This window comes from Streptomyces sp. NPDC091649, assembly GCF_044756785.1.
GTDB lineage: Bacteria > Actinomycetota > Actinomycetes > Streptomycetales > Streptomycetaceae > Streptomyces.
On sequence record NZ_JBIVTR010000011.1, the window covers coordinates 56,049 to 111,528 of the forward strand.

The 55,480-nt window shown below is 73.2% G+C and carries 53 protein-coding genes, 2 pseudogenes and 1 riboswitch (1 of these 56 running past the window's edge); of the genes and pseudogenes, 36 read left to right on the forward strand and 19 right to left on the reverse strand.

Annotated features, from left to right (window positions below):
- Positions 1 to 28: 28 nt before the first annotated feature.
- Positions 29 to 739, forward strand: a complete 711-nt coding sequence (locus tag ACIQMU_RS19695) for a ribonuclease H (RefSeq protein ID WP_402689308.1) — start codon at positions 29 to 31, stop codon at positions 737 to 739.
- A gap of 60 nt (positions 740 to 799) precedes the next feature.
- Here ACIQMU_RS19695 and ACIQMU_RS19700 read toward each other — a convergent pair whose 3' ends face one another.
- Positions 800 to 1,210, reverse strand: a complete 411-nt coding sequence (locus ACIQMU_RS19700) for an ATP-binding protein (protein ID WP_352240961.1) — start codon at positions 1,208 to 1,210, stop codon at positions 800 to 802.
- A 175-nt stretch (positions 1,211 to 1,385) separates the two neighbouring features.
- Between ACIQMU_RS19700 and ACIQMU_RS19705 the strand changes: the two genes are divergently transcribed.
- The 4 genes from ACIQMU_RS19705 (at position 1,386) to ACIQMU_RS19720 (ending at position 4,312) form a co-directional block, all read left to right on the forward strand.
- Complete coding sequence (locus ACIQMU_RS19705; protein WP_352240960.1) at positions 1,386 to 2,219, forward strand: Scr1 family TA system antitoxin-like transcriptional regulator; 834 nt, start codon at positions 1,386 to 1,388, stop codon at positions 2,217 to 2,219.
- A 62-nt stretch (positions 2,220 to 2,281) separates the two neighbouring features.
- Complete coding sequence (locus tag ACIQMU_RS19710; RefSeq protein ID WP_402689309.1) at positions 2,282 to 3,385, forward strand: PP2C family protein-serine/threonine phosphatase; 1,104 nt, start codon at positions 2,282 to 2,284, stop codon at positions 3,383 to 3,385.
- 152 nt (positions 3,386 to 3,537) lie between these two features.
- On the forward strand, positions 3,538 to 3,804 hold the full coding sequence (locus tag ACIQMU_RS19715) for a WhiB family transcriptional regulator (RefSeq protein ID WP_352240958.1): 267 nt from the start codon (positions 3,538 to 3,540) through the stop codon (positions 3,802 to 3,804).
- 142 nt (positions 3,805 to 3,946) lie between these two features.
- The gene (locus ACIQMU_RS19720) at positions 3,947 to 4,312 is read left to right on the forward strand and encodes a YkvA family protein (RefSeq protein WP_352240957.1); all 366 of its coding nucleotides are present in this window, start codon (positions 3,947 to 3,949) and stop codon (positions 4,310 to 4,312) included.
- Positions 4,313 to 4,431: 119 nt separating this feature from the next.
- On the opposite strand, the gene ACIQMU_RS19725 is transcribed toward ACIQMU_RS19720, so the two are convergent.
- Both ACIQMU_RS19725 and ACIQMU_RS19730 read right to left on the reverse strand, forming a co-directional pair.
- On the reverse strand, positions 4,432 to 4,848 hold the full coding sequence (locus ACIQMU_RS19725; protein ID WP_352240956.1) for an ATP-binding protein: 417 nt from the start codon (positions 4,846 to 4,848) through the stop codon (positions 4,432 to 4,434).
- 60 nt (positions 4,849 to 4,908) lie between these two features.
- The gene (locus tag ACIQMU_RS19730) at positions 4,909 to 5,460 is read right to left on the reverse strand and encodes a hypothetical protein (RefSeq protein WP_352240955.1); all 552 of its coding nucleotides are present in this window, start codon (positions 5,458 to 5,460) and stop codon (positions 4,909 to 4,911) included.
- A 413-nt stretch (positions 5,461 to 5,873) separates the two neighbouring features.
- Here ACIQMU_RS19730 and ACIQMU_RS19735 point away from each other — a divergent pair, with 413 nt between their 5' ends.
- From ACIQMU_RS19735 to ACIQMU_RS19745, 3 genes are all read left to right on the forward strand, one after another.
- On the forward strand, positions 5,874 to 7,535 hold the full coding sequence (locus tag ACIQMU_RS19735) for an alpha/beta hydrolase (RefSeq protein WP_402689310.1): 1,662 nt from the start codon (positions 5,874 to 5,876) through the stop codon (positions 7,533 to 7,535).
- Positions 7,536 to 8,150: 615 nt separating this feature from the next.
- The gene (locus tag ACIQMU_RS19740; protein ID WP_352240953.1) at positions 8,151 to 8,948 is read left to right on the forward strand and encodes a hypothetical protein; all 798 of its coding nucleotides are present in this window, start codon (positions 8,151 to 8,153) and stop codon (positions 8,946 to 8,948) included.
- A gap of 329 nt (positions 8,949 to 9,277) precedes the next feature.
- On the forward strand, positions 9,278 to 9,580 hold the full coding sequence (locus ACIQMU_RS19745) for a hypothetical protein (protein ID WP_352240952.1): 303 nt from the start codon (positions 9,278 to 9,280) through the stop codon (positions 9,578 to 9,580).
- Positions 9,581 to 9,624: 44 nt separating this feature from the next.
- Here the strand turns inward: ACIQMU_RS19745 and ACIQMU_RS19750 are convergent, their stop codons facing one another.
- On the reverse strand, positions 9,625 to 10,440 hold the full coding sequence (locus ACIQMU_RS19750; RefSeq protein WP_402689311.1) for a DUF3592 domain-containing protein: 816 nt from the start codon (positions 10,438 to 10,440) through the stop codon (positions 9,625 to 9,627).
- A 382-nt stretch (positions 10,441 to 10,822) separates the two neighbouring features.
- Between ACIQMU_RS19750 and ACIQMU_RS19755 the strand changes: the two genes are divergently transcribed.
- From ACIQMU_RS19755 to ACIQMU_RS19780, 6 genes and pseudogenes are all read left to right on the forward strand, one after another.
- Entirely contained in the window at positions 10,823 to 12,043 is a 1,221-nt protein-coding gene (locus ACIQMU_RS19755) for a cytochrome P450 (RefSeq protein WP_352240950.1), read from the forward strand.
- Positions 12,044 to 12,065: 22 nt separating this feature from the next.
- Positions 12,066 to 13,196 (forward strand): annotated as a pseudogene (locus tag ACIQMU_RS19760) (type III polyketide synthase); the annotation flags it as partial.
- Between the two features lie 99 nt (positions 13,197 to 13,295).
- A complete protein-coding gene (locus ACIQMU_RS19765; RefSeq protein WP_352240949.1) occupies positions 13,296 to 14,486 on the forward strand; it encodes a S8 family peptidase in 1,191 nt (396 codons plus the stop codon).
- 180 nt (positions 14,487 to 14,666) lie between these two features.
- Positions 14,667 to 15,674 carry a LacI family DNA-binding transcriptional regulator gene (locus tag ACIQMU_RS19770; RefSeq protein WP_352240948.1) on the forward strand — a complete coding sequence of 336 codons (1,008 nt, stop codon included), beginning with the start codon at positions 14,667 to 14,669 and terminating at the stop codon, positions 15,672 to 15,674.
- Positions 15,675 to 15,718: 44 nt separating this feature from the next.
- Positions 15,719 to 16,036 (forward strand): cupin, encoded by a 318-nt coding sequence (locus tag ACIQMU_RS19775; protein WP_352240947.1) that lies wholly within the window; start codon positions 15,719 to 15,721, stop codon positions 16,034 to 16,036.
- A 157-nt stretch (positions 16,037 to 16,193) separates the two neighbouring features.
- Positions 16,194 to 17,129, forward strand: coding sequence for a YihY/virulence factor BrkB family protein (locus tag ACIQMU_RS19780; RefSeq protein WP_352240946.1), 936 nt, complete (start codon positions 16,194 to 16,196; stop codon positions 17,127 to 17,129).
- Here the strand turns inward: ACIQMU_RS19780 and ACIQMU_RS19785 are convergent.
- Both ACIQMU_RS19785 and ACIQMU_RS19790 read right to left on the reverse strand, forming a co-directional pair.
- Positions 17,113 to 17,385: pseudogene (locus ACIQMU_RS19785) on the reverse strand (zinc-binding dehydrogenase); the annotation flags it as partial. The gene ACIQMU_RS19780 and the pseudogene ACIQMU_RS19785 sit on opposite strands and share 17 nt — an antisense overlap.
- Before the next feature lie 43 nt (positions 17,386 to 17,428).
- Complete coding sequence (locus ACIQMU_RS19790) at positions 17,429 to 18,280, reverse strand: M12 family metallo-peptidase (RefSeq protein WP_352240945.1); 852 nt, start codon at positions 18,278 to 18,280, stop codon at positions 17,429 to 17,431.
- Between the two features lie 226 nt (positions 18,281 to 18,506).
- On the opposite strand from ACIQMU_RS19790, the gene ACIQMU_RS19795 reads away from it, so the two are divergent.
- The 12 genes from ACIQMU_RS19795 (at position 18,507) to ACIQMU_RS19850 (ending at position 32,174) form a co-directional block, all read left to right on the forward strand.
- Positions 18,507 to 19,379 (forward strand): ABC transporter substrate-binding protein, encoded by an 873-nt coding sequence (locus ACIQMU_RS19795; RefSeq protein ID WP_352240944.1) that lies wholly within the window; start codon positions 18,507 to 18,509, stop codon positions 19,377 to 19,379.
- Between the two features lie 211 nt (positions 19,380 to 19,590).
- Positions 19,591 to 20,277, forward strand: coding sequence for a helix-turn-helix domain-containing protein (locus ACIQMU_RS19800; RefSeq protein WP_352240943.1), 687 nt, complete (start codon positions 19,591 to 19,593; stop codon positions 20,275 to 20,277).
- On the forward strand, positions 20,274 to 21,758 hold the full coding sequence (locus tag ACIQMU_RS19805; protein ID WP_402689312.1) for an MFS transporter: 1,485 nt from the start codon (positions 20,274 to 20,276) through the stop codon (positions 21,756 to 21,758). The genes ACIQMU_RS19800 and ACIQMU_RS19805 overlap by 4 nt, the downstream gene beginning before the upstream one ends.
- The gene (locus ACIQMU_RS19810; protein WP_402689313.1) at positions 21,742 to 22,674 is read left to right on the forward strand and encodes a carbohydrate kinase; all 933 of its coding nucleotides are present in this window, start codon (positions 21,742 to 21,744) and stop codon (positions 22,672 to 22,674) included. The genes ACIQMU_RS19805 and ACIQMU_RS19810 overlap by 17 nt, the downstream gene beginning before the upstream one ends.
- 181 nt (positions 22,675 to 22,855) lie before the next feature.
- Entirely contained in the window at positions 22,856 to 23,890 is a 1,035-nt protein-coding gene (locus ACIQMU_RS19815; RefSeq protein ID WP_352241018.1) for a beta-ketoacyl-ACP synthase 3, read from the forward strand.
- Positions 23,874 to 25,130 (forward strand): beta-ketoacyl-[acyl-carrier-protein] synthase family protein, encoded by a 1,257-nt coding sequence (locus tag ACIQMU_RS19820; protein ID WP_352240940.1) that lies wholly within the window; start codon positions 23,874 to 23,876, stop codon positions 25,128 to 25,130. The genes ACIQMU_RS19815 and ACIQMU_RS19820 overlap by 17 nt, the downstream gene beginning before the upstream one ends.
- A 73-nt stretch (positions 25,131 to 25,203) precedes the next feature.
- Entirely contained in the window at positions 25,204 to 27,216 is a 2,013-nt protein-coding gene (locus ACIQMU_RS19825) for an acyl-CoA dehydrogenase (protein WP_402689384.1), read from the forward strand.
- A gap of 104 nt (positions 27,217 to 27,320) precedes the next feature.
- Complete coding sequence (locus ACIQMU_RS19830; RefSeq protein ID WP_352240939.1) at positions 27,321 to 27,596, forward strand: acyl carrier protein; 276 nt, start codon at positions 27,321 to 27,323, stop codon at positions 27,594 to 27,596.
- A complete protein-coding gene (locus tag ACIQMU_RS19835) occupies positions 27,593 to 28,816 on the forward strand; it encodes a beta-ketoacyl-[acyl-carrier-protein] synthase family protein (protein WP_352240938.1) in 1,224 nt (407 codons plus the stop codon). The genes ACIQMU_RS19830 and ACIQMU_RS19835 overlap by 4 nt, the downstream gene beginning before the upstream one ends.
- Positions 28,817 to 29,022: 206 nt before the next feature.
- Positions 29,023 to 29,148: riboswitch (cobalamin riboswitch) on the forward strand.
- 79 nt (positions 29,149 to 29,227) lie between these two features.
- Entirely contained in the window at positions 29,228 to 30,274 is a 1,047-nt protein-coding gene (locus ACIQMU_RS19840; RefSeq protein ID WP_352240937.1) for an ABC transporter substrate-binding protein, read from the forward strand.
- Positions 30,271 to 31,371, forward strand: a complete 1,101-nt coding sequence (locus tag ACIQMU_RS19845) for a FecCD family ABC transporter permease (protein WP_402689314.1) — start codon at positions 30,271 to 30,273, stop codon at positions 31,369 to 31,371. Before ACIQMU_RS19840 ends, ACIQMU_RS19845 begins: the two co-directional genes overlap by 4 nt.
- A gap of 17 nt (positions 31,372 to 31,388) precedes the next feature.
- The gene (locus ACIQMU_RS19850; protein ID WP_402689385.1) at positions 31,389 to 32,174 is read left to right on the forward strand and encodes an ABC transporter ATP-binding protein; all 786 of its coding nucleotides are present in this window, start codon (positions 31,389 to 31,391) and stop codon (positions 32,172 to 32,174) included.
- Positions 32,175 to 32,277: 103 nt separating this feature from the next.
- On the opposite strand, the gene ACIQMU_RS19855 is transcribed toward ACIQMU_RS19850, so the two are convergent.
- Positions 32,278 to 33,315: a PRC and DUF2382 domain-containing protein gene (locus ACIQMU_RS19855; protein WP_402689315.1), complete on the reverse strand. Its 1,038-nt coding sequence runs from the start codon at positions 33,313 to 33,315 to the stop codon at positions 32,278 to 32,280.
- Positions 33,316 to 33,545: 230 nt separating this feature from the next.
- Here ACIQMU_RS19855 and ACIQMU_RS19860 point away from each other — a divergent pair, with 230 nt between their 5' ends.
- A complete protein-coding gene (locus tag ACIQMU_RS19860) occupies positions 33,546 to 34,373 on the forward strand; it encodes an adenosylcobinamide amidohydrolase (RefSeq protein WP_402689316.1) in 828 nt (275 codons plus the stop codon).
- Positions 34,374 to 34,489: 116 nt separating this feature from the next.
- Here ACIQMU_RS19860 and ACIQMU_RS19865 read toward each other — a convergent pair whose 3' ends face one another.
- The 5 genes from ACIQMU_RS19865 to ACIQMU_RS19885 form a co-directional block, all read right to left on the reverse strand.
- Positions 34,490 to 35,089: a thioesterase family protein gene (locus ACIQMU_RS19865; protein ID WP_352240934.1), complete on the reverse strand. Its 600-nt coding sequence runs from the start codon at positions 35,087 to 35,089 to the stop codon at positions 34,490 to 34,492.
- On the reverse strand, positions 35,086 to 36,090 hold the full coding sequence (locus ACIQMU_RS19870) for a 3-hydroxyacyl-CoA dehydrogenase NAD-binding domain-containing protein (protein ID WP_352240933.1): 1,005 nt from the start codon (positions 36,088 to 36,090) through the stop codon (positions 35,086 to 35,088). Before ACIQMU_RS19870 ends, ACIQMU_RS19865 begins: the two co-directional genes overlap by 4 nt.
- A 69-nt stretch (positions 36,091 to 36,159) precedes the next feature.
- Positions 36,160 to 37,053, reverse strand: coding sequence for a 3-keto-5-aminohexanoate cleavage protein (locus ACIQMU_RS19875; RefSeq protein WP_352240932.1), 894 nt, complete (start codon positions 37,051 to 37,053; stop codon positions 36,160 to 36,162).
- A gap of 223 nt (positions 37,054 to 37,276) precedes the next feature.
- Positions 37,277 to 38,218, reverse strand: coding sequence for a TetR family transcriptional regulator C-terminal domain-containing protein (locus tag ACIQMU_RS19880; protein ID WP_402689317.1), 942 nt, complete (start codon positions 38,216 to 38,218; stop codon positions 37,277 to 37,279).
- 159 nt (positions 38,219 to 38,377) lie between these two features.
- Positions 38,378 to 39,259: a SigB/SigF/SigG family RNA polymerase sigma factor gene (locus ACIQMU_RS19885; protein ID WP_352240930.1), complete on the reverse strand. Its 882-nt coding sequence runs from the start codon at positions 39,257 to 39,259 to the stop codon at positions 38,378 to 38,380.
- 964 nt (positions 39,260 to 40,223) lie between these two features.
- Between ACIQMU_RS19885 and ACIQMU_RS19890 the strand changes: the two genes are divergently transcribed.
- From ACIQMU_RS19890 to ACIQMU_RS19910, 5 genes are all read left to right on the forward strand, one after another.
- The gene (locus tag ACIQMU_RS19890) at positions 40,224 to 41,516 is read left to right on the forward strand and encodes a PP2C family protein-serine/threonine phosphatase (RefSeq protein WP_402689318.1); all 1,293 of its coding nucleotides are present in this window, start codon (positions 40,224 to 40,226) and stop codon (positions 41,514 to 41,516) included.
- 85 nt (positions 41,517 to 41,601) lie between these two features.
- On the forward strand, positions 41,602 to 42,348 hold the full coding sequence (locus ACIQMU_RS19895; protein WP_402689319.1) for a TetR family transcriptional regulator: 747 nt from the start codon (positions 41,602 to 41,604) through the stop codon (positions 42,346 to 42,348).
- Entirely contained in the window at positions 42,345 to 43,145 is an 801-nt protein-coding gene (locus ACIQMU_RS19900) for an SDR family NAD(P)-dependent oxidoreductase (protein WP_402689320.1), read from the forward strand. The genes ACIQMU_RS19895 and ACIQMU_RS19900 overlap by 4 nt, the downstream gene beginning before the upstream one ends.
- Positions 43,146 to 43,323: 178 nt before the next feature.
- Complete coding sequence (locus ACIQMU_RS19905) at positions 43,324 to 44,367, forward strand: NAD(P)-dependent alcohol dehydrogenase (RefSeq protein ID WP_352240926.1); 1,044 nt, start codon at positions 43,324 to 43,326, stop codon at positions 44,365 to 44,367.
- 382 nt (positions 44,368 to 44,749) lie between these two features.
- Positions 44,750 to 46,522, forward strand: a complete 1,773-nt coding sequence (locus ACIQMU_RS19910; protein WP_402689321.1) for an ABC-F family ATP-binding cassette domain-containing protein — start codon at positions 44,750 to 44,752, stop codon at positions 46,520 to 46,522.
- Here ACIQMU_RS19910 and ACIQMU_RS19915 read toward each other — a convergent pair.
- The 4 genes from ACIQMU_RS19915 to dhaK all read right to left on the reverse strand — a co-directional run bounded on the left by ACIQMU_RS19915 (position 46,486) and on the right by dhaK (position 49,260).
- Positions 46,486 to 46,989, reverse strand: a complete 504-nt coding sequence (locus ACIQMU_RS19915; RefSeq protein WP_352240924.1) for an NUDIX domain-containing protein — start codon at positions 46,987 to 46,989, stop codon at positions 46,486 to 46,488. The two genes, ACIQMU_RS19910 and ACIQMU_RS19915, sit on opposite strands and share 37 nt — an antisense overlap.
- 151 nt (positions 46,990 to 47,140) lie before the next feature.
- Positions 47,141 to 47,551: a PTS fructose transporter subunit IIA gene (locus ACIQMU_RS19920; protein ID WP_352240923.1), complete on the reverse strand. Its 411-nt coding sequence runs from the start codon at positions 47,549 to 47,551 to the stop codon at positions 47,141 to 47,143.
- Positions 47,548 to 48,159, reverse strand: coding sequence for a dihydroxyacetone kinase subunit DhaL (dhaL, locus tag ACIQMU_RS19925; RefSeq protein WP_402689322.1), 612 nt, complete (start codon positions 48,157 to 48,159; stop codon positions 47,548 to 47,550). Before dhaL ends, ACIQMU_RS19920 begins: the two co-directional genes overlap by 4 nt.
- Positions 48,160 to 48,267: 108 nt before the next feature.
- On the reverse strand, positions 48,268 to 49,260 hold the full coding sequence (dhaK, locus tag ACIQMU_RS19930; RefSeq protein ID WP_352240921.1) for a dihydroxyacetone kinase subunit DhaK: 993 nt from the start codon (positions 49,258 to 49,260) through the stop codon (positions 48,268 to 48,270).
- Between the two features lie 745 nt (positions 49,261 to 50,005).
- Here dhaK and ACIQMU_RS19935 point away from each other — a divergent pair.
- Entirely contained in the window at positions 50,006 to 50,224 is a 219-nt protein-coding gene (locus tag ACIQMU_RS19935; protein ID WP_018959966.1) for a hypothetical protein, read from the forward strand.
- 222 nt (positions 50,225 to 50,446) lie between these two features.
- On the opposite strand, the gene ACIQMU_RS19940 is transcribed toward ACIQMU_RS19935, so the two are convergent.
- The 3 genes from ACIQMU_RS19940 to ACIQMU_RS19950 all read right to left on the reverse strand — a co-directional run bounded on the left by ACIQMU_RS19940 (position 50,447) and on the right by ACIQMU_RS19950 (position 53,128).
- The gene (locus ACIQMU_RS19940) at positions 50,447 to 50,704 is read right to left on the reverse strand and encodes a hypothetical protein (RefSeq protein ID WP_402689323.1); all 258 of its coding nucleotides are present in this window, start codon (positions 50,702 to 50,704) and stop codon (positions 50,447 to 50,449) included.
- A 144-nt stretch (positions 50,705 to 50,848) separates the two neighbouring features.
- Positions 50,849 to 51,520, reverse strand: coding sequence for a phosphoribosyltransferase (locus tag ACIQMU_RS19945; RefSeq protein ID WP_402689324.1), 672 nt, complete (start codon positions 51,518 to 51,520; stop codon positions 50,849 to 50,851).
- Between the two features lie 54 nt (positions 51,521 to 51,574).
- A complete protein-coding gene (locus ACIQMU_RS19950) occupies positions 51,575 to 53,128 on the reverse strand; it encodes an FAD-dependent oxidoreductase (protein ID WP_402689325.1) in 1,554 nt (517 codons plus the stop codon).
- A 344-nt stretch (positions 53,129 to 53,472) separates the two neighbouring features.
- Here ACIQMU_RS19950 and ACIQMU_RS19955 point away from each other — a divergent pair, with 344 nt between their 5' ends.
- The 3 genes from ACIQMU_RS19955 to ACIQMU_RS19965 all read left to right on the forward strand — a co-directional run.
- Positions 53,473 to 53,670 carry a hypothetical protein gene (locus ACIQMU_RS19955; protein WP_402689326.1) on the forward strand — a complete coding sequence of 66 codons (198 nt, stop codon included), beginning with the start codon at positions 53,473 to 53,475 and terminating at the stop codon, positions 53,668 to 53,670.
- A 268-nt stretch (positions 53,671 to 53,938) separates the two neighbouring features.
- Positions 53,939 to 54,355 carry a CBS domain-containing protein gene (locus ACIQMU_RS19960; protein WP_352240916.1) on the forward strand — a complete coding sequence of 139 codons (417 nt, stop codon included), beginning with the start codon at positions 53,939 to 53,941 and terminating at the stop codon, positions 54,353 to 54,355.
- Between the two features lie 351 nt (positions 54,356 to 54,706).
- Positions 54,707 to 55,480, forward strand: the 5' portion of a protein-coding gene (locus ACIQMU_RS19965) for an NAD-dependent epimerase/dehydratase family protein (RefSeq protein WP_402689327.1). Its footprint extends 222 nt past the window's final position; 774 of the gene's 996 nt are visible here — the first part of the coding sequence; the start codon lies at positions 54,707 to 54,709; its stop codon lies beyond the right edge, outside the window.

Below are 55,480 nucleotides of genomic sequence, written 5' to 3' on the forward strand. Positions count from 1 at the left end.
GGCCATGCGGGGCTGGCATGATCGAGGGATGAACGAGTGCATCATCGCCGCATGTGACGGGGCGTCGAAGGGAAATCCGGGACCGGCCGCCTGGGCGTGGGTCGTCGCCGACGCGCAGGGGGCTCCCGTGCGCTGGGAGGCCGGCCCGCTCGGCACCGCGACGAACAACGTCGCCGAGCTCACCGCCCTCGCGGAGCTGCTGGAGTCCACCGATCCGGCCGTGCGCGTCGAGGTGCGGATGGACTCGCAGTACGCCATGAACGCCGTGACCAAGTGGCTGCCGGGCTGGAAGCGCAACGGCTGGAAGACCTCCGGCGGCAAGCCCGTCGCCAACCGGGAGCTGGTCACCCGCATCGACGCCCTGCTCGCCGACCGCTCGGTGGCCTTCCGCTACGTGCCCGCACACCAGGTGGACGGAGACCCGCTGAACGCGCTCGCCGACCAGGCCGCCAGCGAGGCCGCGGTGGTGCAGCGCCCGGCCGGTACGGCGCACGGCGCCACGGCTCTGCCGGTTCCCGCGCCCGCGCGGTCCACGAAGGGGCGCCCGGAGTCCGGGGCGGCGAGTGGCGCGAAGGCGCGCGGCGCCGCGGGCGCGTCACGGAGCGGGCGGTCCGGCGGCACGATCGCGGCGCGCTTCGCGGGCCGGTGCCACTGCGGAAAGCCGTACGCGGCCAAGGAGCCGATCGCGAAGAATCCGAACGGCTGGGGCCACCCGGAGTGCCGCACCGCTCCCGCCTGATCGCACGGATAAGGGGCGTCGGGGGGCCGGCCCGGCCGGCCGTGGAGACGCGCGGGAAGGCTAGAGGTCGGCCCAGACGAGCCGGCCCGCCAGGGCGGCGCGCGAGCCCCAGCGGGCCGCCAGCGCGTCGACGAGCAGGAGGCCCCGGCCGTCCTCCGTCAGGCGGTCGAGCGGGTCACCGTCCTCGTGGCCGCCCGTCGCCGGGACCCCGGCGGCGGTAAGGCCCGCCGATTCGCACGGGGACGCCGGTGCCGGAATCCGGCCCCGGCCGCGATTCCACACGCAGATGCGCACGCCCTCCGCGGAGCGCAGGAGCCGGCAGCGGATCCGCCGGGTGCTGGTGTGCTGCACGGCGTTGGTGACCAGTTCGGTCACTATCAGAGCCGCCGCCTCGATCCGTTCGGCCGGTTCGTCCCAGGACCGCATGGCCTCCTGGACCCGGCGCCGCGCCTCCGGCACGCCCTCGGGCAAACGGGGAACCCACCAGCTGTGTGCGCCTCGGGCGCCTTGGACGCCTCCGTCATCGGAGGCACGTTCCGCGCAACTGACTATTTCCGACATGTATGCACTCTCGGTGCAAAGCGCATACTTTGCAAGCGACAGAGTGTGTGACGCTCCGCTACGGAGCCCGGAGGAAGGCAGGCCGATGCGAGCCCGTTCAGGTCCCACCGTGGAGCACCGTGTCCTCGCGGTCCGCCTCCGCATGCTGCGCGAACGCGCGGGCGTCAGCCTGCGGGCCGCGGCCGAGGCACTGGACGCCCATCCCGCCACCGTCCGGCGCATCGAACGCGCCGAGACCGGACTCGACGCCCGTCAGGTCGGCGAACTGCTGCGCTGCTACGGCGTTCCGCCCGCCGTGGCCGAACCCATCATGGCCGGCCTCGCAGCGGCGAACCTGCCCGGCTGGTGGCACCGGTGGCGGGACGCGATGGAGAGCTGGCAGCAGGACGTCATCGGCGTGGAGTCCTCGGCGAGTCTCGTGCGGACCTGGCACCCGGCACTGGTGCCCGAGCTGCTGCGCACCCCCGCGTACGCCGCCGCGCTCCACCGCGCGCAGTACCCCGACGACACCCCCGCGCGCGGTGAGCGCCGCGTCGAGCTGCTGAGGGAGCGCCGCCGCCGCATGGGCGAGCGCGGGGCCGCCCTGTGGGCCCTGTTCCCGGCCGCGGCCCTCCATACGCGGGTGGGCGACCGGGAGACCATGGACGAACAGCGGGCCGCCCTCGCCGAGACGATGAAGGACCCGCACGTCACCGTCCAGGTGGTGCCCCTGGACCACCCGCCGCACGCCCTGACCGGCGTACCGCCCCTGCACATCCTGCGGGTGCCGGCGCCCGAGATCGGGGACCGGGCGGTGCTGGAGACCCCGGGCGTCCGGGTCGACGTCATCGACGATCCCGAGGCCGTGATGGCCCACCGCATCCGGCTGGACGCCGCGTGCGCCGCCGCGCCGCGCCCCGGGCCCCCGCCGCCGGAGTGAACCGGTCCGGCACGCCCGGCCGCCGGGATGCGCCGGGCCCCGATGCCGTACAGCGTGGGGGAGTGGTGCAACTGCGCAGGGCCAAGTGGATCCCGGCGGGCGTCGTCGTGCTGGCCGTCGTGCTGGACCTGGTGACCCCGACGGACGTCACGTCCGCGCCCCTGCTGATAGCCGCTCCGGTCGCCGCGGCACCGCTGCTGAGCCTGCGCGGCATCATCGCGATCGGCGCCCTCGCGATGATCGTCCACGCGGGCCTCGCCTGGGTCGACGACACCTTCGGCTGGCAGCGGGGCATCGCCAACCAGCTCACCCTTCTGGCCGTGACCGTGCTGGCCGTCCTCATCAACCGGGCCCTGGAGGGGCGGGACGCCCGGACCCGGCGCGCCCGCCATGTCGCCGCCGTGGCGCAGAGCGCCGTCCTGCCCCGGCCCCCCTCGCGCATCGGCGAGCTCATGATCGCCGCCAGGTACGTGCCCGCCGAGGACGAGGCCATGATCGGCGGCGATCTCTACGTCGTCCAGGACACCCCGCACGGGGTGCGGGTGATGGTCGGCGACGTCCGGGGCAAGGGCCTGGGCGCGGTGAGCGCGGTCTGCGCGGACCTGGGGGCCTTCCGGTACGCGGCGGACGAGGCGGAGGACCTGCCGGGCCTGGTGGCCGCACTGGAGCGGGCCCTCCTGCGCGAGGGCGGCCGGCGTGGCGGCCAGGAGCAGGAGGAGGGGTTCACCACCGCGTTGATCGTGGAGTTCGCCGAGGACCTCGGCGCCGTACGGGTCGTCAACCGGGGCCATCCGCCGCCGGTGCTGCTGGACGCCGACGGCGGGGCCACCGTCCTCGAACCGTCCGAGGAGGCGCCCCCGCTCGGCATGAGCGCCCTGGGCGCCTGGGCGTCCCCGGTGGACACGTTCCCCTTCCCGCCCGGCGCCACCCTCATCTGTTTCACGGACGGGGTCACCGAGGCCCGCGACGAGTCCGGGACCTTCTACGACGCCTCCGTCCGGCTGCCCTTCCTCACGGGTCACCGCGCGACGGCCGGCGCCCGCGCCACCCCGGCGCGGACGCTCCACCTGCTGATCGAGGACGTCGCGCACCACACCGGCGGCCGTATCCAGGACGATCAGGCGCTTCTCGCCCTGCATCGCCCCCCTGGCCCTCCGCACGCGTAGCGCGGCCGGGGAGCGGCGCCCGACGCGCACGTCCGGTACGGGTTTGAGGCGCCGATCGTCGGTCACCCGCACGGAAGACACGTACGGCAGGCGATCTGCGACACCGAGCGACCTGCACCTACCGACATCAGGAGTGAGCGGAGTTGAGCAGCATGGAGAACTGGCGCCTGCACGCCGCCTGCCGGGAGGAGGACCCCGACCTGTTCTTCCCCATCGGGAGCACGGGCCCGGCCGTCGTCCAGACCGAGGAGGCCAAGGCCGTCTGCCGGACCTGCCCCGTGCAGGCCGCCTGCCTGGAGTGGGCCCTGGAGCACGGCCAGGACTCCGGCGTCTGGGGCGGCATGGCCGAGAACGAGCGGCGCGCCCTGAAGCGCCGCAGCCGCCGACGGGCCGAGGCCCGGGGGCGGGGTGCGGCCTGACCGCGCACCGGGGCGCCCCCGGGCCCGGCACCGTGCGGCCCCGTGCGGCCCCGTGCCCCGCACGGTGCGGCCCCCGGCTCCGGACCGGTGATACCGCCGCCACGCGTTCGTCATCCGGGAACCCGTGGGTACACGATGAGGCATGGACACCACCGCTTGGCTCGTTCTCGGCGCTGTGGCCGCGCTGCTCACCCTGGCCCTGACCGTCGTGCTGCTGGTGCGCGTCTTCAGGGCCAGGAAGCTGCTGGTCGACGCCGGGATCCCGCTCCGCAGCAAGGCCCTCGTCTGGGCGGCCGTCATCTACACCGTGTCACCGGTCGACCTGCTGCCCGACCCCGTCTACCTCGACGACATCGGCTTCCTGCTGGTCGCCCTGCGCTCCCTGCACTCGGCCGCCGGGGCGCGGACGGGCGCCCGGGCGAAGACCTCATCGAAGCCCCCGGCGCCGGCGAAGACCCCGGCCGCGGCGAAGTCCCCGGCGGAGAACCGGCCCGACGCCGTGACCTGAGGCCCAGTTCGCGCAGGCTCCCGGCAGCGAGGCGCTGCCCCTGGAACGGGGCCCCGCACTGGCTCCGCCCGTGGAGGGGTGTTCCCGCGGGCTTGTTGAGGGGCGCTCCTACGATGCTTTCAGCGCGGCACGGTGGCGAGGACGACCTTCCCGCCGTCGGCCGCCTCGTGGACCCGTACCTCCTGGGCCAGCCGCTGGACCATCGGCCAGCCGAACCCGCCGTTCCGGCCGGTCAGGTCGGGCGTCCGGCTGCACGGGTGGGCCGGGCTCGGGTCGGTGACCCGGATGTGGACGCCCTTGTGGTCCGCGGTCAGCCACAGCGCGGTCACGGCCCCCGCGTGCAGGACGGCGTTGGTGACCAGCTCCGACACGAGGAGCAGGAGATTCTGCACCGTGTGCGCGGCGGGCGCGGGATGCAGCCGCGTGACGAACGCGCTGACCGCGTCCCGCGCGTCGGCGGCCTTCTCCGGTCGGCAGACGAAATCGGTACGGGTCTCACCGTCCGGTGAGAACGTCATCAGCATGCGGTCGTTCATAGCGTCCACCCCGTCGCGTGAGCTTTCTGGCTGGAGTTCTGGTACCCCCGAATCGGCCTTTCATGGACGGGAGCCGCCGGCAGCTTCACCGCTCGCCCGCCGCCCCTGACGCCCATGGCGTCCGGACGTCGTCGGACGGGGCTCCGGACCCCTCCGGGCGAACACGATCAGCGGCCAGGCGAAAACGAGGGGGACCGCGCCGAAGAAGACGCACAGGCCGACCGCCAGAGTCCGGTCGCCGCCACCGGGAGGGCCCTTCTCGGCGTAGTGCGCGGGATAGGGGCGGCCGGGCTCGTCGGCCCGGTGGACGATCCGCAGGGTGTCGCCCACGCGCAGGTCGCGCCCCTTCGGAGTGCCGCGCAGCCGGGACGTGTAGCGGTGGCCCCCGGTCTCGTAGGTCACCCGTGGCGCGGACTGGCCTCCGATCGGCCCTCCACCGGACCGGACCCGCACGAAATCGGTCACCACCGCCTCGGCCGGGCGGTCCGGCGCGGTCCATGCGTCGAGGCCGCTGCCGGTCGCGACCACGACCGCCAGCACCATCAGCAGGCCCCCGAGCGCGACGCACATCAGCCCGCCCGCCCAGGCAGCCGCCCGCTTGAGTCCCGACATGGCTCCGCCCCCCTTGTCCGCCCCCCTTGCCCGGCCCCTCCCCGGGGCGAGCCGTTCTGCCCCTTCCCGGGCCCGGGTCCGGCAAACGCGACGGACCGGCGGTGGCCGCTGCGGGGCGGACCCCGCCTTCCGCCGCTGCGAGTCCTTCCCCGCCCGACCCGTGCGCGGAGCAGGGGTGCCGGGGCCCGGGGTTGCGGCCATATGCCGTGGAGGCACCACCACCGACGCCACACGCCGGCCCACCCGGGATTACGGGACAGCCCTTGGCGTCCGTCTGCAACTCCCGGACCACTCCGGCATGTTGCGTCATTCCCAAGGTGGAGCCGAGGTGCCGCCCGGCGGGGGATCCGCTCCCGGGGCCGCTTCCTGAATGATCTTCCCTGTCCGAACCCGTGACCGGAAGGATCGATGACGTGCGTGCCAGACGACATCTCGTACCCCTGTTAGCCGTAAGCGTCACAGCCACGCTCGCCCCCGCGCTGGCCACCTCGACGGCCGTCGCCGCTCCAGCCGCCCCCTCGTCGTCCGTCTCGGCGACGAGCGCCTCCGCGCCCGCCGGCGACGGCAAGCGCGCGCTGGACCGGTACGCGCGGCAGAAGCCGCGGTGGAAGCGGTGCGAAGCCGCCGCTCCGGCGGAGTTCCAGTGCGCCACCATCAAGGTCCCGCTGGACTACCGGAATCCCGGCGGTGAGCGGCTCGACCTGGCCATATCCCGGATCAGGGCCACCGCATCTCGCGAGCGGCACGGTGTCCTGCTCTCCAACCCCGGCGGCCCGGGCGGCCCGGGACTGTTCATGCCGCTGGCGATGGCCGAGGAGCTCCCGGCGTCGGCACGGCGGACGTACGACCTCATCGGCTTCGACCCGCGCGGTGTGGGACGGAGCAGCCCGGTCTCCTGCGGCCTGGCGCCGGGGGAGGAGCACTGGCTGCGGCCCTACAAGGAGGAGACGTTCGAGGACGACGTCGCCTGGGCGCGGACGTTCGCGGACAAGTGCGAGGAAAAGGCGGGTGACGTACTCCCGCACATCACCACGCGCAACACCGCCCGCGACATGGACCTGCTCCGGGCGGTGCTCGGCGAGAAGAAGATCAGCTACGTGGGCTACTCGTACGGCACCTACCTGGGCGCCGTCTACACCCAGCTCTTCCCCCGCCGCGCCGACCGGTTCGTGCTGGACAGCGCGGTCGATCCGGAGCGCGCCTGGCGGGGCATGATCCAGTGGTGGGCGGAGGGCGCCGAGCCCGCGTTCGACCGGTGGACCGAGTGGGCCGCGGAGCGTTCGCGGGAGTACGGCCTCGGCGACACCCCGAAGGAGGTCGACCGGACGTTCTGGGACCTGGTCGCGCGGGCCGACGAGAAGCCGATCGACCTGGACGGCCGGCCCATCACCGGCGACGACATCCGCAGCGGTATGCGGGCGGAGTTCTTCGGTCCGCAGTTCGCCACCGAGATCTTCGTGGAGCTGAAGAAGGCGGCGGACGGCAAGCCCGTCGCACCGGAGAAGCTGGCGGCCTTCACCGGGCCAGAGGGCCGGCGAGCGGCGGGCGCGGGCGTCGAGATCCCGGCCGACAACGGGTCGGCGAGCTTCTGGGCCGTGGTGTGCGGTGACAACTCGGCCGCGTGGTCCCGCGATCCGGAGAGCTACCGGCGGGACGCCATCGCGGACAAGGCCCGCTACCCGGTCTTCGGTGACTTCGCCTCCAGTATCAAGCCCTGCGCCTTCTGGGACAGGTCGGTCGAGCGGGCGACCGAGGTGAAGAACAAGGCCGGCTCCCTGGTCGTCCAGAACGAGTGGGACTCGCAGACTCCGCTGCCCAGCGGTCAGGCCCTGCACGCCCGGCTGCGGGGGTCGAAGATGGTCACCGTCCTCGGCGGCGAGGGCCACGGCGTCTACCCCAGCGGCAACGCGTGCACGGACGGCACGGTCACCCGCTACCTCCTCACCGGCAGGCTCCCGGCGAAGGACGTGACCTGCCACGCGACGACCGGGTCCAACGCGGAGGCGCGGCAGAACAAGAAGAGGGACGTGCTCCCCGGCTCACCGCTCCCGGAGCGCTCCCCGGACCGCTTCTGATCCCGGTCGCGCGGCGGGCCGCCGTTTGACCGCTCCCGCCCCGGCCCGCCGGTGAGCCCAGCGCGGCTCCGGATCCGTGGCGCCCCGAACGGCCTCCCGGCCGCACGGAGCCGGCCCGGCGACGCGAAGAGTCTCCGTCGCCGGGCCGGTCGGCGTGCCGGCGCCTTCATAGCTCATCGGTGAGCCCGAGCACGGCAGCGGCAGCGCAAGGGCCCCGGTGCGAGGTGGAAGCCTGCCGCCGTGCTGGGGCATTGATCCCTGTGTTCAGACCGGCCCTGCCTCGCCCGCGCCCTGCCGGGCGGAGACCTTCGGTAGGTCCGGGACCTTGACCTCCCGCCAAAGAGCTCCTGCCCGGCAGGAGCTCGGATCCAGAATTCATGTCCTCAGCCCGCCGACAGGGGCGTGGTCCGCCTCCACGATGCCCCCGGTGGCACCTCACCACGGCGACGTCATTTCGCATGAACAACTTCAGCACTCAAGATCACAGACTGCCGCCCAAACCTCTGAACAAACGCTGCTACTTCGTGGGCTGAATCCGCGAGGGCCAAGGCGGCACTGGAACGACTGGACCGTCCTTCCGCGCCGGTGTCAGTGCCGCATGCCACACTGCCGGCCATGTCGCTCGCTGATCTCACTCTCGACCTGTGGCGGACCTTCGACGAGGTCACCGCCCGGCAGATCGCCCAGAATGCCGCTGACCACGTGGGCGGCCGGGTGTCACTCGTCGAGGCCACGGAACACCTCGGTGCCTTGCTGCACCGCGTCCGGATCGTGCGGGAGGGGCAGGAGTTCGCCCTGATACCCGGAGGCCGGGTGCCCCTGGGCTTCGACCTCAGCACCTGGCAGCCGACTGCGCAGCAGGCCGCCGACTACGCCGAGAGCGTGGAACAGGGCTACGGTCACGGGCCCGATCTGCGGACCCACCTCGCCCGCATCCTCAGCGTTCCCCGCAACGTTCACCTGGCGACCGTCCTGATGGCCGTGGAGGACGAGAACCTGACCGAACCCCCGGCCGACATGCCGGCTGCCCTCTCCGCCCGTGGTCTGCGGATGCCGACCTCCGACGAGTGGGAACATGCCTGCGGCGCAGGGTCGGACACCCTGTTCCGGTGGGGCAAGGACTGTCCCCTCGACCGCATCCCCTACGGCGACGACACCGGCCCGCACAACGAACTGAACGCCTTCGGCCTGCACATCGCCTACGACACCTACCGCGTCGAGCTGACCGGCAATGTCACCGCGGTCCACGGCGGCGACGGGGGCGAATCGGTGTGCGGCGGCTACGGCCACCTGCTGGCCTGGCTCCCCCTGGCGACCGCCCACCGCAACCCTGAGATGGCCGAGTTCGTGTATGGACCGGACGGAGAGGACATGTACAACGACTTCTCCACCCGACCGGTGCTCACGCTCTGAGCGACCGCGCGGTCGTCAACCCGTCGACGGCCCCGCCCATCGGGTACACCCGGGGCGGAGCCTCACCTCTCGGGACCGTCCTACTGCATCGCCGCGTAGTCGTTCGGGGCTTGCGCAGGATGTCGATCATCTGGGCCTCGGTCAGCTTCCGAAATGCCACCGCGAACGAGTTCGCGATCCTCCGGAAGAAAACATCAGAAGGAATCGGCAGGGCTGCTCCAAGGTGCAGAGGGTTCCACATGCCTCCCGTGAATCCGTCTGTACGCATCTCGTCGCTGTGTCAGCCTTATCGGCTGGCCTGTGCAGGACAGGTCCGGGAAGGGTGTGCGATGACCACCGCGAAGAAGACGTTCGATCTTTTGGCCCCTGCTCGGTGTCAAGGGCTACGACTCCAACGCCCACCGCGGCGCACTGCGGAGCCGACGGATCCTGCCTGTCATCCACGCGAGGGATCCCCGAACATCAAGGGCACCGGCAAGCTCCGCCACGTCGTCGAGCAGACCTTCGCCCTGCTCCACCAGTTCAAGCGGCCCGCCGTGCGCTGGGAACGCCGCACCGAACTCCACGACGCCTTCGTCTCTCTCGCCTGCAGCCTGATCTGCTTCAGACGCCTCAAGCAGTACCCGTCATGAGCGGTGGTACGAGTTCGAGAAGTGCTCGGCACGCGCGTACGGAGTCAGCCACGCAACGCGATGAAGAGCTGGTACCCGGTGACTCCAAGTCCGCCGCAGGCCATACCCAGGCCCACGACTGCCATCAGCGCCATCATGACCTGGCCGTAGGGCGACTGGCGGGCGGAGGCACGGCTGGGGTTGCGCGGGTCGTAACTGAGCTCCAGTTGCTGCCCGCCGGTCGGCTCCCGGTAGAAGTGCAGCCCGCCGTCTTGGTCCACATACCGGTACACCTTGGTTTTGTCGGTGTAGTGGTCGAGTTCGGCCATCACCGTGATGCCGTGTTCGGGGAGACGCAGCGCGTCGTACAGGCCTCGTCCCAGCGTCAGAGCCATGAACGCCCCCGCGCACGCGAAGAGCTGAGAGAACGGCAGCGCGATCGCCCACGCCGGCTCACGGAGCACCGCCACTGTCACATCGATCACCGCGAAGACCGCGATCACGGCGACAACAAGATCGCGCTTCGAGGACCTTCGGGGGTGTCCAGCAGGCACTTCGGCAATCAGATCTTCGCCGTCGACGCGCGGTCCTTCGGCCGCTCTCTCGGGCAGGCGGGCCTCCAGGGCGGCGCAGAACGCGGTCACGGCAGCGGCGCCGGCATCGTGAACCGCGTACACGGCAGGAGGGCGGTCGGCCTCTGCAGTCGTCAGTACGACCTCGAACGAGCGGTCGAGGCTGCGGGCCGCTTCGATGGCGTCCAGCGGGATTCGTGTCACGCGCCCGTCCTGTTCCCACTGCACGTAGTCGAGTCCGTCCCCGAAGCGGGCGGTGGCACTGCTGCCGCGCAGCACGAGGGAGGGGAGGGCAGGCGTCGTCGTCATGTGCATATGACGGCTGAGATCAACAAACGGTTGCCCACCGTCGTGGCAGGCGCACGCCACAGCCTCAAGCTTGAGTTAGCGCCGTACGCGGCCCCGCCCTCCCGGACGGTCCGCCCCCGCCCTCCCGGGCGGCATCGCTTTCCCCGAAGGCCGGCTCCGCGTGTCCGGCGCCGGTCGTGGACCGTGGACTGACGGGGCCGCGTTCCCGGCCGTCGAAGCGTGCCCCGGCCGACCGAGCGCCGGGCGTGCGCCCCCCTGATCGACTGACCGCGGTGTGTCACTGACATGTTTCGGAGGGTGACGGGGCACAGAGGGGAGGTCTGGTGCCGGGTCCCGGTCCGACACGCCCCCCTTCCTCGAAGCGGTCATTGGGAGAACCTCGGTGGAGCACACCTCGGTGCAGAACAAGGAAACCGTACGGAGCTGTCCGTTCGACTACGCGCGGCAGCTGGAGTTCGACCCCCAGCTCAGGCAATTGCTGACCGAGGAGCCGGTGTCCCGCATCCGTATGGCCTACGGAGAGGGCGAGGCATGGCTGGTCACCCGCTACGAGGACGTCCGGACGGTCACCACCGACCGGCGGTTCAGCCGCAGCGCCGTCCTCGGCCGCGACTTTCCGCGGATGACCCCGGAGCCGATCGTCCAGGCGGAGTCGATCAACCTCATGGACCCGCCCGCCAGCAGCCGGCTCCGGAGCCTGGTCGCCAAGAGCTTCACCCCGCGCCGCGTCGAGCAGATGCGCGGCGGGACCCAGCGCGTGGTGGACCGGCTGCTGGACGGGATGGAGGACGAGGGCTCACCGGCCGACTTCGTCGCCCGGGTGTCCTCGCCGCTGCCGCTGATCACCATCTGCGAGGCGCTCGGCATCCCCGAGGCCGACCGGCCCTGGCTCCGGGCCCACGCCATGACCATGATGAACGTCGGGGCCGCCGGCAAGCAGGACGCGGTACGCGCCAAGGCGGAGCTGCGCGGCTACTTCCAGGAGCTGACCGCCGACCGGCGCCGCTCCCCGGGCGAGGACCTCATCAGCACCCTGGCCACCGCCCGGGACGGCGCCGAACTCCTGGACGACGACGAGCTGGCCGTCATGGCGATGGTCCTGCTCATCACCGGCCAGGACACCACCACCTACCAGCTCGGCAACATCGCCTACACCCTGCTCACCCGTCCGGAGCTCATGCGATCCCTCCGGACCGAACCGCGACGGCTGCCCCGCACTTTGGAGGAGCTGCTGCGCCACATCCCCTTCCGCAAGGGCGTCGGCATCCCTCGCGTCGCCACCGAGGACGTGGAACTCGGCGGCGTCCTCATCAAGGCCGGCGACGTCGTGCACGTGTCCTACCTGACGGCCAACCGGGACCCCGCCAAATTCGACCGCCCCGACGAGCTGGACCCCGACCGGCCGTCCATCCCGCACATGACGTTCGGCTGGGGCGCCCACCACTGCCTGGGCGCGCCGCTGGCCACCATGGAACTCGAGGTGGCGTTCTCCACGCTGCTGACCCGCTTCCCGGCCCTGCGTCTGGACGTGCCGCCCGCGGACGTCTCGTGGAACACGACGTCCATCTGGCGTTACCCGCTCGCCCTGCCCGTCACATGGTGACGAGAGCCTCCGCTCCAGAGAACGAGGAGAACCCATGGCGACCCTGTGCCGACCGGCCATCGCTGTGCCCGAGCACGTCATCACGATGCAGCAGACCCTGGACCTCGCCCGGGAGACCCACGCCGGGCACCCGCAGCGCGACCTCGTCCTGCGGCTCATCCAGAACACCGGCGTCCAGACCCGGCACCTCGTGCAGCCCATCGAGGAGACCCTGAGGCACCCGGGATTCGAGGTGCGCAACCGGGTGTACGAGGCCGAGGCCAAGATCCGGGTCCCCGAAGTCGTCCGGGCGGCCCTCGCCAACGCCGAGACCGACCCGTCCGAGATCGACCTGATCGTCTACGTCTCCTGCACGGGCTTCATGATGCCCTCGCTGACCGCCTGGATCATCAACACCATGGGCTTCCGGCCCGAGACCCGCCAACTGCCCATCGCCCAGCTCGGCTGCGCGGCGGGCGGCGCGGCGATCAACCGTGCGCACGACTTCTGCCTGGCCTACCCCGAGGCCAACGTGCTCATCGTGTCCTGCGAGTTCTGTTCGCTGTGCTACCAGCCCACCGACATCGGGGTCGGCTCGCTGCTCTCCAACGGACTCTTCGGGGACGCCGTCTCCGCGGCCGTCGTCCGGGGGCGGGGCGGCACCGGCATGCGTCTGGAGCGCAACGGCTCCCACCTGGTGCCGGACACCGAGGACTGGATCTCCTACGCGGTCCGCGACACCGGCTTCCACTTCCAGCTGGACAAGCGGGTCCCGGGCACCATGGAGATGCTCGCCCCGGTGCTCCAGGACCTGGTCGACCTGCACGGCTGGGACGTCCCGGACATGGACTTCTTCATCGTCCACGCGGGCGGGCCCCGCATTCTGGACGACCTCTGCCACTTCCTGAAGCTGCCGCCGGAGATGTTCCGCTACAGCCGGGCCACCCTCACCGAACGCGGCAACATCGCCAGTTCCGTCGTCTTCGACGCCCTGGCGCGCCTCTTCGACGACGGCGGCGCCGCCGAGTCCGCGCAGGGCCTCATCGCCGGTTTCGGGCCCGGCATCACCGCCGAGGTGGCCGTGGGCCGCTGGGCGAACGACGACGCCCGGGCGCGCGTCGGACACGAACTCGACGAGCTGGCACCGGCCGTGGGCGTTGCGCTGTCCGGCTGAACCCGCTAAGGCGACCGGCGGGCGGGGACGAAGGAACGGGTGTTCGCGCTTCGCGGACGCACTCGCTCCGTGAACGGACCCAAACTCCGAGGAGAACGCATGCGCCTGCCCGCCCGATGGGCCACGGCCGCCCTGCTGCTGATCGCACCGCTGGTCGGCGCGCCCGCTTCGGCGTCGGCCGACAGCGGACCGGAAGGGGTCCCGGTGGAGCAGTCCGCCCGGGCCGTACCCGGGCAGTACATCGTCACCCTGGAGCCCGGACTCCCGCCGGAGACCTTCCTGCGGGAGTTCGGGCTCGACCCGTTGTTCACGTACGGAAACGCCCTGCACGGCTTCGCCGCCACGCTCACCGCCACCGAACTCCAAGCGGTACGGGCCGTCCCCGGCGTCCTCGCCGTCGAGGAGAACGCCGAGGTGACCGTCCCCGAGCCCGTCGTCGCGAACCCGCTGCGGGCTCCGGCCGCCGGCTGGGGCACCGACCGCATCGACCAGCGAGCCCTGCCGCTGGACGACACCTTCACCACCACGGCCACCGGCAAGGGCGTGCGGGCGTACGTCGTCGACACCGGGATCGACGCCGCGCACACCGAGTTCGGCGGCCGGGTCGTGAACGGGTACGACGCCGTCGGGGACGGCCGCGACGGCATGGACTGCAACGGGCACGGCACCCATGTGGCGGGCACGGTCGGCGGCGCGGCCTCCGGTGTGGCCGAGGATGTCTCGCTCGTCAACGTACGGGTCCTGAACTGTGAGGGCCGGGGAACGTGGGCCGGCATCCTCGCCGGGTTCGACTGGGTCGCCGAGGACGCCGCGCGGCGCGGGACCCCCGCTGTGCTGAACGCCTCGCTCGGCGGCGCCCGCTCCACCGCGGTCGACGCGGCGGTCGAGGCGGTCGCCGACGCGGGGGTGCTGCCCGTCGTGGCCGCCGGCAACGACGACCGGGACGCCTGCGACGTCTCCCCGGCCGCCGCGGACGGTGTGGTCGCGGTCGGGGCGAGCGACCGGCGGGACCGGGAGACCTCCTTCAGCAACTGGGGTTCCTGCCTCGCTCTGTACGCCCCCGGGGCCGACATCGTCTCCGCCCGCCTCGGCGGCGGCGCCGTCTCGCTGAACGGCACCTCCATGGCCAGTCCGCACGTGGCGGGCGTCGCCGCGCTGTACAAGCAGGAGAACCCCTCGGCCTCGCCCGCCGCCGTCGCGCGGTGGCTGACGGACACGGCCACCGTGGACGTGCTCTCCGGCCTCGGCCAGGGTTCGCCCGGCCGGCTGCTGTACACCGGCGGCCTCTGACGTCCCGTCGGCCGACGGCTCCGTCGGTCACGACGTCCGGGCGTCGACAGTGCGCGGTCCGGGGAAGCGGGCTGTGCGACCGCAAAGGGGTACTTCCTGTTAGCCGGGAAGTACCCCTTATGCATGTAATTCTTGCATTGATAAGTCAATTGTTTGCGTCACTTACGCTAGTCTTGCGACATGACGCGACGACTTGCTCAGGTTGCCAAGAAGGTTGGGGTCAGCGAGGCCACGGTGAGCCGGGTGCTCAACGGCAAGCCGGGGGTCTCCCGGACCACCCGGCAATCCGTGCTGACGGCCCTGGACGTCCTCGGTTACGAGCGGCCCACCCAGCTGCGCGGCGAGCGCGCCCGGCTCGTCGGCCTCGTCCTCCCCGAACTGCAGAACCCGATCTTCCCCGCCTTCGCGGAAGTGATCGGCGGCGCCCTCGCCCAGCAGGGCCTCACCCCCGTGTTGTGCACCCAGACCAAGGGCGGGGTCTCCGAAGCGGACTACGTGGACCTCCTGCTCCAGCAGCAGGTCTCCGGCGTGGTCTTCGCGGGCGGCCTGTTCGCGCAGGCCGACGAGGCCCATGAGCACTACCACCGGCTCGCCGAGCGCCGCATCCCCGTCGTGCTGATCAACGCCCCCATCGAGGGGCTGGACTTTCCCTGCGTCTCCTGCGACGACGCCGTGGCGATCGAACGCGCCTGGCGCCACCTGGCCTCCCTCGGCCACGAACGCATCGGCGTGGTGATCGGCCCGTCCGACCACGTGCCCTCGCGCCGCAAGCTCGCCGCGGCCCGGTCCGTCGCGTCGGCCACCGGCGGGGAACTGGCCGAGGAGTACGTCGAGCGCTCGATGTTCTCCCTGGAGGGCGGGCAGGCCGCGGCCTCCCGGCTGCTGGAACGGGGCGTCACCGGCATCATCTGCGCCAGTGACCCGCTGGCACTCGGCGCCGTGCGGGCGGCCCGCAGGCGCGGTCTGCGGGTGCCCGCGGACATCTCGGTGGTCGGCTACGACGACTCGGCGTTCATGAACTGCACCGACCCGCCGCTCACCACGATCCGCCAGCCGATCGAGGCCATGGGCCGGGCCGCCGTCGAACTGCTCTGCACCGGCATCCAGGGCGGATCGGTCCCGCCGGGCGAGCTGCTGTTCGAGCCGGAGCTGGTGGTACGGGGCTCGACCGCCAAGGCGCCCCGCTGAGCCCGCGGATCGCGGCCCCGTCACGGCTGCGGCACAGTGGGCACATGGACGACCTCAACGTACTCGCCGAGGAACACCTGACCGCCGCCCGCGCCTCCGCGCACGGCCGCAGCGCCCACCTCCTGCTTCAGCAGCCGCCCTTGCGGCAGACGGTGATCGCTCTCACCGGGGGGACGGCGCTCGACGAGCACAACGCCCCGCCCGCCGCCTCGCTCCTCATCCTGCGCGGTGCCGTCCGCCTCACCGCCGCCTCGGGCGACGTCGAGCTGCCGGCCGGGGTCCTGCACCCGATCCCGCAGGAACGGCACGGGCTGCTGGCGCTCCAGGACGCGGTGGTCCTGCTCACGGCCGTCAACGACTGAGCGCCGCCGCCGGCGTACGGCTCGCCGCGGGCGCCGGCCGGGCGGGGGGTGTGCTTCGGCCCGGAGGTGGCAGGAGAGGATCGAGCGGGTCGGCGCGTCCGGGGAACGGGCGGGCCGTGCCCCCCGCCGCGTCCGCCCACGTCCCCGGAGTGCCAGCTTGCCCACCCAGACCGCGTCCGCCGCGGGAAGCGCCGCCCCCACCGCCGGGCGCCCCGCACCGTCCCGCCGCTGGCGCGGCGCCCTGCGCCGCACACCGGTCTCACTGTGGAACGACGACGTCACCGACTGGGCCGCCGCCCTGACGTACTACGCCATCCTCGCCCTGCTCCCGGCGCTCCTGGTCACCGTCTCCCTGATCGGGCTGGCCAACCCCGACGCGACCCGCGCCCTGATCGCCGACATCACCGCCTTCGCCCCGGCCGAATCCGGTGAGGCGCTGCGCCGGCCGCTGGAGGCGGCGATCGAACAGCACACCGCCGTCTGGGTACTCGTGGTGACCGGCAGCGTCAGCGCCGTGTGGTCGGCGAGCAGCTACCTGGCGGTGTTCCGGCGGGCGATGCACGCCATGCACCGGGTGCGGGACGCCCGCCCGGCGCTGCGCAAGGCCCACATCATCGTCGTGTCGGCGATCGGGCTGCTCGTCCTGCTGATGACGAGCGCCTTCGCCCTGGTCCTGACCGGCCCGCTGGCCCGCTGGTTCGGCCGCCGCCTCGGCCTGCCGCACGCGGGCGAGACCCTGTGGGCGGTCCTGAAGTGGCCGGTGCTGCTGTGTCTCGTCGCCTGCCTGATCATGGTGCTCTTCCGTACCGGCCCGCGCTCCGCGCGCGGCGTCCGCAGGGGCCTGCCCGGCGGGGTCCTGGCCGCCTTCCTGTGGCTGGCCGGATCGGCGGTGTTCGCGCTGTACGCGACCCGGATCGGCGACTACAGCCGGCTGTACGGATCGCTCGCCGGGCTCGTCGTCTTCCTGATCTGGATCTGGTTCGCCAACCTCTCGCTGCTGGCCGGCGCGCAGTTCAACGTCGAGCTGGAGCGGCGCGATCCGGGGCACGCGTCCTCCGGCGCCGGCGGCGAGGGGGTCACGGCCGCAGGATGAGCCGGACCGGGTCGCCCTCCTTGGTCGCCTTCCTTGGTCTCCATCCGCCTCACCGCCGCCGCCGCGTCGTCCGGCGGCAGGACGTCGGTGATCGACCGGGAGAAGTCCAGCCGGCCGCCCTCCGCGAGCCGGACGAGCTGCGCCACATGGTGCCCCCGGAGCCGTAGTGGCCCAGGATCCGGTGCTGGAGGTAGCTGAAACGGGTGCCGCGGTCGACCGTCGACGGCTGGTCGGTCAGCCCCACCAGCGCCGGCCGCGTCCGGAGCGACCGCCCCGCGGCCCCCGGGGTGCGGTCCGGGTCATCCCCGGTCGCGGTATCCGGCGACGATCGGCATGGTCTCGCGCAGCACCCGTACGGCGTCGTTGTGCGCGTCGCCCAGCCGATGGCCCTTCCACGTCTCCGTCGCACTGGAGAACCGGCTGATCCGCCGGCAGTGGTCCCCGCACGCGGAGCGGTACGCCATGATCGTGTAGTGCTGGCCGTCCCCGGTGACCCAGCCGGTGTTGTACGGGCGGTTGCGGCTCACGCTCATCGAGCCGTGCGCGTTGCCCGTCAGCGTCGTGCGGTCATGGGCGAGGCCCAGATTGTGGCCGATCTCGTGGCTCGCCGAATCCAGCCCGATGCCGTCGACCTCGACGACCGAGTAGGCGTACTCGTCCGTGGAGCGGTCGAGCGCGGGCGTGTAGTCCGCGGTGCCGCCGCCCCGCTCCGGCCGGTCCACGACGAGCGTGACCAGATCGGCGCCGTACCGTGCGCGCTGCTCGTGCACCTGCCGTCCGAGCCCCGCCGAGGCGTGGTCCTTGAGGGCGGCGTGCGCGGCGCGGAACTCCTCCGAGCCCTTGTAGCCGGTCGCCGTGTAGGGGTGGACGACGCGGACGACGCCGCAGAGCCCGCCCGCCGCCAGGGACCGGTTCATCCGCGTCGCGATCCGCTGGGCCGAGGAGGGCACCCGGCGCTCGCCGCCCGCCCGCTTCGCGGCCTTCGGCGTGTAGACGGCGAGCACGTCGACCACGGGGCACCGCGCCGCCCCCGTCGCGACCGCCGTCGGACGGACCGTCGCCCCGGCCGTGGCCGGGGCGTCCGCCGATGCCGCGCAGAGCGAAGCGCCGAGGCCGACGGTCAGGGATGCCCGCAAGAGGGTCGTACGCATGGGGAGTCGACTCCGTCCGGAAGGGGGCGGCCCACGGCACCGCCCGATGACTAAGAGTGTCTTATTTCTAACACTCCGTGATGGGAGCTGTCCGGCTCGCCTCGAAGCCCGGCGGGCGCCGGTTGTGCGCGAGCGGGAGGGGTGTGGCGGCGAGGAGGTGGGCAGGTACACGTGTGCCAACCAGCGCGAGCGTTACGGCAGTCGGCGGCAGAGGGGCGTGTGTGACGTGACGGAACAGAGCGAATGGCGGTTCTCCGACGACCGGGGCCAGCGGTCGGCGGCGCCCCGGCCGCCCGGCCGGGTGCTGGCCTATGTCCAGGCCGGGGCCACCCTGTGGGACCTCGGCGTCCGGCCGGTGGGGATCTTCGGCTCCGGCCACGACGGACCGGACCCCGACCCGGCGAAGACCGGGACTCTGCCGCTGGACGAGGTCGTGTACGCCGGTGCGGGGGACGCACTGGACGTCGAGCGGCTGCTGAGCACCGGGCCGGACCTCGTGGTGGCCGTCAGCTACGGCGGCGGCCACGTCTACGGGCTGGCCTCCGAGACGGCCAAGTCCCTGGAGGAGCGGGTCCCGGTCGTCGTCCTGGACGTCGGTCGGGCCCGCGACTTCGGCGAGATCGGCGACCGGTTCGCCGAGCTGGCCCGCTCGCTCGGCGCGGCGGACCGCCCGAGCGCGGAACAGGACCTGGACGCCGCCCGGGAGCGGCTGCGCGCCGTCGTCGCCGCCACGTCCGCCGACGCGCCCCGGGTGCTCGCCCTCTCCCCGGCCGGCCCGGGCCGAGCGCACGTAGCACGTCCCGGAATGTGGCCCGAACTGCGCGTGCTCACCGAACTGGGCGTCCGGCTGGTGGAACCGGCCGAGGGCCCGGGGGCCAACTGGTCCACGCTCGACCGCGCGGACACCCTCGCGCTGCGCCCCGAGGTGTTCCTGACCGACGTCCGCGCCCACGCCACGCCACTGGCGGTGCTGCGCGGAAGCGAGGAGGGGGCGGCGCACGTCGTCCCGTGGAATCCCGAGCCCCTTTACGGGCCCCGCGACCACGCCCGGTTCCTGGGTCTGGTCGCGGACGCGCTGGAGGCGGCACGGGAGGGCTGACCGGGAGCACCGCTACGGGCGGAGTGCCGCGCGGAAGCGGGGCTCCGCCCTTGCCGTGCGTCCCCGCGGCGCGCCGGGCCGGCGACGGGTCCTGGGCTGTGCCCTGAACGACAGGTCCTGGCGCGTGGCTCCGCAGGCGCCTTCCCCATCTCCAAAAAATATTCTGCAAAAATACTTTGGTAAAGCACCTCTGCTGTCCTACGCTGCGGTTATGGACAGCGAAGACGGTCATCGCGTACTCGATCCGGCGCAGGACGGGGCCGCCCTCAAGGCCCTCACCCACCCCCTGCGCCTCACCCTGCTCGGGCTGCTGCGGCAGCACGGCCCGGCCACCGCCAGTGAGCTGGCGGTCAGGACGGGGGAGTCCTCGGCCTCCACCAGCTACCACCTGCGAGTGCTCGCCAAACACGCGTTCGTCGTCGAGGCCGACCACCGCGACAGCCGGGAACGGCGCTGGAAGTCCGTGCACGACGTCACCTCGTGGAGCAACGAGGCGCTGCACCGCAGTCCCGGCGGCAGCACGATCCTCGGCGTCCTGCGCCGCCGACAGGTCGAGCACCTCCAGCTGTCGCTGGACCGCCACGAGGCCGACCTGGAGAGCGGCCGGCTGGGCCAGGAGTGGCAGGAGCCGTCGGGCGTCAGCGACCTGCTGCCCCGGCTGACACCCGAGTCGCTCGCCGAGCTGTGGGAGGTGTTCCGGGCGAAGGCGGACGAACTGACCGCCCGCGACGCCGGGGACCCCCGCGCCGAGCAGGTCGTCCTGTTCGCCGCCGGACTGCCGCTGGCCCCGGAGCCGGTGGACGGCCCGGCCCCGGACCCGGACCCCGCGCCCGCCGCCGGACCCGGTGCGGCGGACGGCGAAGACCCGGACGCCACACCCTCCCGAGACGCCTCGTGACCCGGGAGGCCGACGGGCCGGCCCTCCCCACGACTCTGGAGCGCGGTCCGGACGAGGCGACCTCGCGCCGCCGGTTCGTCGCGGTCTCGTTCCTCTTCTGGTTCCCCATCGGCATGTCCATCGCGACGGGGGTGCTCCTCTTCACCGAACGCGGCATGGGCCTGGCCGCCGTCGCCGGCTTCTACGCCGTGCACTCCCTCACGGCCGCCGTGATGGAACTGCCCACGGGCGGCCTGTCCGACGTCATCGGGCGACGCCCCGTCCTGGCCGTCGCCGGACTGCTCAACCTCGCCGCCTTCACCCTCATCGGCCTCGGGTCGGCGGGCTGGGCCATCGCACTCGGCATGGGGTTGATGGGCCTGGCCCGCGCGCTGTCCAGCGGCCCCGCCGAGGCTTGGTACGTCGACACCGTCCACGCCCACGCCGGACCCGACGCCGACCTGCGTACGGGGCTGGCGCGCGGCGGCTCCGCGACCTCGGCGGCCCTCGCCCTCGGCACCCTGCTCGGCGGCGGTCTGCCCTGGCTGATCGGCCTGTGGCCCGGCTTCGGTGCGTGGCTGACCGACGCGACCGCCGGGCTCGTGATCCCGCTCTCCGTGCCGGCTCTGCTCGGCGCGCTGGTCGAGGTCGTCTTCGTGCTGTACGTGCTGCACGCCCTGCGCGAACCCGTCCGGCCCCGGGCCGGTCCGCGCGGGGTCGTGGGCCAGGTGCCCGCCGCCATCGCCGCCGGGCTCCGGCTCGGCGCCCGGGACGCCCTGATCCGGCGCATCCTGCTGACGGCGAGCGCCGCGGGGGCGGCGCTCGCGGCCGTCGAACTGCTCACCCCGGGCCGGGCCGCCGCCCTCATGGGGACGGCCGAATCCGGGGCCGTGCTCTTCGCCGGGCTGGCCTGCGCCGGATTCGTGTGCGCCGCGCTCGGCAGCCAACTCGCCCCCCTCGTCGCCCGGTTCGCGGGCGGCAGCGAGCGCGCGGTGCTCGCGAGCCTCGGAGTGGTGGCCCTGGGGCTGACCCTGCTCGGCCTCACCGCGCACACGATGAGCCCCCTCGCCACGGCGGCAGCCGTCACCGGTTACGGGCTGGTGTACCTGGGCCTCGGAGCCGCGGGCCCCAACGAGAACGACCTGCTGCACCAGCGGGTCGACGCCTCGGGCCGCGCCACCGCGCTCTCCGTCCAGTCGCTCTCGCTGCAACTGGTCGCCGCCGGCGCCGGACTGGCCGCCGGCGCCCTGCCGCCGGGCCCGCTGCCCTGGTTGCTGGCCGCTGCCGCCGTACTGTCGGGAGCCCTACTCTGGGTCCGTCGGGCCGCCCCTCCGGGGGACGTCCCGCCGGCCTTCCGGAAGGACCGGCACGGCCAGGGCTCCTCACCTCGGGGGAAGGCGTCCGCGCCGGAGCCGGCTACCGCCCCGGGGGCCGTCCGCCCCGTCGGACGCCTCCACGACACCGTCCCCCAGGAGACCCGCCCCCATGCACGACCGACTTGATCCGCTGGTCATCGGCGAATGCGTCGCCGACATCGTCCGGCTGCCGGGCGAGGCCGACCGGGTCCACCCGGGCGGCAGCCCCGCGAACGTCGCGTACGGCCTGTCCCGCCTCGGCCACGACACCACCCTGCTCACCCAGTTGGGCCCCGACGGTCACGGGCGGCTCATCCGGGACCACTTGGCCGCCGCCGGGGTCGAGGTCCGCACCGACGGCGCCACCGGCCCCACCCCGTCGGCCGCCGTCACCCTGGACGGCCACGGGCACGCCGCGTACGCGTTCGAGATCCGCTGGTCCCTGGAGCCGGTGGTGCTCGAACGGGCGCCGGGGCACGTGCACACCGGCTCGATCGCGGCCGTCGTCGAGCCCGGGGCCGCGACGGTCCTGGCCGCCGTGGAGTCGCTGCGGTCCGGTGCCACCGTCAGCTACGACCCCAATGTGCGGCCCGAGTTGATGGGGGAGCGCTCCGGGGCCGTGGCCCGGGTCGAGCGGTGCGTCGCGCTGAGCGACGTGGTGAAGGCCAGCGACGAGGACCTGAGGTGGCTGTACCCGGACGAGGAGCCGCAGCGGGTCGCCGAGCGGTGGCTCGCCGCCGGGCCGGCGCTCGTCCTCGTCACCGGGGGCGCGGCGGGCGCGTTCGCCCTGTCCTCCGGCGGCCGGGCCGCCGTCGAGGCGCTGCCCGTCACCGTCGCCGACACCGTGGGCGCGGGCGACGCCTTCATGTCGGGGGCCCTTCACGCCCTCGCCGCGCACCGCCTCCTCGGACCCGGAGCCCGTGACCGGCTGCGCGCCGTGGACCGGGACGCCGTGACCGACGTCCTGCGCCACGCGGCCGCCTCCGCCGCCGTCACCGTCTCCCGGGCGGGGGCCGCCCCGCCCGGCGCGGACGAGCTCCGCCAGGCGCTCGCGCGTAACTGACGCCACGTCATGACCCGTTCGGCTCAGTCGAACGCATCCTCGTGAGACGTTCCGCCGTTCGTCAACCGGACGCAGTACGACAACGGGATCGGGGCAACGGGTGGCGAGGAGACGGACGGCCGAGAGCGCTGCGGAGCCGGGGACGCGGACGGGCGTCTTACCGGCCGGGGCACGCACGGCACTGCTGGAGAGCGTGGCGGGGTGGGTGCCGGGGGAACCGGTCGGCAACGACCGGCTCCCCGCGGACTGGGACGTCGACGACGCCTGGATCCGCCGCCGCACCGGCATCGGCAGCCGGCACCGCGCCGGCCCGGGCCTCGCCACCGGAGACCTCGCCTTCGAGGCGGCCTCCCGGTTGCTGGCCCGCGCCCCGGCGACGGACGAGGTGGACGCGGTGGTCCTCGCCACCGCCACCCCCGACCACCTCTGCCCGGGCACCGCCCCCGCGCTCGCGGCCCGGCTCGGGCTCGGCACCGTACCGGCCCTGGACATCGCCGCCGTGTGCAGCGGCTTCGTCTACGGCCTCGCCGTCTGCCACGGGCTGGTCGCCGCGGGTCTCTACGAGCGGGTCCTGCTGGTCGGCGCCGACGTCTACTCGACCTGGCTCGATCCGGCCGACCGCTCGGCGGGCGTCGTCTTCGGCGACGGGGCCGGCGCCGCCCTGGTGGCGGCCGGGCGCTCCGGCGATCCCGGGGAGCTGCTCGCGTTCGACCTGGGCAGCGACGGCACGGGCTACGACCTGATCACCGTCCCCGGCGGCGGGGCCCGCGCCCGGGCGAGCGGAAAGCCGCCGGCCCTGGACGACGGGTTCTTCCGCATGCGGGGCGCCATCGTCTACCAGCATGCCGTCGAGCGGATGACCGGCTCCTGCCGGACGCTCCTGGACCGGGTCGGCTGGGCCCCGTCCGAGGTCGACCGCTTCGTGCCGCACCAGGCCAACGCCCGGATTCTGCGCGCCGTCGCCGACCGGGTCGGCATCGCGCCACAACGCTGCGTCACCCATCTGGAGCGGGTCGGGAACACCGGAGCCGCCTCCATCCCGCTGGCCCTGGCCGACGCGGCGGGCCAGGGCCGCCTCCGCCCCGGCGACCGGGTGCTGCTCACCGCCTTCGGCGGCGGACTGACCTGGGGTTCGGCCGCGCTTCGCTGGCCGGGGACCCCGCAGACCATTTCCACGGATTCTACGGAAGGAACACAGCATGTCGCTCCCCGCTGATCAGGGCACCGAGGCCGCGGCCGGCACCGCCATCGCGGTGACGGGCATCGGCCTGGTGACACCCGCAGGGGCGGACGAGCACAGCTTCTGGGAGAGGCTGTGCTCCGGGCACTCCACCGCCCGGCGGTGCGAGGAACTGGCCGGACTGCCCGTCGACTTCGCCTGCCCGGTGGACGGCGTCGACCTGGACGCGGCGGTGGGCGGCCGGTCGGTGTGGCGGATGGCCCGGTTCGTGAAGCTGGCCCTGGTGGCCGCCCGGCAGGCCGTCGCCGACGCCGGCCTCGATCCGGCGCGGTGGGACGGCAGCCGGGTCGGGGTGGTGCTCGGCGTGGGCGTCGGGGGCGTCTCCGTCCTGGTGGACAACGCGGCCAAGCTGGCAGCCTCGGGCCCCGAGGCGGTCTCCCCGCTGCTCGTCCCCATGATGATCCCCAACGCGGCGGCCGGCGAGGTCGCCATCGCGCTGAAGGCGGGAGGCCCGAGCCTCGCGCCCGCCACCGCCTGCGCATCCGGCGCCACCGCCGTGGCCGTCGCCCGCGACCTGCTCCTCGGCGGCAGCTGCGACGTGGTGGTGGCGGGCGGCGCCGAGTCGGTGCTGACCCCGCTGGTGGTCACCGCCTTCGCCCGGATGGGCGCGCTCTCCACCCGCAACGGAGACCCGGCGGGCGCGTCCCGCCCGTTCGCCGCCGACCGGGACGGCTTCGTCATCGGCGAGGGCGCCGCCATGCTCGTCCTGGAGCGCGAGGCGGGGGCCCGCTCCCGGGGCGGCCGCCCGCGCGCCCTGCTCACCGGGGCCGGGTCCAGCACGGACGCCCACCACCCCACCGCCCCGGCCCCCGACGGGCACGGCGCCCAGCGGGCGGTCCGGGCGGCGCTCGACCAGGCGGGCTGGGCACCGGGCGACGTCGACCACATCAACGCCCACGGCACCTCCACGCCCCTCAACGACGCCATGGAGACCACCCTCGTCTCCCGGCTCTTTCCGCACCGGCCACCGGTGACCGCGCCCAAGGGCGTCGTCGGGCACACCCTGGCCGCGGCGGGCGCGATCGAGGCGGTGGCCACCGTCCTGACGCTGGAACGCTCGGTCATTCCGCCGATCGCCAACCTGGACTCGCTCCCCGACGCCTTCCCGCTCGACTGCGTGACGAAGGAACCCCGCCACCAGCGGGTCGAGAGGGCGGTCAGCCACTCCTTCGGCTTCGGCGGCCACAATGTCGCGCTCGCCTTCCAACGCGCCTGATTCGCAGGGGCATTTCGGGACGGCGGGGGTGTCCTCGCCGTTCCTTGATCGTTACTGGGTTGTGACCGAAATCATGAACGACGCGGCCCCGCCGCCCACGAACGATCTGCTCACCGCAGTGCTCTTCGGACCCAACTTCCGCCAGGAGCACGGATTCTGGCGCCGACTGCTCACGACAGAGCCGTTCCGGCGCCCCGGAGGAGGCACCCCCGACGAACGGCTGGCCCTCTCCTACCACCGGCTGCGCATCCTCAACAACGCGCTCGACAGCGGTGCGAGACTGGCCGCCGACCCCCGGGCGCTGGCCGCCCTGCACGAATGGCTCGGCCCCGTCGACCCCGCGCTGACCACCGTGGCGGGCATCCACTACAACCTCTTCCTCGGCAGCCTCCTCGACCACGACGCGGCCACGTCGCGCGACCTGTCGGACTACCTCGCCCTGCGGCGCGTGGGCACCTTCCTCTGTACGGAGGTGGCGCACGGCAACGACGCGGCGGCCGTCGAGACCACCGCGACGTACGACCGTGAACGCGACGGCTTCCTCCTGCGCACCCCGCACGCCGGCGCGCAGAAGTTCATGCCCAACACCAGCCCCGCCGGAGGCCCCAAGTCCGGTGTGGTGGCGGCCCGGCTGCTCGTCGACGGAGCCGACCACGGGGTCTTCCTCTTCCTCACCCCGCTCACCGACGCCCACCGCGCCCTGCCCGGTGTCCGGGTGCGGCGGCTGCCCGCCCGGATGGGCTCCCCGGTCGACCACTGCCTGACGTCCTTCGACGACTGCTTCGTCCCACGTGAGGCACTGCTCGCCGGAGAGCAGGGGCGGATCGGCGAGGACGGACGGTTCCGCAGCGAAGTCCCCAACCGCAGACGCCGGTTCCTCACCTCCATCGGCCGGGTCACCCCCGGCAAACTCTCCATGAGCGCCTGCGCGGTCGGCTCCGCCCGGGTCACCCTGGCCATCGCCGTCCGCTACGCCGGACACCGGACGATCTCCGGAGCGCGCGCTGCGCGACGGATCCCGGTGTACGCGCACCGCACCCACCACGGGCCGCTGGCCGGGGCCATGGCGACCGTCTACGCGATGAGCCTGCTGCACCGCAGGGCGCTGGACCGCTGGGAGTCGGCCCCGGAGGCCGACCGGGACGAGGCGGAGCGCCTGGTGGCCGTCGCCAAGGGGTGGATCACCTGGCAGGCGCGCGGCGTCATCGTCGAGTGCCGCGAACGGTGCGGGGCCCAGGGGCTCCTGGAGAACAACGGCATGACCGAGCTGTTCACCGGCATCGAGGGGGCGATCACCGCCGAGGGGGACAATCTCGCCGTGCACGCCAAGGCGGCCGCCGAAATGCTGTTCAGCGCCACCGCCCGGGAGGCGGTCCCGGACGACGGCCCCGGTGAGCCGGCCGACCCCGCCTTCCTCGGCGGGCTGTTCGCGGCCGTGGAGGACCTCTGGTTCGCCCGCGCCCGCGAGCGGATGAGCGCCGCACCGCCCGGCGACCCGCTCGCCCGCTGGAACGCCGCCTCCTCGGCCGCGCTGCGCGGCGTCGAGGCGTACGCCTACCGGCAGGCCGACGAAGCGTACGCCGACTCCGTCGCCTCCCTGCCCGAGGGCGAGGCGCGCGAACGGCTGACCGAGCTGCGCAGACTCTTCGCGTTGCGGTGGATCACCCGCAACAGCGGCGACCTGCTCGCCTCCGGACGGCTGACGGCCGATCAGGTCACCCTGCTGCCCGACGCGGTGGAGGAGGCGGTCGCCGTCGTGGCCGAGCACACCCCCGCCCTGGTGGAGTCCTTCGCGCTTCCCGAGCGCCTGATGTCGGACTGGCCGATCGCCGGCCCCGGCTACGCGGACGTCTACGACGACCCGGAGGGGCCCTGGCACCGGGGCCGCAGAGCGGGAATCCGGGGCCGCGCGGCGGAGTTCCGGAGGCCGGTCTGCGGCAGCAGGAGGCGACCGCTGCGCGAGAAGGTGGCGGCGCTCGGAACCCGCGGGGTCCTCCTGGCGTACTGGGGAACCACATCCATGCTCTCCCGATGGTTCGAGAAGCCGCAGGTGAGCGTAGACGAATCGGTTCGCCCCAAGGCGTAACCGGAAGATTGTCATCCAGTTACTTCGGCGGTGGGTCCGTGCGTTCGTCCGCCCGCCACGAAGGAAGAAGCCAAGCCGATGAGATACCGATGAGAGGAATCACCATGAAGACCATCCACCCCAAGATCACCGAGGTGCTGACCGGGACGTTCAAGGTGCCCGCCGCCGAGATCCTGCCGGAGTCCACGATGGACAGCCTGGAGATGGACTCCCTCGCGGTCGCCGAGTTCGCCGTCATCATCAAGGAGACGCTGGGTGTCGACGCCGACTCGGAGAAGCTCTACAAGGGCGCCACGTTGGCCGACATCTCCGCGTACATCGACGCGGCCGTCGGCAGCGCGGCGGCCGAGGCCACGGTGCCGGTGAGCAACACCCGATGAAGCGACCCGCCATCGCCGTCACCGGCCTGGGAATGATCACCCCGGTCGGCCACACCACCGACACCACCTGGGACGGAGTCCGCGCGGGGCGGTCACCCGCCCGCACCGTTCCCGCCCTGCGGGGCTGCGCGGTCGACTTCGCGTGCACGGTCTCCGGCATCGACCTCGACGACGCGGTCGGCGGCCGGACCGCTTTCCGGATGGGCCGGTACGTCAAGTTCGCCGTCCTGGCCGCCCGGGAGGCGGTCGCCGACGCCGGGCTCGACCCGGCGCACTGGGACGGCACCCGGGTCGCCGTCGTGGTCGGCACCAGCAGCGGAGGGTCCGCCGGACTCACCGAACAGGCCGTCGCCCTGGAGCGGCGCGGTCCCGAGGCCACCTCGCCCTCGGGCATCCTGCTGACCATCCCGAGCATGCCCGCGGCCGAGATCGCCATCCTGATGAAGGCCACCGGACCCAGCCTGGCCCCCTGCACCGCCTGTTCCTCCGGGGTGACCGCACTGTCGGTGGCCCGGGACATGCTGACGCTGGGCCACTGCGACATCGCCATCGCCGGGGCCACCGAGTCGATCGTGTTTCCGGTCGCCATGACCGGCTTCGCCCGCTCCGGCGCGGCGGCACCGCGGGACGGCGACCCCGCCCGGCTCTGCCGCCCCTTCGCCGCCGACCGGGCCGGACTCGTCATGGGCGAGGGCGCGGCCATCATGGTCCTGGAGCGGGCCGAGGACGCCCGTGCCAGGGGGGCCGCCCCCCGGGCGCTGATCGCGGGAACCGGCGCCACCACCGACGCCCACCACCCCACCAGCCCCCACCCCTCCGGGGAGGTCGCACAGGCGGCCGTCGACGCCGCGCTGCGCGACGCGGGCTGGCACGCCGAAGACGTCGACCACGTCAACGCGCACGGGACGTCGACCCCCCTCAACGACGCCACCGAAGCCGCCCTCATCGCCCGGGCCTACCCGCACCGGCCGCCCGTCACCGCCCCCAAGGGCGTGCTGGGCCACTGCATGGGGGCGGCCGGCGCCATCGAAGCGGGTCTGACGATCCTCACGCTCCAGCACGGGGTGATCCCGCCGATCGCGAACCTGGACGCCCCCGAGCCCGGGTTCGACATCGACTGCGTCACCAAGGTCCCGCGCGAGGCGCCCGTACGGCGGGCCGTCAGCCACTCCTTCGGCTTCGGCGGCCAGAACGCGGTGATCGCCCTTCAGGCTCCGTGAGCTTCGGGCTCGTCGGCCCCTGGGCTCCGTGACCGTCAGGCGGCGCGGCCCAGGGGCCCGTGGTCCGGTGCGCATCCACCGGGCCGGTGCGACGGGCCGACCCCGCGCCGCATCGGCCCCGCGCACGACGATCCGCCGTATCGCCGCCGCCCGCTCGCAGACGCGTGGTAGCTTGCCGGGGCCAGTCGAACCCCAGTGACGGGGTCAGGGAATCCGGTGCGAATCCGGAACTGACGCGCAGCGGTGAGGGGGACGGGCGGGGCCACGGCCACTGGAGCGCGGATGTGCTCCGGGAAGGCGTCCCGTCCGGACGAACCCGAGTCCGAAGACCTGCTGGCGCCCGCGCCCGACCGGGGCACGGGAACCGTACGACGGGCTCCGCGGCTGGGCCCAGAGACACCGAGGTCCTTCGTGCTGCCCACGGCCACCACCGCCCCGATACGTCCCGCGGTCCTGCTCGCGGCGGGAATCCTCCTGCTCAGCGCATGCGGCGCCGACGACACCACCACGGCCGCCGGGAGCGGCCGGGCTGACGGGTTCCCGGTCACCCTGGAGAACTGCGGACGCACCGTCACGGTGCAGGCCCCTCCCGAGCGGGCGGTCTCCGTCGACCAGGGGTCCACGGAGATCCTGCTCTCGCTCGGGCTCGCCGACCGGCTCGCCGCCACTGCCACCTGGACCGATCCGGTCATGAAGGGGCTGGAGAAGGCCAACGCCGACGTCGAACGGATATCGGAGAACCGGCCCTCCTCGGAGAAGGTCCTCGACAAGGAGCCCGACTTCCTCTCCGCCTCCTTCACCTCCACTCTCGCCAAGGGAGGCGTCGCGCCGCGCGAACAGTTCGAGAAGCTGGGAGTACCGACCTACGTCTCGCCCGCCGACTGTGCCGGCAAGGACAACAGCGGCGGCGGGGACGGAGCGCGTACCGCGCCGCTGACGATGGACAGCGTCTACGCCGAAGTGCGTGAGCTGGCCCGCGTGTTCGGCGTACCCGAGCGAGGCGAGAAGCTGGTGGAGGAGCTCCGGGCGCGGGTGGACCACGCCACCGAGGGCGTCGACGGCTCCGAGGTGTCGCTCCTGTACTGGTTCTCCGACTCCAAAGCCCCCTACCTGGCGGGGTGCTGCGGTGCTCCCGGCGTCATCACCCGGGAGCTCGGCGCGAAGAACGTCTTCGACGACACCCGCGACGAATGGCCTCAGATCGGCTGGGAAACGGTCGCCGACCGCAACCCCGACGTCCTCGTCATCGGCGACCTGAGCCGCACGACGCAGAGCGCCGAGAGCGCCGAGAAGAAGATCGAGTTCCTGGAGTCCCACCCGGTCACCAAAACCATGGACGCGGTCAGGAACCGCCGCTACGTACTGCTCAGCGGCCAGGCGATGAACCCCACCATCCGGACCGTCGAGGGCCTGGAGCGCGTCGCGGCCGGACTGCGCGACTTCGGGCTCGCGGAGTGAGCGCCGGCAACCGGACCGCGGAGCGGCCCGGGCCCGCGGCCGTGGAACGGGTGGCGGACCCTCCCGCCGGGACGTTCAGGAACGGCGGCCGGTTCGCCCTGCTGCTGGGGGCCGGAGGGGTCCTGCTCCTGCTGCTCTCGGTCGCGGTCGCCGTGACCACGGGGCCCGCCCGGATCTCCGTGCCGGACGTCTGGTCCGCTGTCACCGCACACCTCGGGTTCGGTGACTCCGGCCTCAGCCCCATCCGGGACGGCATCATCTGGGACCTGCGCATGCCCCGTACCCTCCTCGCCGCCGTGTGCGGCGCGGGGCTCGCGTTGTGCGGCACGGTGATGCAGTCCCTGCTGCGCAACCCGCTCGCCGACCCCTTCGTCCTCGGCGTCTCCTCCGGCGCCTCGACCGGGGCGGTCGTGGTGGTCGTCCTCGGGGTCGGCGGGGGAGCGGTCTCGCTGTCGGCCGGGGCGTTCGTCGGGGCCCTGTGCTCATTCGCCCTGATGCTGCTGCTCAGCCACACCCTCGGCGGCAGCACCGACCGGGTCGTCCTCTCCGGCGTCGCCGCGATGCAGCTCTTCTCCGCCCTCACCTCCTTCGTCGTGATGACCTCCGCGGACGCCGAGCAGACCCGCGGGGTGCTGTTCTGGCTTCTCGGCTCGCTCAGCGGGGTCGGCTGGAGCGAGGTCGTCCTCTGCTCCGCCGTCCTCGCCGGCTGCCTCGTGATCTCCCTGGCCTACGCCCGTACCCTCGACTCCTTCGCCTTCGGGCAGGAGGCCGCCGCCGCTCTCGGCGTGAACGTCGCCCGCACCCGGCTCGTGCTGCTGTGCACCACCGCCCTGCTGACCGCCGCCCTGGTCAGCGCCGCCGGAGCGATCGGTTTCGTCGGACTGGTCCTGCCGCACGCCGCCCGCGCCCTCATCGGCTCCGGCCACCGACGGCTCCTCCCGGTCACCGCGCTCGCCGGGGCCGTGTTCCTGGTCTGGGCCGACACCCTGGCCCGCACCGTCCTCGATCCGCAGGAGGTGCCGGTCGGAGTCGTCACCGCGCTGATCGGCGTTCCCGCCTTCGTCCTCATCCTGTATCGCACCCGGAGCACCCCGTGACGCACACCGCGGACCGCATGACGCCGACCCCCGCCCAGGGGCTGCGCGCCGACCGGGTCGGCCGGGAGGCGGGCGGCCGGCTCATCCTCGACGGCGTGACCATCTGCCCGCCGCCCGGCTCCACCGTCGGACTCCTCGGCCCCAACGGCTCCGGCAAGTCCACTCTGCTGCGGGTTCTCGCGGGCCTTCTCGTCCCGGACACCGGTGTCGTGACCCTGGACGGCGACCCCCTCGCCGACCTCGGCCGCCGCACCGTCGCCCGCCGGCTCGCCGTCGTGGACCAGCACGCCGTCACTCAGGCCGACCTCAGTGTCCTGGAGGTCGTACGACTCGGCCGCATCCCGCACCGGCGCGCCTGGTCCACCCCGGACCGCACCGACGAGGACGCGGTCGCGGAGGCACTGCGGCGCACCGGACTCACCGACCGTGCCGGGCAGTCGTGGCACACCCTCTCGGGAGGCGAACGCCAACGTGCCCAGGTGGCCAGGGCATTGGCCCAGCAACCCCGCGAACTGCTGCTGGACGAACCGACGAACCACCTCGACATCCAGCATCAGCTGGACCTGCTCGCCCTGGTCGCCGGCCTTCCCGTCACCAGCGTCGTCGCGCTGCACGACCTCAACCTCGCCGCGATGTTCTGCGACCGGATCATCGTGATGAAGGCGGGCCGGGTCATCGCCGGCGGCGCCCCCGCCGAGGTCATCACCGAGGACCTCATCGAGGACGTCTACGGGGTCCGGGCCATCGTCACCCCGGACGGGCCGGACGGACGCCCCTCGGTCCGGTTTCTGCCGCGGGGCTGAACGCGCACGGCGCCGGACAGCCCGCCGGGCGGGCTCGGTGTGCGAGCCCGCCCGGCGGCCGAGGACATGGGAGCGGCCGTGCGGCCACCTGAGGACGTGCGGGTCAGCGGCGTCGCCCCTGGCCGAACTCGCCACCGGCGTCCTTGCCGGTGCCCATGTCCTTGCCGTCCGCGTAGTCGATCTTCTCCTTGCGGACCTCGGCGGAGACTTCCTTCTGCTCGGTGACCCGGTTCGTCTCCAGCCGGACCCGCTCCACCGGCACGGCCTCCTTGCGTACGGTGGCGCGTTCCGCGTGCAGTGTGACCTCGACGTCCTGCTCGCCGAAGTCCGAGGTCCCGGCGGACTTCTCCCCCGGCTGGAGCGGTTCGCGGACCACGCGCACCTCTTCGTGGGACACGGGCACGGTCCGGGTGACCTCCTCGGTCACCACGTACTTGTGCAGCCGTGCCTTGCCGCTCTCGTACTCCTCCTTGCCGACGTGCACCTGCTCCTCGGAGCGGATCAGCTCCTCCTTGCCGCTCATGTCGGCAGCCCGGGACGTGCCCGCGCCGGCGCCGGCCAGCGGCCGTCCCGCGGCGGAGGCGTCCGTGTCGCGGTGCCTGCCCGTACCGCCGCCTGCTCCTGCCATGCCCGCTCCCGTCGTTCCCGCGGCCCCGGCGCCCGCCGTGGTCGCCTTCCCGGTCGCCTTGGCGCCGGGGGCCGTCCCGGTCCCGCGGGCCGTACCCGCGGCACCCGCCGCACCGGCGGCGCCCATGGCCCCGGTCCCGGCGGTGGTCGGCGCGTCCATGCCGGACCGGTTCTCACCGAGGTTGCCGGCCTTCCTGGCCAGGCCGTAGTGCCGGTACAGCTCCTCCTCCTCGGCCACGGAGAGGTGCGCGTCCGCGTCCACCCGCGGTGCGTCCTTGACGCTGTCCTTCGGATGGGCGACGTGCAGGTCGGAGCCCACTCGACGGGCTCCGGCGAGCGGAACGAAGCTCTCCTTCATGCCGAACAGGCCGGTCTTGACCGTGACCCAGTCGGGCTTGCCGGTGTCGTCGTCGACGTACACGCGGCCCACACTGCCGACCTTCTCACCGTCGTTGTCGTACACGGTCAGTCCGTCGAGTTCTCCGGAATCCGTGAAACCGTCAGCGGCTCCCATAACCGATTCCTCCTCTCGGGCACGCCCTGTGGTTGGCTCCACCAGAGGTGGCGCGTCCGGATTCCATCGCGCCTCACCCGCATGGACGCTGCAACCGCCCGCCCGCCCGGACAGCGGCCTCAGAACGCGGCGGTTCGGGGCTCCCGCCGCGCTGCGGCGGCACCGGGCCACCTCGGAGCCGGTTAGGCCAATCGAGTGAGAGGCCGGGTTCCGCATAGGATCGGCGGACCATGGCGGCCGCAGGGCGGACCACCGCCGACCCGTCGAGCCACCAGGGGTGCGCCATCTCTTCCGTACGCCTCCGGCCGCCCGCGCAACGGGGCGAACTGCGCGAACGCCACGAGGACGGCCACCGCCTCCACCACCTGCTGTGGCGGCTGGGCCCCGGCGTCCGGGTCTGCAGCAGCGCGGTTCTCGGCGGCGGCATCGGCCCCCGGGCCTGGATACTCAACGCCCAGGTCCCCGGTGGCTACCCGCGCCTCGACCCGGACCGCCACCTCGCCGAGATCGCCGCCGCGGAGGGGCTCGCCGGGCCGGGCGCCGGCCTGATGACCGCGGCCGACGTCGCCGCGTACACGACCGGACACGACGGCGGTGTCACGGTGACCGTCACGGCGGGTCTCGGTGTACGGGGCTGGGCGGCGGCCCCCGCCACGACCACGCCGGCACCGTACCGGCCGGGGGCGGCGGATGCCCCGGTACCTCCACCGGCCGGCCCGGCGGCGGCCGGGGCGCCTTTGACCGGGCCGGGGCCCGGGGAGGCCCCGGGGGGCCCGTTCCGCCCGGGCACGGTCAACATCGTCGTCCTGCTTCCCGTGCCTCTCTCCGACTCCGCCCTCGTCAACGCCATCGCCACCGCGACCGAGGCCAAGGTCCAAGCGCTCCTGGACGCCGGACTCGACTGCTCGGGCACGCCCACGGACGCCGTGTGCGTCGCCGCCCCCGAACCCGGGTCCGACGGCGGCGAACCCTTCGCCGGGCCCCGCTCCCCCTGGGGGGCGCGGATCGCCCGCGCGGTGCACACCGCCGTGCTGGCGGGGGCCCGCCCGGCGGCCTGACGGCGCCCGGACCGCACCACGGGGCCACTGCCGTGCCCGTGTCCGCAGGCGATCCGTACCCGGTCGTGGACGGCCCCGGCCGGAACCGGGCGCGGGCAAGGGGAACGCGAAGGGTCTCAGCGGGCCGCCGGGACCTCGGTGATCGAGCGACCCGCCCACGCGGGCGCCGGCTCGACGAGCGCGGTCAGCCGCTCCCGTACGGAACCGGGGAACGGGGCGGTGCGGCCCGCCTGCTGGTCCACATGGAGCGCCAGCAGTTCGCTCGTCGCCGCCGGGGCGGCGTCCGGCTCCGGCTCGGCGTCGGGGGCGCCGACCACGTACAGCTCGTGGCAGAAGCGCGCCTTCTTGGTGTCCGCGCCCAACAGGCGGGTCCGGACAGCGAGATGGGACCCCTCGGCCACGTCACGCAGATAGCGCAGATGCGACTCGACGGTGTAGAGCGAGCAACCGGTGCTCTCCCGATACCCGGCGTGCAGACCGGCCTCGATCATCATCGCGTCCGTGGCATACCCGAAGACGAGGACGTAGAACGCCTCGCTCATATGGCCGTTGTAGTCGATCCACTCGGGCCGCACGGTCCGGTGGACCAGGGGGAGCGCCGTGGCGCCGACGGCTTCCGAGGCGTGCTCGGCGTCCGCGGAAGGTGCGGCTTGCGCGGCGCCCTCGGCTTCCGCGGTGCCCGTGGTCTGCTCGTGGGGCTTGCGCTGCTCGTTCATCGGGTCTTCTCCTCGGCGGACCGGGTAAGGCGGCCGGTGGCCCGCAGGACGTCGATGACTCCCCGGTCCCGTTCGGCGACGAGGTCGGCGATGGTCCGGCCGTCCGCCGCCTCCTCGCAGCCCGCCACCACGGCGTCGTACAGGGCGCGGTCCAGCTCGGGTGCTTCGAGCCGGGTCCAGGGGGACTTCAGCGACGGGCCGAAGTGGTCGAGCATGTGGGCCATCCCGCCCTCGCCGCCCGCGAGCGCGAACGTGAGCATCGGACCCATCACGGCCCAGCGGAGCCCCGGCCCCTCGGTGATCGACGCGTCGATCTCCCGCACCGTCGCCTCGCCCTGGGCGACCATGTGCAGGGCTTCGCGCCACAGCGCCTCCTGGAGCCGGTTGGCGATGAAGCCGGGCACCTCGCGTTCCATGGTGATCACGGACTTGCCCGCCACGGCGTAGAAGCGCGAAGCCCAGTCGACCGCGGCGGGCGCGGTCCGCTCGCCGCCGACGACCTCGACCAGGGGAATGAGATAGGGCGGATTGAAGGGGTGCCCGACGACGAGCCGCCCGGGGTCGGCCGCCTCCGTCTGCATGTCCGTCATCGGGTAGCCGGAGGTCGACGAGGCGATCACGGTACCGGCGGGCGCGGCGGCGTCCAGCCGGGCCAGCAGATCACGCTTCAGGTCCAGCTTCTCCGGAGCGCTCTCCTGGACGAACTGGGCATCGGCCACGGCCTCTTCGAGCGTCGCGGCGACGGTCAGCCGGTCCGGCGAGGCTCCGTCGGCCAGGCCGAGCTGCTCCAGCGCGGGCCAGGCGGCGGCGACGAGCCGGCGCAGCCGGACGGCCGCGTCGGGGGCAGGGTCCCAGGCGGTGACGTCGTAACCGCGGGCGAGGAAGTGGGCGGCCCAGCCACCACCGATCACCCCGGCTCCGACGCACGCCACACGGCGTACGTCCTCCGGCGCGCAGGGTTCGGTGGGGCCGTCGTTGACGGCGGAGGGGGTGACAGTCACGGGCGCACTCCAGAAGATATCGGGGGAGGGGGTCGTGCGGGAGGGGGGGAAGGGAGGGCTGGGCGGCTGTCAGCCGCGCGGGCGCAGGCCGAGCTTCTCGCGCGCCTCGTCGGGCGTGGCGACCCGGGAGCCCAGGGATTCGGTGATCCGAACGGCGCGCTCCACCAACTGGCCGTTGGTGGCCTTGACGCCCTTGCCCAGATAGAGGTTGTCCTCCAGGCCGACCCGGACGTGTCCGCCGAGCAGGATCGACTGGGCGACCCAGGGCATCTGCATCCGGCCGAGCGAGAAGCTCGCCCACTGGGCGCCGGGGGGAAGCATGTTGACCATCGCCTGGAGGACGCCCGGGTCGGCGGGCGCGCCCCACGGAATGCCCATGCAGAGCTGGAAGACCGTGGGATCGTCGAGCAGACCCTCGGCGAGGAGCTGCTTGGCGAACCACAGCTGTCCGGTGTCGAAGATCTCCAGCTCGGGCCGGACCCCCAGCTCCTGGATGCGCTTGGCGCCGGTGCGCAGCATGTCGGGGGTCGAGACGTACAGGTTGCTGCCGTCGCCGAAGTTGAGCGAACCGCAGTCCAGCGTGCAGATGTCCGGCAGCAGATCCTCCACGTGCGGCAGGCGTTCGAGGCCACCGACCAGATCGGTGCCCGGCAGCTGCCGGAGGGGGGCTTCCGGGTCGATGACGAGGTCCCCGCCCATCCCGGCGGTCAGATTGATGACCACATCGGTTCCGGTCTCCCGGATCCGCTCGACGACCTCCCGGTAGAGCCGGGGGTCGCGGGAGGGCGCGCCGGTCTCCGGCTCGCGGACATGGATGTGGACCACGGCCGCCCCGGCTCCGGCGGCCTCGACCGCCGACGCGGCGATCTGTTCGGGCGTCACCGGGACATGAGGGCTGCGGCCGACGGTGTCACCGGCGCCGGTGAGGGCGCAGGTGATGATGACGTTCTGGTTCACGGGCATGCGGAAACGTCTCCTTCGGGGAGATTCAGGGAGATTCGGCGATTCGGCGATTCGGCGATTCGGCGATTTGGGGAGGTGGGGGAGGTTTCGGGGCGGGGCGGGTCTTTCGGGGGTCGGGACTGTGGAGAAGAAAAGCGGGAAGGAAGTGGGGCAGGGGTATTCGGGGCCCCGGGAATCCGGGGACTGCCGGCCGTACGAGGTGTGTACGGGGCGGACGCGGGCGTCAGCCGGCCTCGGGTGCGGTCAGGCAGGCGTCCACGTGCGCGGTCAGCGTGTCGTGCATCGACTGGGCATCCGCGCCCGGGAGCCCGGGCACGGCGGCAAGGACCTGGGAGGCCAGTCCGTCGATGAGCGCCGTGAGGGCGAGGGCCGCGCCGTCCGCGTCGACCGGACGGAACACGCCCTGCTCGATGCCGCGACGGATCACGTCGGCGACCGTCCCCCGCCACTGGCGGTAGTACTCCACGTGGAGCCGTCCGACCGTGGTCGACCGTGCGGCCTCGGCCCACAGGTCGAGCCAGACGCACCACTGCCGCCGTTGCTGTTCGGTGCGGGGCGTCTGGAGATCGATCAACAGGCGCAGCTCGTCCCCGGCGTGGCGGGTGCCGGCCGTGGCGTCGGCACGGCGGCGGGTGTCCTCGTCCATGCACCAGCGGACCGCGGCTTCGAGCAGTTCGTCACGGCCGGGGAAGTGGTAGTGGATCGCGGCGGTGCTGGTGTGGCAGGCCGCGGCGATGTCCGCGACCCGGACGGCGTGGAATCCGCGCTCGGCGATGAGCCGGACGGTCTCGCGAACGATCTGCAAGGGCCTGCCGCCCTCCGGCGAGGGCGGGCGAGGGGGCGGCGAGGGGCGCGCGCGGGACGCCGCACCGGCCGTCGTGTCGGCCTTCGCTTCGGCCGTCGTGGCGGCGGTCGCTCCGGCCGTTGCCCCGCCGGTCGCAGTACCGCCCGGCGTGTCGTCCGCCGTACCGATCAGGCGGCCGACGTCCACGCCGCCGATGTCCGCGATCCGGGCCAGTTCGGCGGCGGTGAAGCGCCGTGTGCCGTTCAGGGAACGGGACAGCTTCGACGGATCGATCACGATCCGCCGCGCGAACTCGCGGGCGCTGACACCCGCCGCGTCGATCACCTGTCGGACCCGTGCGGCCACCTCGTCCTGCTGCATGGTCAGCCACCGTAGCCACGTGTTGAGAAAATCTCAACATCAGCATCGAGGTTCTGCCCGTGACGCAAAGCATTGCGGTTCTGACTGATGCATCAGTCAGAACCGCAATGCGATGGCTTCGAAGCATCAGTCAGAACCGCGACGCGACGAATCCGACGCTCACTCCTGGACGAGCATCCCGTTCCGCAGCCTGCCCAGCATCCGGCTCAGCAGCCGGGACACATGCATCTGGGATATTCCGAGCTCCTCGCCGATCTGTGCCTGGGTCATCTCCCGGCCGAAACGCAGGTCGATGATCCGGCGCTCCCGCTCGTCCAGTTCGCCGAGCAGGGGTGCGAGAGCGTGGAGATTCTCCACGGCCTCCATGGCGGGATCCGGCTCACCCAGCACATCGGCGAAGGTCCGGCCGGCGGTCTGGCGGGGCCCGGACTCCGCGGCGTCGGTCGGCATGTCCAGGGAGCCGGCCGTGTAGCCGTTGGAGGCGACGATCCCTTCCGTCACCTCAGATTCCTCGATCCCCAGCGCCTCCGCCAGTTCGCTGATCGTGGGGTCCCGGTCGAGGTCGGCGGCCAGGGCCTCCTTCGCCTTGGCCAGGTCGACCCGCAGCTCCTGGAGACGCCGCGGCACGTGCACCGCCCAGCTCGTGTCCCGGAAGAACCGCTTGATCTCCCCGACGATGTACGGCACCGCGAACGACGTGAACTCGACCTCCCGCGAGAGGTCGAAGCGGTCGATCGCCTTGATCAGCCCGATGGTGCCGACCTGGATGATGTCCTCCATGTCGCCGCTGCCCCGGTTGCGGAAGCGGTTGGCGGCGAAGCGGACGAGGGAGAGGTTCATCTCGATGAGGGTGTTGCGCGCGTACTGGTACTCGTGCGTTCCCTCCTCCAGGACCTGGAGGCGGTCGAAGAAGAGGCGCGAGAGCCGGCGCGCGTCCATCGGGGCGATCTTCCCGGCATCCTCGATCCACGGAAGTTCCTCGGTGGTACCCGCCCGGTCCGTGCCGGCTGCCTGGGCGGTCTGCGCGGTCTGCTCGGTCATGTCGCTTCACGCTCCCTGGTTCGTATGCCCTGAGGCTTGTTCGCCTTCCCGGAGGTGCGGCTCTCATGCGTGAGGGAGGAAGTTGATCAGGTCACACGGCGTGAGTGGACCGAAAACAGGCGGCGTTCGACCCTGAAACACCATCACCCGAAGGGCGTGGGCGGGGAGGCGTGCGCGAGCGCCGAGGAGGGCCGAGGCGCGTCCCGGAGCGCAAAGAACCGCCCCACCGGTACGGGGGAGCCCGGTGGGGCGGTCGCCACCAGAGTGCCACAGGCGGGAAGCCGTTGGGACCGTACCGACGCGTATTGGCCTACGGATGAGTCGATTTCGCCGCTTGCCCACGCGAGCACCCGGCCGTGGCGTCCGCGTGCCGTCGGGGACCGGGAACGCGGTTGCGGAGGGCGGGAGTTCGGGCCTGCGCGTCCGCGTGCTGTATCTCCGGCACTTCCCCGGGGCCCGGCGGAACCCTCTGCCGGGGGGTGGGGGCCGGGGAGCTGAGGGTCCCGGGGGGCTCCACGACCTCCCGGGAACCCGGGGGCCTCCGTGACTGACCTCCCGGGGTCTCGGGAGGGGCAGCCTCCGGACCGGGCGCGGCATCCACCGCCGTGTCGGACGGCCGGACGCCGTCCACCGCGGCGTCGGCCGACCGGACGTCCTCGGCCCGGCAGTCGGCCTCCCGGTCCCGCGGCGGCTCCCGGGCGCGGTCAGGACGACGGAGCCGCCCGGGGCCGGTGGCCCGCACCGGCACCGGGCACGGCGGGAGACCCACCACCCGTTCGCACCCGCTCGACGTGGCTCCCGATAGCGGGCGTCCGGAGCGGGACCTTCGGCACCCGCTGGAGGTCCTAAGCCCTCCTGCGCGGACGTCCGCCTCCGGGTCAACTGGAAGAAGGGGCCGGCCGGAACTGCGGGCGGCCACGAGAGACCAGCGGGAGGACAGGCCGTGCCCATGAGGCTGTTGGACATGGCACAGAAGCAGAGCGGAACCCGGCGTCCGAGTACCGCGCCCGGCGCGGACGCCGGTATCGCCACGGTGTCCCGGAGCCGGATAGGCAGCGGGGCGCTGGTCGCCGGCCTCGCGCTGCTGACCGGGCTGGTGCTGTTCCTCGACGCCACCACGGGCGACGACCTGCGGGTCGTGCCGCTGCTCGTGGTGGTCCCGGCGCTGGCCTCCGTCTACTGCAGCCTCCGCCAGACGATCTGGATCGCGGTGTGGATCACCACGGTCGTCGTCGGCTTCCGGGTCGGCGCGGACGGCACCTTCTGGGATTTCGTCTTCGGCATCGGCTTCGCCGTCCTGGCCTGCGCCCTCGGGGTCGCCGCCTGCGCGGCGCGTATCCGGCACGCCACCGAGATGGCACGGCTGCGGTCCGCCGCCGTCACCCTGCAGCGCCAGATCCTTCGGCCGCTGCCCGTCGTGACCGACCACCTCTTCGCGCACGGGCTCTACGAGCCGATCGAGGAGGACCGATTCGTCGGCGGCGACATCTACGAGGTCGTCGAGTCGCCCTACGGGACCCGGGTGATCCTCGGGGACGTCCAGGGCAAGGGTCTCGCGGCCATCGGCGTCGGATTCGCGGCCATCGCGGCCTTCCGCGAAGCGGCGATCCGTGAACGCACACTCACCGGAGTGGTGGAAGCGCTGGAGGACGCCGTCGTCCGGCACAACGCGTTCTCCGCCCAGACCGGCGACGTCGAACGCTTCGTGACCGCGCTCGTGCTGGGATTCGACGGGGGCGGCCGGGTGGAGGCCGTGAACTGCGGCCACCTGCCGCCCCGCCTGCTCCACGACGGCGGGGCCTCGGCTGTCACGCTGCATCGGACCTACGTCCCCCTCGGCCTCGCCGGACTCGGCGGGGAGACCCGTACGGCCGAGTCCTTCGGCTTCCCGCCGGGCGCGACGCTCCTCGTCGTCACCGACGGGGTGACCGAGGCCCGCGACGCGGCCGGCGCCTTCTACCCGCTGGACGAGCGGATCGGGCCCTGGGCCGGGCACGGGCCCCGCGAGCTGCTCGACGCCCTCCACGTGGACCTGGAGACCTTCTCCGGAGGCGTCCGGCGCGACGACGTCGCCGCGCTCGCCCTGCACAGCGCGTCCGCCGACGACGAGGGGCGCCCCGCGTTCCCCGGCCATGCCGTTCTCGAAAGCGCCGGGCCCGAAGACGCTGTCCCCGGCCATGTCGTTCCCGGGGGCGCCGTTCCCGGCGACCGCGCCACCGGAGCGGGCGACGACGACCGGCGGCCCGCCGCCGTCTGAGCGGCCCGCCCTCTCCCGCAGCCACCCTGGATGTCCCCACGAGACGAATGTCGCGTGGGGACATTTTCAGGTGTACGGTGCATGTATGTCTCCGGAACGGAAGATCCCGGAACGTCGCAGCCGCAAGGCGCGCCGTACCCGCGACACCCTGGCGCAAGCCGCGTTCGAGCTGGTGCTCGACCGAAGTCTGCGGAACGTGACGGTCGAGGAGATCGCGGAAGCCGCGGACGTCGACCGCCGCACGTTCAGCCGGTACTTCACGAGCAAGGAGGCCGCCGCCCTGGACTCCCTGCGGGGCGACGGCGACCGCATCAACGCGGCCCTGCGCGCCCGCCCGGCCCCCGAGCCCCCGCTCCTCGCCTACCGGCGGGCCGTCCTGGACTGGCTCGCCGATCCGGCGGCGCAGCCCTGGCACCGCCGCCCCCGGATCTTCGACCTGCTGGTCGTCGCCGAGGAGGAGCCGACCCTCTACGCCGCCTTCCACCACATCCGGGTGGACGCACAGGAGGACTCGGTCGCCATCGTCGCGGACCGGCTCGGCGTCGATCCGCGGCAGGACATCCGGCCCGCCGTGACCGTCGCCGCGGGAGCGGGCGCCCTGCTCGCCGCCCAGGCTGCCTGGGTGCGGGGAGGACAGCCGGACGCCCTGCCCGAACTGGTCGCCGGGGCCTTCGACGCGCTCTCCGCCGACCTGCTCGGCGAACCGCCGCGCCCCGCTCAGGAACAGGGTCACGGCATCGCCGGCACCGGTGCCGGCACAAGCGCCCCAGTCACCGCAGAAGCAGAAGCAGAAGAACCAGAAGAACCAGAAGGAACCGAGGTCACCTCATGAGCACCGAGCACAGCTCCATCCCCGCAGCCGAGGCGAAGTCCGCAGCCCAGGCCGAGTTCGCGGGCCGCACCGCCCTCGTCACCGGCGGAGCCTCCGGCATCGGTCTCGCCCTGGCCCGGCGGCTCGCCGCCGGCGGCGCGGCGGTCGTCGTCGCCGACTACGACGAGAAGAACGCCCGCAAGGCCGCCGCCGAGCTGGAGAGCTCCGGGGCCAGGGCCGCCGCCGTCGCGATGGACGTCACCGACGCGGCCTCCGTGGAAGCGGGCGTGCGGTTCGCGGTGGACACCTTCGGCGCCCTCCACCTGGCCGCGAACAACGCGGGCGTCGCGGGGGTCGCCAGTCCCACCGGGGAGTACCCGGTCGAGGACTGGAACCGCGTCGTCGCCACCAACCTCAGTGGCGTCTTCCACTCCCTGCGCTACGAGCTGCCCGCCATCGTCGAGGCGGGCGGCGGCGCGATCGTCAACATGTCCTCCATCCTCGGCACGAACGGTTTCGCGGGGTCGCCCGCGTACGTCGCGGCCAAGCACGGCGTCGTCGGCCTGACCAAGACCGCGGCGCTCGAATACGCCGCACGGAACGTCCGGATCAACGCGGTCGGCCCCGGCTTCATCGACACTCCGCTCCTGAAGAACGCCGACCCGGCGGCCCGCGAGCACCTGGTCTCCCTGCACCCGGCCGGTCGCCTCGGCACCGCCGAGGAGGTCGCCGAGCTCGCGGCCTTCCTGCTCTCCGACAAGGCGTCGTTCATCCACGGCAGCTACCACCTCGTGGACGGCGGGTTCTCCGCCCCCTGACGGACGGACGCCGCGCCGGAGGCCGACACGGAACGCTGTGAAGGAGACCGCGACAGACCCCTCCGACCGGCTCCGTCACGGAGCCGGTCGCCGATCCCCGGGTGGCGCGCCGGGGACACCGGGGCGACAAAGGACACACAGGGCGAAGTAGAGACCAAGGAAGCAGCGAGGAGACCCCATGAAAGCCGTTCAGTACCGATCTGTCGGCGCCGCCCCCGAGGTGGTCACCGTCCCGGACCCCGAGCCCGGCCCCGGCCAGGTCCTGCTGAAGGTCACCGCCGCCGGCGTCTGCCACTCCGACATCGCCGTGATGAGCTGGCCCGCCGACCAGATCCCCTTCCCCCTGCCGCTCACCCTGGGCCACGAGGGCGTCGGCACGATCGCCGCCCTCGGCGCCGGCGTAGACGGCTTCGCGGTCGGCGACTCCGTCGCGGTGTACGGCCCCTGGGGCTGTGGCGCCTGCGTGAACTGTGCCGAGGGCAGGGAGAACTACTGCCTGCGCGCCGCGGAGCTCGGCATCATGCCGCCCGGACTCGGCGCACCCGGCGCGATGGCCGAGTACATGATCGTCGACAACCCCCGCCACCTGGTCCCGATCGGTGACCTCGACCCGGTGAAGACGGTGCCTCTCACCGACGCCGGGCTGACCCCGTACCACGCGATCGTGCGCTCCCTGGCGAAGCTGGTGCCCGGCTCCACCACCGTCGTTATCGGCGCCGGCGGCCTCGGCCACGTGGCGATCCAGCTGCTGCGCGCCATGACGGCCACCCGGGTGATCGCTCTCGACGTCACCGAGGACAAGCTCGCCCTGGCCCGGACCGTCGGCGCGCACGAAACCGTCGTGTCCGACGAGAACGCGGCCGCTCGCGTCAGGGAACTGACCGGCGGACTCGGCGCCCACGTGGTCCTCGACTTCGTCGGGGCGACGCCCACCGTGCAGACCGCCGGAGCCGTCGCCCGCGTGGACGGCGACGTCACCATCGTCGGCATCGGAGGCGGCGCGCTCCCGGTGGGCTTCGGGACGCTTCCGTACGGAGCCAATGTCTGCGCCCCCTACTGGGGCTCGCGCAAGGAGCTCGCCGAGGTCCTCGACCTGGCCCACGCCGGGGCGGTGGACGTCCACGTGGAGACGTACTCGCTCGACGAGGCCCCGCTCGCCTACGAACGCCTCCACGACGGCAGGATCAACGGCCGGGCCGTCATCCTCCCCGCCGGGGGCTGACCTACCCGGCCCCCGGCCGTCCCGCCCCCGGAGGCCGACCCCCCCCCGGCACCTCGCGGCCTCCCTCCCACGAGGTCGCCCGCCCCTCTCCGTCGGCCCTCCGCTCCTCCCCGGCCGCCGGGCCGACGGAGAAATCCCGGCGGCGGGAGGGCCGCCGCCGCTAAACTGGCCCGCATGGGTACGTACCACTACTACTACTTCCGCTGATTCCCGGCCCGGACGGCCGCCGCGCGCCGCACCACGCGTCCCGCTGAGACGCCCGGTGACGTCGACGTCACCCCGCGTGCGCCCGCCGCCGTCCCCTCCGCCGTCCGGCATCCACGCCCCGCCGCCGCGCCGCCGTGCGCCCCGCCGCGGGCCGTCACCCAGGGAAAAGGCACCCATGCACCCCCAGCGCGACCGCGCTCAACTGGCCATGAAAGACGTCTCCAAAACGTACGGGGACCGCTCCGTACTCGACCAGGTGACCCTCACCGTACGGCCCGGTGAGAAGACCGCCGTCATCGGCGAGAACGGCTCCGGAAAGTCCACTCTGCTCCGGCTGCTGGCCGGGATCGAGGCGCCCGACACCGGCGAGATCACCGCCCGGTTCCCCGGCGGCGTCGGCTACCTCGCCCAGACCCACGGCCTCGTTCCGGCCGATACCGTGCAGGACGCCGTCGACGAGGCCCTCGCCGAACTGCGCGACCTCGAACTCCGCATCCACGAGGCGGAGGCCGCCCTCGCGGAGCGCGAACCCGGTGACCCGGGGCCCACCGACGCGGAACTCGCCGCGTACGGAGACCTCCTCGCCGCCTACGAGCACCGCGACGGCTACCGGGCGGACGCCCGCACCGAAGCGGCTCTGCACGGCCTCGGTCTCGCCCACCTCACCCGCGACCGGGCTCTCGGCACGCTCTCCGGCGGCGAGCAGTCCCGGCTCGCCCTCGCCTGCGTCCTGGCCGCCGCCCCCGAACTGCTGTTGCTCGACGAGCCGACCAACCACCTCGACACCCGCGCCGTCGGCTGGCTGGAGGACCACCTGCGCGCCCACCGGGGCACCGTCGTGGCGATCACTCACGACCGGGCGTTCCTGGAACGCGTCACCTCGGTGATCCTGGAGGTCGACCGGGACCTGCGCACGGTCACCCGGTACGGGGACGGCTGGAACGGCTACCGCACCGCCAAGGCCGCCGCCCGCCGCCGCTGGGCCCTGGAGCACGAGGAGTACGTCGCGGAGCTGGCCCGCACCGAGGAACTCGTCGAGGCGGCCGGAGTACGGCTCGCGGCCACCGGAGGGGACCCCGGGCAAGGCTTCGGCAAGCACCGCCGTTCGCACGAGACCAAGCTGTCCGGCCGGGTCAGGGCCGCCCGGACCCGGCTGGAGGCCCTGCGCAGGTCTCCCGTGCCGCCCCCGCCCCGCCCGCTCGCCTTCACCGGCCGCCCGTCCGTCGCCACCGGGCCCGGCACGGCGGACCGCGCGAGGACCGCGACGGGAACCGGCGCGGCGGGCCGTGACGGACGCGCCGCCGGAACCGGTACGACGGGCCGCACGAGGACTCTCGTGGAACTGGACGCCGTCTCCGTCGGGGACCGCCTCCGCCTCCCCTCCCTGCGCGTGGAACCGGGAGCCCGCCTCCTGGTGACCGGTGCGAACGGGGCCGGGAAATCCACTCTGCTGCGGGTCCTCGCGGGAGACCTGGCCCCCGACGCGGGGACGGTCACCCGCCATGCCCGCATCGGCTACCTCCCGCAGGAACTCCCCGCGCGCCCGCCCCGGCGCACCCTGCTCGCCACCTTCGCGGCGGGCCGCCCCGGCTTCCCCGACGCATACGCCGACGACCTCCTGGCCCTCGGCCTGTTCCGCCCCGAGGACCTCGACGTGCCCGTGGCGTCCCTCTCCGTCGGCCAGCAACGGAGACTGGCCCTGGCCCGGCTGGTGACCCGGCCGGCCGATCTGCTGGTGCTGGACGAGCCCACGAACCACATCGCGCTGAGCCTGGTCGAGGAACTGGAGCAGGCCCTCGACCAGTACCGGGGAGCGGTCGTCGTCGTCTCGCACGACCGCGGCTTCCGGGCCCGCTTCACCGGTGACGTCCTGGAGCTGCGGGCAGGCCGCCCGGCGGACACGGCACCGGCCTACGCGTCGGGGGAGGCGGCCGTCCCGCGGACGTGAGCGCGCAGCCGGTCGACGAACACCCGCTGGCCGGCCACCAGCCGCTCGACGGCCTGCTCCGGCGTGCACCAGGCGAACCGGTCCATCTCCGGGAACTCCTGCTGCACGCCGGACCCGCGCGGCCACTCCATCGTGAACGTCCCCGGCACGACCGAGGCCACGTCCAGCTCCGCCTCCACGGCCCAGACGCTCACCGTCTTGCCGCTGCGCTGCCGTGACGCGCCCAGCGCGATCCACTCACCCGGCGGCGCCGGCACCCCCAGCTCCTCCACGAACTCCCGGCGGGCGGCCGCCTCCGCGTCCTCCTCCGGACCGTACTCGCCCTTCGGCACCGACCAGGCGGCCGTCTCCCGCCCCGCCCAGAACGGTCCGCCCATGTGCCCGATCAGCACCTCGACATCCCGCTCGCCGTTTCGGCCCGTGACCCGGAACAGAAGAAGACCCGCACTGCGCCTGCCTGTCGACATGGCGTCAAGTCTGCTGCGCCCGGACCCGGGGCGCCACGCGTGGGCGGCGGTGCACGGGCGCGCGGCGGAGTAGCGGGGGCATGGGGGCGGGGGAGCGCGGGACCCCGCGGCGGGACCCCGCACACCCCGGTGTCATCCGGGCGCCAGGCCCCTACGTCTTGCGGTAGCCGTACGCCTCCGAGGCCGCCGCCACCACCGCCGCGAGATCGCCGCCCGCCGAGGCGGTCACCACGGCGGCCACCGCGCCCTCCACGAACGGCGCGTCCACGAGCCGGGTGTCCTCGGGCAGCTCGTCGCCCTCCGCCAGCATGGCCTTGACTGTGAGGACCGCGCTTCCCAGATCCACCAGGACCGCCACGCCCACGCCCCGGTCCACGGAGGCGGCGGCCCGGCCGATAAGCTCCGCACTCGTCCCGAGCCCGCCGTTGGGCAGTCCGCCGGCCGGGGCGACCGGCGCGGTCACCCCTCCGGCGGCGAGACCCCGGGCCAGCTCGGCGACCGACTCGGCGACCGGACCGCTGTGGGAGACCAGGACGATGCCCACCTGACGCTCGCCGCTCATGCGCCCGCTCCGTCCGCCGCGGTCGCCGCCAGCGCCTCGACCAGCAGTGCCGACGAGGTCGCGCCCGGGTCCTGATGCCCGATGCTGCGCTCCCCGAGATAACTGGCCCGGCCCTTGCGCGCCTGCAACGGCACCGTCGCCCCGGCACCCGCACGGGCCGCGTCCGCGGCGCCGTCGAACGAGGTGGCGAGGGCCTCCGCCGCGGGCAGCAGCGCGTCGAGCATCGTCTTGTCCCCGGCCTGGGCGCCGCCGAGCTGCCCCACCGCGGCGACCCCCGCCGCGAACGCCCGGGCCAGCTGCTCCTGTGTCACCTCCGGCTCATCTCCGAGAGCCTTGCCCGTACGGCGCAGCAGCGTCCCGTACAGCGGACCGGACGCCCCGCCGACGGTCGAGATGAGCTGCCGTCCGGCCAGGGCGAGCACCGCACCGGGGGTGGCGGGGGAGTCCTCCTCCAGCACCGTCGTCACCGCCGTGAAGCCGCGCTGGAGGTTGCTGCCGTGATCGGCGTCCCCGATCGCCGAGTCCAGCTCGGTGAGATGGTCCGCCTCACGCTCCACGGACGCCGCCGCAGCGGTCATCCAGCGGCGGAAGAAGTCGGTGTCGAGCACATGATCTCCTGTTCTCGGTCGCACGCGGAACTGATCGTCCCGGCGGCACGGCTGACGGCCGGCCCCGCACCGGGGCCGCGTACACGGTCACGGAATCCGGCCGGCGGCTCAGCAGCCCCAGCGCAGCGCGGCCGTCCGCACGGGCGCGTCCCACAGTCGCAGCAGCTCCTCGTCCACCTGGCACAGCGTCACCGAGCAGCCTGCCATGTCGAGCGACGTCACGTAGTTCCCCACGAGCGTACGAGCCACCGGGACGCCGCGTTCGGACAGCACCCGGTGGACCTCGGCATTGAACCCGTACAGCTCCAGCAGCGGCGTCGCCCCCATGCCGTTCACCAGCGCCAGCACCGGGCCCGTGGGGCGCAGGTCCTCCAGCACCGCGTCCACGGCGAAGTCGGCGATCTCCCCCGACGTCATCATCGGCCGCCGCTCACGCCCCGGCTCCCCGTGGATGCCGATGCCCAACTCCAGCTCCCCGGTGGGCAGATCGAAGGTCGGGCTGCCCTTGGCCGGAGTGGTGACGGCGCCGAGCGCCACCCCGAAGCTGCGCGATGCCCCGTTCACCTGCCGCGCGACCGCGGCCACCCGCTCCAGCGGAGCGCCCTCGTCCGCCAGTGCCCCGGCGATCTTCTCGACGAACAGCGTCGCTCCCGTGCCGCGCCGCCCGGCGGTGAACGTACTGTCGCTCACCGCCACGTCGTCGTCCACCACCACCTGGGCGACCTGGACCCCCTCTTCCTCGGCGAGCTCGGCGGCCATCTCGAAGTTGAGCACGTCACCGGTGTAGTTCTTGACGACGAACAGCACGCCCGCCCCACTGTCGACGGCCGCCGCCGCCCGCACCATCTGGTCCGGCACGGGAGAGGTGAACACCTCCCCCGGGCAGGCGGCCGACAGCATCCCGGGCCCGACGAACCCGGCGTGCAACGGCTCGTGCCCGGAGCCGCCCCCGGAGACCAGCCCCACCTTTCCCGCGACGGGCGCGTCCCGCCGGGCGACGACCCGGTTCTCCACGTCGACGGTCAGCTCCGGATGCGCGGCGGCGATGCCCCGCAGGGCATCGGCGACCACGGTCTCGGGTACGTTGATCAGCATCTTCACGTCTGTCTCCTAGCGAGCCTGCAGAGGGCTTCGTGACCTGCGCATTGCCTGATGGGGCGGACTGTGGGGGGGCGCGGTGATCCGGGGGCCCGCGGCGCTCGGGCGCGTACTGCGGCGGTATCGACGCCGACCGGTCACCGACCCCCTGATTGATCGTCACCCACTGTAGATCGCGGCTTTCGGCCCTGGCGGGAAGCTGCTCAAACTCCCACCGGGCCTCTGCCGGGACGTCGCGATCCCATGCCCCGCGCCGGTCGCTACGGGCGTCGCGGCGGCGGGGCGCCCTCCTCGGTGGAGCCCTGGACCGCAAGAAGCGGCCGTGCGGTCCGGCGCGACCTGTCGCCACGGGTCCGGCCCCCCGGTTCACAAGCCCCCTGTGCGGTGTTTCCGCGTGAGTGAGTGGCTCGATTCCATCCCTTCGTGCGATCGGGAGACTCGGGGCCCGGGAGCGGCTCCGAGGTCGCTCGGTGGAGAGTGCCCGGTCTTCCGGCGCCTCCGTCGGGCGGGTGGTCGCCGGCCCGGCGGTGTCGCCCGTTCCGTCGGCTCGCGGAGTGCCGCATCCGGTGGGGCGGGAGGCGGTGCATGTGCTTTCGGACAATCCCGGCCGATCTCTTGTTCAGGTGCGTCGGAGCCGCCGCCCTCTGTCATGCTCTACATGGCTGTAGAGGCAGGCGGGGGTGCGGAGGTCCGCGCGCCCCGCGATACGCGCGCTTCGTGGGAAGCGCGGAACGATGAGGGGACGAGCGTGGCTTCGATCGATCTGGACAAGGTGCTGGACAAGGCGTGGGCGGACAAGAGCGTGCCGGAGGTGCTGGCGGCGCCGGTGTCGGCGCTCAAGGGCGTCTCGGACCGGCAGGGCGACCTGCTCAAGGAGGCGTTCGGCATCAAGACCGTGGCCGACCTCGCGGACCTGAAGTACGTCGGCTGGGCGCAGGCCCTGGCCGCGCTCGACGCGGCGAAGTAACGCCTTGGCGGGCGCGCGGTGCCGTGGACAGGGTTCCGTGGCGCCGCGCGCCCGGGACCGGCGCGCCCGGGCCACGTCCTGCGGCGCCCCGCGCGGGTGCGACGACGTGCGACCGGCTCCGGAGCCGGCCGCGACCCTGATCCGACGTGATCCGGCGGGCGAGGTCACGCACCGCCTCGAAGGGGGGCCGGCGGTCCGGCGGCACCGCCCGCGGTGACGGCGTCAGGGGCGTTCCCGCGTCGGGGAATGCTTCTTCCGGATGACCAGGAGGTCGACGGCCGCGGTCGCGGCGACGAGGGCGCACGCCCCCGCGAGGAGCCACAGTTGCGTGGTGCTCGGCGTGTCACCCGGGTCGGAGACTGTCGCCAGCAGCGCGAGCAGCACCGCCGCCGCGACGAACGCGAAGAGGGCCGACGTCGCGAGGATTCTCCTGAGCTTGATCGCGCTGCGAGCGTTGACCGGCTCTGTACCACGCCTCATACGAATCGCCTCCAAGTCGGAAATGAATTCCCACCGTCGCCGGTGGCTTCCCCGTTCCCAGCGGCCGGACCGGGAGCACTGGCAGGCGGAGGACCCGGTGCCGAGCCGGCGCGGGCATGGTCGGACATCCCTCAGGTACGCGTTTCAGGACGAGGGTGCGGGTGCCGACGGCGGCCCGAGGTCGCGCAGTACGGCGAGGACTTCATCGTCCGCCACCTGGTCGAAGTCGTCGTACCACTCGCCCACGGCTCGGAAGCCCGGCGGCTCGTACAGGCAGACGACGTCGTCGGCGTCCGCGCTCAGGCGGTCTGCGCTGCCGGGGGCGCCGACGGGCACGGCGAGGACCAGCCGGCCCGGGCCCCGGTCGCGCAGGTGGCCCAGGGCCACCCGTGCGGTGAGCCCGGTGGCGAGTCCGTCGTCGACTAGGACGACGGTCCTTCCGGCGACTCGGGGCTCGGGTCGGCCGCCCCGGTAGAGCTTCTCGCGGCGGTGCAGCTCCGCGCGTTCGCGGGCCACCTCCGGCCCGAGCCGCTCCTCCTCCACGCCGAGCATCTCCAGGGCCGTCCGGTCGAACAGCGGCGGATCGTCACCGATGATCGCGCCGATCCCGCTCTCCGGCCGGCCGGGCGGACCGATCTTCCGGACGACCAGGACGTCCAGCACGGCGTGGAGTTCCGAGGCGACCGGTGCCGCGACGGGTACGCCGCCGCGGGGGAGCGCGAGGACAAGGGGGTCGGTCACCTCCCGGCCGGCCTGCCGGGCCAGGAGCCGTTCGGCAAGCTCACGGCCGGCTTGGCCGCGGTCCCGAAATCGCATGATTCCGCCTTTCCGCCGGATCGCGGTGTGGGGAGCGTCGGGCGCGCGCCCCCTTCACTCCTCTTCGCCGGTGACGTCCACCTCCTCCAGGGGGCGTAGGGCCGGCCCCTGGAGGACGGAGCCGTCGACGCCGAACCGGGAGCCGTGGCACGGGCATTCCCAGGTGGTTTCCGCCTCGTTGAAGGACACCAGGCAGCCGAGGTGGGTGCACCGGGCGGAGACGGCGCGCAGGGCGCCGTCCTGGTCCCGGTGGACGGCGCAGCGGCGTCCCTTCACCCGTACGACCGCCCCGGCGCCCGGCGGGATGTCGTCGACCGAGTCGACGTGGGTCACACGCATCCGGTCGCCGGCGAAGTGCTTGGCCACGTCGGCCTGTTGTCCCAGGAGGGCGGAGCCCTCACGCAGCACGCTCGCGAGGCGGCGCGGGTCGTACAGCTCCGTCCAGGCCGGCTGCGCGCCCGAGCCGGTGATCAGGGAGGCCAACAGGCGGCTCGCGAGGACGCCGCCCGTCATGCCCCAGCCTCCGAAGCCGGTGGCCACGTACGTGTGCCGGGCTCCGATGTGGAAGGGGCCGACGAGCGGCACCGTGTCGCTGGGGTCGTTGTCCTGTGCCGCCCACCGGTACGCGGCGGGGCCCACCGGGAAGCGTTCCTGCATCCAGGAGTCCAGGCGGCCGAAGCTCTCCTGCGGGTCGCCCGTTCCGGGAGTGAAGCTCTCCCCGGTGACGATGAGCAGGCGGCGGCCCTCGTCGAGCGGCGCCGAGCGCACCGACCGCTTTCCCTCGTCCTCGGTGATGTACATGCCCTTCGGAGCCCGGTCGGCGGCCACGGGAGCGGCGACCACCAGCTCCCGCCTCGGCGACAGCCGCGCGAAGAGCATCGCGCGGTCGAAGACGGGGTAGTGCGTGGCGATGACCACATCGCGGGCCGTCACCAGCCGCTTGTCCTCCGTGGTCAGCCGACAGGGCCGTCCTTCCGAGAGGCCGGTGACCCGGGTGCGTTCGTGGACGAGTCCCCCTTCTTCGAGCAGGTTCTCGGCAAGAGCCAGAAGGTAGCGGCGCGGGTGGAACTGCGCCTGTTCGTCCAGTCGGACCGCACCGGCGACGGGGAAGGGCAGTTCGGTATCGGTGACGTACGTGACGTCCAGGCCGGCTTCGGCGGCGGCGCGGGCCTCCGCTTCGACGGTCTCCCGCGAGTCGGGCCCGGCCGCGTAGGAGTAGGCGCTGACCCGTTCCAGATCACAGGCGATGCCCACCTCGTCGACGATCGCCGCCAGCCGCTCCACCGCGTCCAGCTGCGACATGGCGTACAGCCGGGCGGCCTCGGCACCCTGCTTCCGCCGCAGCCGGTCGTACACGAGGGAGTGCAGAGCGGACACCTTGGCCGTGGTGTAGCCGGTGACACCGGAGGCGATACGGTCCGCCTCCAGCACCACGACTCGCCGGCCTGCCCGGGCCAGCTCCCACGCGGTGCTCAGCCCGGCGATGCCGCCGCCCACCACGGCGACGTCCACCGTGAGGTCCTCGGTCAGGCGCGGATACCGCGGGGCGTCGGTGGTCCGCATCCAGTAGGACTCGTCCTGCCCGGAGAAGGGGCGGGGGTCGGTCATGACGTTTGCTCCCCAGGTCGGTCGCGGCCCGGCGGGAGCCGCCGCGGCGCTTCCAGCCTGCCGCCGGCTCTCCGCAGGCCGCGCGCGTGGTGTCGGCCGCGCCGGCCTTCGTGCCGCGCCCCGATGTCGAGCGGTCCTGCTGTCGCCGGGTACCACCGTGCTCGCGGGTCAAACGCCGTCCCGCGGGACCGAGGAACGGGCGGAGGGGCGGGCAGAGGGACGGAGGGCCCGGGAGGATCCAGGAATGCAGGGGGAGGAGGACGCAGGAGGGGAGGGCGGTGTTTGGTACGGAGCGTCCTGGGGACTCGGATGGTGCACCGAACCCCGCGTAGGGAGCGAACGCGATGTCGAACCCGCAGCAACCGGAACAGCGGCGCAGCGACAAGGGCGGGGCAACCCCGCAGGACAGCGCCGAGATGAAAGCGCGACAGCCGGGAACGCCGCGTGGCGGCGGCGCCCGGGCACATGGAACGGACAAGGGCAGCAAGGGCGGAGGCCCCGGTGGGGGAGTGCCGCCCGAGGAGCGCCCGGACCACCCCTGAGTCACCCGGGTCACCCGGAAACCCCCACTGATCCGCTCGTGTCCCGGCTCCCGGTCTCCGGCCCTCGGCCCCGGCCCTGCCGGCCGGGGCGCGTGCGGTCCGGCGACCGACGTGCGACTGGTCCACCGACCGGGGCACGCCCCGTTCACCGACCGAGGAGTGCCCGAAGAGGTCACGCCCGGCCTCGCGTGCCCATGAGCCCTCCGGCCGGGGGAACCCGTCACGTCACGGGCGGAGCCACGTGATTCCCAGGAAGGAAAGGACATTCATGACTACCGCACGCGAGATCATGACCAGCGGCGCGGAGTGCGTCGGTGAGAAGGAGAGCGTCCTCGACGCCGCGAAGAAGATGACGGAACTCGGGGTCGGGGCTCTTCCGATCTGCGGTCTGGACAACAAGCTCAAAGGTGTTCTGACCGACCGCGACATCGTGGTCGGGGTGCTCGGCGCGGGCAAGGACCCCGCGGAATGCACGGCCGGCGAGCTGGCCCAGGGGGAGGCGGTGACCATCGGCGCCGATGACCCCGCCGAGGAGATCCTCCGCACGATGACCTCGCACAAGGTCCGCAGGCTGCCGGTCATCGACGGCCACACCCTGGTCGGTATGGTCGCCACCGCGGACGTCGCCCGCTCCCTGCCCGACCGCCGGGTGGGAGACCTGATCGAAGCCCTCTCCAGCGACTGAAGCACGACCACCGGTCCCGCCTGCCCCGCGCCTCGGCCGCAGACCGGGGCCGAGCAGGCGGGCCGCGCGCGCCACGCCCCGCAGGGGCGCGGCGCGCGCTTCGCGGTTGGGCCGTTCGAGGGATCCGGTCCAGGGCGGAGAACTCTCAGGTGTGAAACGTAACCGCTTGGGAACTCGGCGTGACATGCCCGTCGGGACCACGGCGGGCGTCCTGGGTTCCCGCCCGCCGCGGTGGCACATCGGCGGCCGGCGGAGTGTCCCGGCCCGACCCTTCCTGTCAGTTCGTCGTCAGTGGTCCGGCGCTGCCCAGGAGTCGTGTGTGACCCCCCACCACGGACGAAAGGCGGACCCATGTCCTTGATGACGACACCAGCCCCCTGGCGTCGCGCCGTCGTCACCGGAGGTGCCGGATTCCTCGGCTCCCATCTGTGCGAGCGGCTGCTGGACTCAGGAGTGGAAGTCGACTGTGCGGACAATCTGCTGTCCGGGTCCCTGGACAACATCGCCCATCTGGAGAACCGCCCGGGGTTCCGGTTCGTCCGGTGCGACGTCTCCTCCGGCCGGACGGCCGACGAACTGGGCGGCCCCTACGACCTGGTCCTGCACTTCGCCTGTCCCGCCTCGCCCGCCGACTACCTGCGCCACCCGCTGGAGACCATGGACGTGGGCAGCCTCGGCACCCGCAACGCCCTGGGGATCGCGCACCGCGACGGCGCCCGCTTCCTGCTCGCCTCCACCTCCGAGGTCTACGGCGACCCCCTGGTCCATCCGCAACGCGAGGACTACTGGGGCAACGTCAACCCGGTGGGTCCGCGCAGCGTGTACGACGAGTCCAAGCGGTTCGCCGAAGCGCTGGTCACCGCGCACGCCGGGGCGAAGAACCTGAACGCCGGCATCGTGCGGATGTTCAACACCTACGGCCCGCGCATGCGCGCCCACGACGGCCGCGCCGTCCCGACCTTCGTCTGCCAGGCGCTCGCCGGAGAGCCGGTGACCGTGGCCGGTGACGGCAGCCAGACACGTTCGCTGTGCTACGTGGACGACACCGTCGAGGGCGTCCTGCGGGTGGCGGCCAGCCAGGCCGTCCGCCCGGTGAACATCGGCGGCGGCGACGAGGTCACGGTC

Bases quoted from the DNA above. Each gene is read 5' to 3' on its own strand.
- ACIQMU_RS19695 (WP_402689308.1), top strand. From the start codon at position 29: ATGAACGAGTGCATCATCGCCGCATGTGACGGGGCGTCGAAGGGAAAT.
- ACIQMU_RS19860 (WP_402689316.1), top strand. From the start codon at position 33,546: ATGGCGGCCGCAGGGCGGACCACCGCCGACCCGTCGAGCCACCAGGGG.
- ACIQMU_RS19895 (WP_402689319.1), top strand. From the start codon at position 41,602: ATGTCTCCGGAACGGAAGATCCCGGAACGTCGCAGCCGCAAGGCGCGC.
- ACIQMU_RS19750 (WP_402689311.1), bottom strand. From the start codon at position 10,440: ATGACGACGACGCCTGCCCTCCCCTCCCTCGTGCTGCGCGGCAGCAGT.
- ACIQMU_RS19950 (WP_402689325.1), bottom strand. From the start codon at position 53,128: ATGACCGACCCCCGCCCCTTCTCCGGGCAGGACGAGTCCTACTGGATG.
- ACIQMU_RS19910 (WP_402689321.1), top strand. From the start codon at position 44,750: ATGCACCCCCAGCGCGACCGCGCTCAACTGGCCATGAAAGACGTCTCC.
- ACIQMU_RS19765 (WP_352240949.1), top strand. From the start codon at position 13,296: ATGCGCCTGCCCGCCCGATGGGCCACGGCCGCCCTGCTGCTGATCGCA.
- ACIQMU_RS19800 (WP_352240943.1), top strand. From the start codon at position 19,591: ATGGACAGCGAAGACGGTCATCGCGTACTCGATCCGGCGCAGGACGGG.
- ACIQMU_RS19720 (WP_352240957.1), top strand. From the start codon at position 3,947: ATGGACACCACCGCTTGGCTCGTTCTCGGCGCTGTGGCCGCGCTGCTC.
- ACIQMU_RS19960 (WP_352240916.1), top strand. From the start codon at position 53,939: ATGACTACCGCACGCGAGATCATGACCAGCGGCGCGGAGTGCGTCGGT.
- ACIQMU_RS19810 (WP_402689313.1), top strand. From the start codon at position 21,742: ATGCACGACCGACTTGATCCGCTGGTCATCGGCGAATGCGTCGCCGAC.
- ACIQMU_RS19705 (WP_352240960.1), top strand. From the start codon at position 1,386: ATGCGAGCCCGTTCAGGTCCCACCGTGGAGCACCGTGTCCTCGCGGTC.
- ACIQMU_RS19790 (WP_352240945.1), bottom strand. From the start codon at position 18,280: ATGCGTACGACCCTCTTGCGGGCATCCCTGACCGTCGGCCTCGGCGCT.
- ACIQMU_RS19715 (WP_352240958.1), top strand. From the start codon at position 3,538: ATGGAGAACTGGCGCCTGCACGCCGCCTGCCGGGAGGAGGACCCCGAC.
- ACIQMU_RS19830 (WP_352240939.1), top strand. From the start codon at position 27,321: ATGAAGACCATCCACCCCAAGATCACCGAGGTGCTGACCGGGACGTTC.
- ACIQMU_RS19855 (WP_402689315.1), bottom strand. From the start codon at position 33,315: ATGGGAGCCGCTGACGGTTTCACGGATTCCGGAGAACTCGACGGACTG.
- ACIQMU_RS19885 (WP_352240930.1), bottom strand. From the start codon at position 39,259: ATGACCGAGCAGACCGCGCAGACCGCCCAGGCAGCCGGCACGGACCGG.
- ACIQMU_RS19865 (WP_352240934.1), bottom strand. From the start codon at position 35,089: ATGAACGAGCAGCGCAAGCCCCACGAGCAGACCACGGGCACCGCGGAA.
- ACIQMU_RS19725 (WP_352240956.1), bottom strand. From the start codon at position 4,848: ATGAACGACCGCATGCTGATGACGTTCTCACCGGACGGTGAGACCCGT.
- ACIQMU_RS19915 (WP_352240924.1), bottom strand. From the start codon at position 46,989: ATGTCGACAGGCAGGCGCAGTGCGGGTCTTCTTCTGTTCCGGGTCACG.
- ACIQMU_RS19920 (WP_352240923.1), bottom strand. From the start codon at position 47,551: ATGAGCGGCGAGCGTCAGGTGGGCATCGTCCTGGTCTCCCACAGCGGT.
- ACIQMU_RS19740 (WP_352240953.1), top strand. From the start codon at position 8,151: ATGTCGCTCGCTGATCTCACTCTCGACCTGTGGCGGACCTTCGACGAG.
- ACIQMU_RS19880 (WP_402689317.1), bottom strand. From the start codon at position 38,218: ATGCAGCAGGACGAGGTGGCCGCACGGGTCCGACAGGTGATCGACGCG.
- ACIQMU_RS19905 (WP_352240926.1), top strand. From the start codon at position 43,324: ATGAAAGCCGTTCAGTACCGATCTGTCGGCGCCGCCCCCGAGGTGGTC.
- ACIQMU_RS19945 (WP_402689324.1), bottom strand. From the start codon at position 51,520: ATGCGATTTCGGGACCGCGGCCAAGCCGGCCGTGAGCTTGCCGAACGG.
- ACIQMU_RS19850 (WP_402689385.1), top strand. From the start codon at position 31,389: ATGACGCCGACCCCCGCCCAGGGGCTGCGCGCCGACCGGGTCGGCCGG.
- ACIQMU_RS19955 (WP_402689326.1), top strand. From the start codon at position 53,473: ATGTCGAACCCGCAGCAACCGGAACAGCGGCGCAGCGACAAGGGCGGG.
- ACIQMU_RS19940 (WP_402689323.1), bottom strand. From the start codon at position 50,704: ATGAGGCGTGGTACAGAGCCGGTCAACGCTCGCAGCGCGATCAAGCTC.
- ACIQMU_RS19770 (WP_352240948.1), top strand. From the start codon at position 14,667: ATGACGCGACGACTTGCTCAGGTTGCCAAGAAGGTTGGGGTCAGCGAG.
- ACIQMU_RS19900 (WP_402689320.1), top strand. From the start codon at position 42,345: ATGAGCACCGAGCACAGCTCCATCCCCGCAGCCGAGGCGAAGTCCGCA.
- ACIQMU_RS19890 (WP_402689318.1), top strand. From the start codon at position 40,224: ATGGCACAGAAGCAGAGCGGAACCCGGCGTCCGAGTACCGCGCCCGGC.
- ACIQMU_RS19820 (WP_352240940.1), top strand. From the start codon at position 23,874: ATGTCGCTCCCCGCTGATCAGGGCACCGAGGCCGCGGCCGGCACCGCC.
- ACIQMU_RS19835 (WP_352240938.1), top strand. From the start codon at position 27,593: ATGAAGCGACCCGCCATCGCCGTCACCGGCCTGGGAATGATCACCCCG.
- ACIQMU_RS19775 (WP_352240947.1), top strand. From the start codon at position 15,719: ATGGACGACCTCAACGTACTCGCCGAGGAACACCTGACCGCCGCCCGC.
- ACIQMU_RS19730 (WP_352240955.1), bottom strand. From the start codon at position 5,460: ATGTCGGGACTCAAGCGGGCGGCTGCCTGGGCGGGCGGGCTGATGTGC.
- ACIQMU_RS19875 (WP_352240932.1), bottom strand. From the start codon at position 37,053: ATGCCCGTGAACCAGAACGTCATCATCACCTGCGCCCTCACCGGCGCC.
- ACIQMU_RS19745 (WP_352240952.1), top strand. From the start codon at position 9,278: ATGACCACCGCGAAGAAGACGTTCGATCTTTTGGCCCCTGCTCGGTGT.
- ACIQMU_RS19825 (WP_402689384.1), top strand. From the start codon at position 25,204: ATGAACGACGCGGCCCCGCCGCCCACGAACGATCTGCTCACCGCAGTG.